General features: G+C 72.8%; 54 protein-coding genes (1 of these 54 cut by a window edge). 38 read left to right on the top strand and 16 right to left on the bottom strand.

What is annotated here, in order from left to right; genetic code table 11:
- Positions 1-116: 116 nt before the first annotated feature.
- Positions 117-1,442, top strand: a complete 1,326-nt coding sequence (locus tag ABD899_RS09135) for a M20/M25/M40 family metallo-hydrolase (protein WP_345204886.1) — start codon at positions 117-119, stop codon at positions 1,440-1,442.
- A 106-nt stretch (positions 1,443-1,548) separates the two neighbouring features.
- Here the strand turns inward: ABD899_RS09135 and ABD899_RS09140 are convergent, their stop codons facing one another.
- On the bottom strand, positions 1,549-1,746 hold the full coding sequence (locus ABD899_RS09140) for a DUF5703 family protein (RefSeq protein ID WP_345204888.1): 198 nt from the start codon (positions 1,744-1,746) through the stop codon (positions 1,549-1,551).
- A gap of 37 nt (positions 1,747-1,783) precedes the next feature.
- Here ABD899_RS09140 and ABD899_RS09145 point away from each other — a divergent pair, with 37 nt between their 5' ends.
- Entirely contained in the window at positions 1,784-2,188 is a 405-nt protein-coding gene (locus tag ABD899_RS09145) for a hypothetical protein (protein ID WP_345204891.1), read from the top strand.
- Positions 2,189-2,203: 15 nt separating this feature from the next.
- Here the strand turns inward: ABD899_RS09145 and ABD899_RS09150 are convergent, their stop codons facing one another.
- Positions 2,204-3,148, bottom strand: a complete 945-nt coding sequence (locus tag ABD899_RS09150) for an aldo/keto reductase (RefSeq protein ID WP_345204894.1) — start codon at positions 3,146-3,148, stop codon at positions 2,204-2,206.
- A 43-nt stretch (positions 3,149-3,191) separates the two neighbouring features.
- On the opposite strand from ABD899_RS09150, the gene ABD899_RS09155 reads away from it, so the two are divergent.
- Positions 3,192-4,283: an LLM class F420-dependent oxidoreductase gene (locus tag ABD899_RS09155; protein ID WP_345204896.1), complete on the top strand. Its 1,092-nt coding sequence runs from the start codon at positions 3,192-3,194 to the stop codon at positions 4,281-4,283.
- Positions 4,284-4,319: 36 nt separating this feature from the next.
- Positions 4,320-5,183, top strand: a complete 864-nt coding sequence (locus ABD899_RS09160) for an undecaprenyl-diphosphate phosphatase (RefSeq protein WP_345204897.1) — start codon at positions 4,320-4,322, stop codon at positions 5,181-5,183.
- Between the two features lie 216 nt (positions 5,184-5,399).
- Here ABD899_RS09160 and ABD899_RS09165 read toward each other — a convergent pair whose 3' ends face one another.
- A complete protein-coding gene (locus ABD899_RS09165; protein WP_345204899.1) occupies positions 5,400-6,404 on the bottom strand; it encodes a magnesium and cobalt transport protein CorA in 1,005 nt (334 codons plus the stop codon).
- Between the two features lie 70 nt (positions 6,405-6,474).
- On the opposite strand from ABD899_RS09165, the gene ABD899_RS09170 reads away from it, so the two are divergent.
- The 8 genes from ABD899_RS09170 to mshC are packed head-to-tail and all read left to right on the top strand — an operon-like array spanning position 6,475 to position 12,416.
- Positions 6,475-7,176 carry an MSMEG_4193 family putative phosphomutase gene (locus ABD899_RS09170; protein ID WP_345204901.1) on the top strand — a complete coding sequence of 234 codons (702 nt, stop codon included), beginning with the start codon at positions 6,475-6,477 and terminating at the stop codon, positions 7,174-7,176.
- Between the two features lie 59 nt (positions 7,177-7,235).
- Positions 7,236-7,925: an energy-coupling factor ABC transporter permease gene (locus ABD899_RS09175; RefSeq protein ID WP_345204902.1), complete on the top strand. Its 690-nt coding sequence runs from the start codon at positions 7,236-7,238 to the stop codon at positions 7,923-7,925.
- Positions 7,922-8,272 carry a PDGLE domain-containing protein gene (locus tag ABD899_RS09180; protein WP_345204903.1) on the top strand — a complete coding sequence of 117 codons (351 nt, stop codon included), beginning with the start codon at positions 7,922-7,924 and terminating at the stop codon, positions 8,270-8,272. Before ABD899_RS09175 ends, ABD899_RS09180 begins: the two co-directional genes overlap by 4 nt.
- A gap of 1 nt (position 8,273) precedes the next feature.
- Complete coding sequence (gene cbiQ / locus ABD899_RS09185) at positions 8,274-9,035, top strand: cobalt ECF transporter T component CbiQ (protein WP_345204904.1); 762 nt, start codon at positions 8,274-8,276, stop codon at positions 9,033-9,035.
- Positions 9,032-9,763 carry an energy-coupling factor ABC transporter ATP-binding protein gene (locus tag ABD899_RS09190; RefSeq protein ID WP_345204907.1) on the top strand — a complete coding sequence of 244 codons (732 nt, stop codon included), beginning with the start codon at positions 9,032-9,034 and terminating at the stop codon, positions 9,761-9,763. The genes cbiQ and ABD899_RS09190 overlap by 4 nt, the downstream gene beginning before the upstream one ends.
- Positions 9,764-9,773: 10 nt before the next feature.
- Positions 9,774-10,331 (top strand): DUF3090 domain-containing protein, encoded by a 558-nt coding sequence (locus tag ABD899_RS09195; RefSeq protein ID WP_345204910.1) that lies wholly within the window; start codon positions 9,774-9,776, stop codon positions 10,329-10,331.
- A complete protein-coding gene (locus ABD899_RS09200) occupies positions 10,309-11,139 on the top strand; it encodes an SCO1664 family protein (RefSeq protein ID WP_345204912.1) in 831 nt (276 codons plus the stop codon). The genes ABD899_RS09195 and ABD899_RS09200 overlap by 23 nt, the downstream gene beginning before the upstream one ends.
- Positions 11,140-11,162: 23 nt before the next feature.
- Complete coding sequence (mshC, locus tag ABD899_RS09205; protein ID WP_345204913.1) at positions 11,163-12,416, top strand: cysteine--1-D-myo-inosityl 2-amino-2-deoxy-alpha-D-glucopyranoside ligase; 1,254 nt, start codon at positions 11,163-11,165, stop codon at positions 12,414-12,416.
- Positions 12,417-12,471: 55 nt separating this feature from the next.
- Here the strand turns inward: mshC and ABD899_RS09210 are convergent, their stop codons facing one another.
- Entirely contained in the window at positions 12,472-13,320 is an 849-nt protein-coding gene (locus ABD899_RS09210; protein ID WP_345204914.1) for a PAC2 family protein, read from the bottom strand.
- Positions 13,321-13,373: 53 nt separating this feature from the next.
- Between ABD899_RS09210 and ABD899_RS09215 the strand changes: the two genes are divergently transcribed.
- Entirely contained in the window at positions 13,374-14,066 is a 693-nt protein-coding gene (locus ABD899_RS09215; RefSeq protein WP_345204916.1) for an HAD family hydrolase, read from the top strand.
- Here the strand turns inward: ABD899_RS09215 and ABD899_RS09220 are convergent.
- Positions 14,037-14,882 (bottom strand): RecB family exonuclease, encoded by an 846-nt coding sequence (locus ABD899_RS09220; RefSeq protein ID WP_345204918.1) that lies wholly within the window; start codon positions 14,880-14,882, stop codon positions 14,037-14,039. The genes ABD899_RS09215 and ABD899_RS09220 overlap by 30 nt on opposite strands.
- A gap of 170 nt (positions 14,883-15,052) precedes the next feature.
- Positions 15,053-18,841 carry a methionine synthase gene (gene metH / locus ABD899_RS09225; RefSeq protein WP_345204920.1) on the bottom strand — a complete coding sequence of 1,263 codons (3,789 nt, stop codon included), beginning with the start codon at positions 18,839-18,841 and terminating at the stop codon, positions 15,053-15,055.
- Between the two features lie 71 nt (positions 18,842-18,912).
- On the opposite strand from metH, the gene ABD899_RS09230 reads away from it, so the two are divergent.
- Genes ABD899_RS09230 through arc form a run of 3 tightly spaced genes read left to right on the top strand, consistent with a single transcriptional unit; the run spans position 18,913 to position 22,794 of the window.
- On the top strand, positions 18,913-20,022 hold the full coding sequence (locus ABD899_RS09230; protein WP_345204922.1) for a site-2 protease family protein: 1,110 nt from the start codon (positions 18,913-18,915) through the stop codon (positions 20,020-20,022).
- Positions 20,023-20,033: 11 nt separating this feature from the next.
- A complete protein-coding gene (locus tag ABD899_RS09235; protein WP_345204924.1) occupies positions 20,034-21,020 on the top strand; it encodes a tRNA (adenine-N1)-methyltransferase in 987 nt (328 codons plus the stop codon).
- Positions 21,021-21,042: 22 nt separating this feature from the next.
- Complete coding sequence (gene arc / locus ABD899_RS09240; protein WP_345204926.1) at positions 21,043-22,794, top strand: proteasome ATPase; 1,752 nt, start codon at positions 21,043-21,045, stop codon at positions 22,792-22,794.
- 44 nt (positions 22,795-22,838) lie between these two features.
- Here arc and ABD899_RS09245 read toward each other — a convergent pair whose 3' ends face one another.
- Genes ABD899_RS09245 through ABD899_RS09255 form a run of 3 tightly spaced genes read right to left on the bottom strand, consistent with a single transcriptional unit; the run spans position 22,839 to position 25,179 of the window.
- On the bottom strand, positions 22,839-23,189 hold the full coding sequence (locus tag ABD899_RS09245; protein WP_345204928.1) for a DUF3054 domain-containing protein: 351 nt from the start codon (positions 23,187-23,189) through the stop codon (positions 22,839-22,841).
- Complete coding sequence (locus ABD899_RS09250; RefSeq protein WP_345204931.1) at positions 23,186-24,178, bottom strand: ribose-phosphate diphosphokinase; 993 nt, start codon at positions 24,176-24,178, stop codon at positions 23,186-23,188. The genes ABD899_RS09245 and ABD899_RS09250 overlap by 4 nt, the downstream gene beginning before the upstream one ends.
- Positions 24,179-24,195: 17 nt before the next feature.
- Positions 24,196-25,179 carry an alpha/beta hydrolase gene (locus tag ABD899_RS09255; protein WP_345204933.1) on the bottom strand — a complete coding sequence of 328 codons (984 nt, stop codon included), beginning with the start codon at positions 25,177-25,179 and terminating at the stop codon, positions 24,196-24,198.
- Positions 25,180-25,199: 20 nt separating this feature from the next.
- On the opposite strand from ABD899_RS09255, the gene dop reads away from it, so the two are divergent.
- The 7 genes from dop to ABD899_RS09290 all read left to right on the top strand — a co-directional run bounded on the left by dop (position 25,200) and on the right by ABD899_RS09290 (position 31,569).
- Positions 25,200-26,723, top strand: a complete 1,524-nt coding sequence (dop, locus tag ABD899_RS09260) for a depupylase/deamidase Dop (protein ID WP_345204936.1) — start codon at positions 25,200-25,202, stop codon at positions 26,721-26,723.
- Positions 26,724-26,833: 110 nt separating this feature from the next.
- Positions 26,834-27,025, top strand: a complete 192-nt coding sequence (locus tag ABD899_RS09265) for a ubiquitin-like protein Pup (RefSeq protein ID WP_345204939.1) — start codon at positions 26,834-26,836, stop codon at positions 27,023-27,025.
- The gene (gene prcB / locus ABD899_RS09270; protein WP_345204942.1) at positions 27,022-27,849 is read left to right on the top strand and encodes a proteasome subunit beta; all 828 of its coding nucleotides are present in this window, start codon (positions 27,022-27,024) and stop codon (positions 27,847-27,849) included. Before ABD899_RS09265 ends, prcB begins: the two co-directional genes overlap by 4 nt.
- Complete coding sequence (prcA, locus tag ABD899_RS09275) at positions 27,846-28,691, top strand: proteasome subunit alpha (protein ID WP_345204944.1); 846 nt, start codon at positions 27,846-27,848, stop codon at positions 28,689-28,691. Before prcB ends, prcA begins: the two co-directional genes overlap by 4 nt.
- Positions 28,688-30,067, top strand: a complete 1,380-nt coding sequence (pafA, locus tag ABD899_RS09280) for a Pup--protein ligase (RefSeq protein ID WP_345204946.1) — start codon at positions 28,688-28,690, stop codon at positions 30,065-30,067. Before prcA ends, pafA begins: the two co-directional genes overlap by 4 nt.
- A gap of 156 nt (positions 30,068-30,223) precedes the next feature.
- Positions 30,224-31,177 (top strand): FKBP-type peptidyl-prolyl cis-trans isomerase, encoded by a 954-nt coding sequence (locus tag ABD899_RS09285; protein ID WP_345204948.1) that lies wholly within the window; start codon positions 30,224-30,226, stop codon positions 31,175-31,177.
- A gap of 11 nt (positions 31,178-31,188) precedes the next feature.
- Positions 31,189-31,569, top strand: coding sequence for an FKBP-type peptidyl-prolyl cis-trans isomerase (locus ABD899_RS09290; protein WP_345204951.1), 381 nt, complete (start codon positions 31,189-31,191; stop codon positions 31,567-31,569).
- Here the strand turns inward: ABD899_RS09290 and ABD899_RS09295 are convergent.
- On the bottom strand, positions 31,553-32,653 hold the full coding sequence (locus ABD899_RS09295; protein ID WP_345204954.1) for a DUF3866 family protein: 1,101 nt from the start codon (positions 32,651-32,653) through the stop codon (positions 31,553-31,555). The genes ABD899_RS09290 and ABD899_RS09295 overlap by 17 nt on opposite strands.
- Before the next feature lie 35 nt (positions 32,654-32,688).
- Between ABD899_RS09295 and ABD899_RS09300 the strand changes: the two genes are divergently transcribed.
- Genes ABD899_RS09300 through tatC form a run of 5 tightly spaced genes read left to right on the top strand, consistent with a single transcriptional unit; the run spans position 32,689 to position 36,249 of the window.
- Complete coding sequence (locus ABD899_RS09300; RefSeq protein WP_345204956.1) at positions 32,689-33,699, top strand: helix-turn-helix transcriptional regulator; 1,011 nt, start codon at positions 32,689-32,691, stop codon at positions 33,697-33,699.
- On the top strand, positions 33,699-34,724 hold the full coding sequence (locus ABD899_RS09305) for a helix-turn-helix transcriptional regulator (protein ID WP_345204958.1): 1,026 nt from the start codon (positions 33,699-33,701) through the stop codon (positions 34,722-34,724). Before ABD899_RS09300 ends, ABD899_RS09305 begins: the two co-directional genes overlap by 1 nt.
- A 5-nt stretch (positions 34,725-34,729) precedes the next feature.
- Complete coding sequence (locus ABD899_RS09310; RefSeq protein WP_345204960.1) at positions 34,730-35,047, top strand: hypothetical protein; 318 nt, start codon at positions 34,730-34,732, stop codon at positions 35,045-35,047.
- A gap of 54 nt (positions 35,048-35,101) precedes the next feature.
- Positions 35,102-35,404, top strand: a complete 303-nt coding sequence (tatA, locus tag ABD899_RS09315) for a Sec-independent protein translocase subunit TatA (RefSeq protein ID WP_345204962.1) — start codon at positions 35,102-35,104, stop codon at positions 35,402-35,404.
- A gap of 32 nt (positions 35,405-35,436) precedes the next feature.
- Entirely contained in the window at positions 35,437-36,249 is an 813-nt protein-coding gene (gene tatC / locus ABD899_RS09320) for a twin-arginine translocase subunit TatC (protein ID WP_345204964.1), read from the top strand.
- A 202-nt stretch (positions 36,250-36,451) separates the two neighbouring features.
- Here tatC and ABD899_RS09325 read toward each other — a convergent pair whose 3' ends face one another.
- The gene (locus ABD899_RS09325; RefSeq protein ID WP_345204967.1) at positions 36,452-38,041 is read right to left on the bottom strand and encodes an aspartate:alanine exchanger family transporter; all 1,590 of its coding nucleotides are present in this window, start codon (positions 38,039-38,041) and stop codon (positions 36,452-36,454) included.
- Between the two features lie 128 nt (positions 38,042-38,169).
- A complete protein-coding gene (locus ABD899_RS09330) occupies positions 38,170-42,483 on the bottom strand; it encodes a multicopper oxidase domain-containing protein (RefSeq protein WP_345204969.1) in 4,314 nt (1,437 codons plus the stop codon).
- A gap of 263 nt (positions 42,484-42,746) precedes the next feature.
- Between ABD899_RS09330 and ABD899_RS09335 the strand changes: the two genes are divergently transcribed.
- The 3 genes from ABD899_RS09335 to ABD899_RS09345 are packed head-to-tail and all read left to right on the top strand — an operon-like array spanning position 42,747 to position 46,946.
- A complete protein-coding gene (locus tag ABD899_RS09335; RefSeq protein ID WP_345204972.1) occupies positions 42,747-43,154 on the top strand; it encodes a helix-turn-helix transcriptional regulator in 408 nt (135 codons plus the stop codon).
- 42 nt (positions 43,155-43,196) lie between these two features.
- Positions 43,197-44,084 carry a YegS/Rv2252/BmrU family lipid kinase gene (locus ABD899_RS09340; protein WP_345204974.1) on the top strand — a complete coding sequence of 296 codons (888 nt, stop codon included), beginning with the start codon at positions 43,197-43,199 and terminating at the stop codon, positions 44,082-44,084.
- Between the two features lie 21 nt (positions 44,085-44,105).
- Positions 44,106-46,946 (top strand): DEAD/DEAH box helicase, encoded by a 2,841-nt coding sequence (locus ABD899_RS09345; protein ID WP_345204977.1) that lies wholly within the window; start codon positions 44,106-44,108, stop codon positions 46,944-46,946.
- A gap of 106 nt (positions 46,947-47,052) precedes the next feature.
- On the opposite strand, the gene ABD899_RS09350 is transcribed toward ABD899_RS09345, so the two are convergent.
- Both ABD899_RS09350 and ABD899_RS09355 read right to left on the bottom strand, forming a co-directional pair.
- Positions 47,053-48,000 carry a 5'-3' exonuclease gene (locus tag ABD899_RS09350; RefSeq protein ID WP_345204980.1) on the bottom strand — a complete coding sequence of 316 codons (948 nt, stop codon included), beginning with the start codon at positions 47,998-48,000 and terminating at the stop codon, positions 47,053-47,055.
- 29 nt (positions 48,001-48,029) lie between these two features.
- Positions 48,030-48,527 carry a hypothetical protein gene (locus tag ABD899_RS09355; RefSeq protein ID WP_345204982.1) on the bottom strand — a complete coding sequence of 166 codons (498 nt, stop codon included), beginning with the start codon at positions 48,525-48,527 and terminating at the stop codon, positions 48,030-48,032.
- A gap of 223 nt (positions 48,528-48,750) precedes the next feature.
- On the opposite strand from ABD899_RS09355, the gene ABD899_RS09360 reads away from it, so the two are divergent.
- Both ABD899_RS09360 and ABD899_RS09365 read left to right on the top strand, forming a co-directional pair.
- Complete coding sequence (locus ABD899_RS09360; RefSeq protein ID WP_345204983.1) at positions 48,751-49,173, top strand: Lrp/AsnC family transcriptional regulator; 423 nt, start codon at positions 48,751-48,753, stop codon at positions 49,171-49,173.
- A complete protein-coding gene (locus ABD899_RS09365; RefSeq protein ID WP_345204985.1) occupies positions 49,170-49,745 on the top strand; it encodes a DinB family protein in 576 nt (191 codons plus the stop codon). The genes ABD899_RS09360 and ABD899_RS09365 overlap by 4 nt, the downstream gene beginning before the upstream one ends.
- A gap of 67 nt (positions 49,746-49,812) precedes the next feature.
- On the opposite strand, the gene ybaK is transcribed toward ABD899_RS09365, so the two are convergent.
- Both ybaK and ABD899_RS09375 read right to left on the bottom strand, forming a co-directional pair.
- On the bottom strand, positions 49,813-50,298 hold the full coding sequence (gene ybaK / locus ABD899_RS09370; protein ID WP_345204987.1) for a Cys-tRNA(Pro) deacylase: 486 nt from the start codon (positions 50,296-50,298) through the stop codon (positions 49,813-49,815).
- A 27-nt stretch (positions 50,299-50,325) separates the two neighbouring features.
- A complete protein-coding gene (locus ABD899_RS09375) occupies positions 50,326-51,771 on the bottom strand; it encodes a KamA family radical SAM protein (RefSeq protein WP_345204989.1) in 1,446 nt (481 codons plus the stop codon).
- A gap of 17 nt (positions 51,772-51,788) precedes the next feature.
- On the opposite strand from ABD899_RS09375, the gene kdd reads away from it, so the two are divergent.
- The 5 genes from kdd to ABD899_RS09400 all read left to right on the top strand — a co-directional run.
- Positions 51,789-52,910 (top strand): L-erythro-3,5-diaminohexanoate dehydrogenase, encoded by a 1,122-nt coding sequence (kdd, locus tag ABD899_RS09380; RefSeq protein ID WP_345204992.1) that lies wholly within the window; start codon positions 51,789-51,791, stop codon positions 52,908-52,910.
- Between the two features lie 135 nt (positions 52,911-53,045).
- The gene (locus ABD899_RS09385) at positions 53,046-53,546 is read left to right on the top strand and encodes a hypothetical protein (RefSeq protein ID WP_345204994.1); all 501 of its coding nucleotides are present in this window, start codon (positions 53,046-53,048) and stop codon (positions 53,544-53,546) included.
- A gap of 118 nt (positions 53,547-53,664) precedes the next feature.
- The gene (locus tag ABD899_RS09390; RefSeq protein WP_345204997.1) at positions 53,665-54,243 is read left to right on the top strand and encodes a hypothetical protein; all 579 of its coding nucleotides are present in this window, start codon (positions 53,665-53,667) and stop codon (positions 54,241-54,243) included.
- A gap of 83 nt (positions 54,244-54,326) precedes the next feature.
- Positions 54,327-56,396 carry a phosphate acetyltransferase gene (pta, locus tag ABD899_RS09395; RefSeq protein WP_345204999.1) on the top strand — a complete coding sequence of 690 codons (2,070 nt, stop codon included), beginning with the start codon at positions 54,327-54,329 and terminating at the stop codon, positions 56,394-56,396.
- Positions 56,393-56,827, top strand: the 5' end (the start) of a protein-coding gene (locus tag ABD899_RS09400) for an acetate/propionate family kinase (protein ID WP_345205001.1). 771 nt of this gene lie beyond the right edge of the window; 435 of the gene's 1,206 nt are visible here — the first part of the coding sequence; the start codon lies at positions 56,393-56,395; its stop codon lies beyond the right edge, outside the window. Before pta ends, ABD899_RS09400 begins: the two co-directional genes overlap by 4 nt.

Raw genomic sequence — 56,827 nt, forward strand, 5'->3', positions numbered from 1 at the left:
GCAAACCCACGTGAGTCAACGACTCACACCACGCGGGCATCTTGACGTGAGGCAACATGATCCGTCCGGCTCCGCGGCCCCGCCCGGGTGGCCCGCCGCCGCCTATGGTGGTCGCCATGAGCGACACCGTGACCCGCGCCGAGGACGAGGTCGTCGAGATCTGCCGGGACCTCATCCGCATCGACACGAGCAACTTCGGTGACGGGAGCGGCCCCGGAGAGGCGGAGGCGGCGGCGTACGTCGTGGCCAAGCTGCGCGAGGTCGGCCTGGAGCCGCAGACGTTCGAGAGCGACCCGGGGCGGGTCAGCGTCGTCGTGCGCATCCCGGGCGCCGACCGGGAGCGGGGTGCGCTGTGCATCCACGGCCACCTCGACGTCGTGCCGGCCAACGCCGCCGACTGGTCGGTCGACCCGTTCGCCGGCGAGGAACGCGACGGCTGCATCTGGGGCCGCGGCGCCGTCGACATGAAGGACATGGACGCCATGATCCTGGCCTGCGTGCGCGACCTCGCCCGCACCGCCACCGTGCCGCCACGGGACCTCGTCGTCGTCTTCTTCGCCGACGAGGAGGCCGGCGGCCGCAAGGGCTCGCACTTCCTCGTCGAGCGGCATCCCGAGGTGTTCGACGGCGTCACCGAGGCGATCAGCGAGGTCGGTGGCTACAGCGTCACGGTGACCGACCGCGACGGTGAGGAGCGCCGCACCTACCTCCTCCAGACGGCGGAGAAGGGCATCGCGTGGCTTCGGCTCACCGCGCACGGCCGGGCCGGGCACGGGTCGGTGCCCAACGACGAGAATGCGATCGTCCGGCTCGCCGAGGCCATCGCGCGGATCGCCGCGCACAAATGGCCCCGCGAGTACATCCCCTCGGTGCGCACCCTGCTCGACGGCCTCGCCGAGCTCACCGGCACGAGCTGGTCCGACGAGGACCTCGAGGAGCTGCTCGCCCACCTCGGCGGCGCCCAGGGGTTCGTGCGCGGCACCCTGCAGGACACGAGCAACGTCACGATGCTCGACGCCGGCTACAAGCACAACGTCATCCCGCAGCACGCGAGCGCCAACGTCGACTGCCGCTTCCTGCCCGGCCACGAGGAGCAGCTCATGGCGACGATCGCCGACCTCGTCGGGGAGCACGTCGACATCGAGGTGCTCAACCGCGACATCGCCCTCGACGCGCCCTTCGAGGGCGATCTCGTCGAGGCGATGGTCGCGGCGCTGCGCACCGAGGACCCGGAGGCGGAGGTCCTGCCGTACTGCCTGTCGGGCGGCACCGACAACAAGGCGCTGTCGCTCCTCGGCATCACGGGCTACGGCTTCGCGCCGCTGCGCCTGCCCGCCGACCTCGACTTCGCGCCGATGTTCCACGGCGTCGACGAGCGCGTGCCCGTCGAGTCGCTGCGGTTCGGCACCCGCGTGCTCGGGCGGCTCATCGCGACCTGCTGACGACCCAGCTGACCGACCGGGGGCCGGGACGTGCTCGGGCCGAAGCGCCCCGCGTGGGCTGCGACCTGCTGACGACCCGGCTGACCGACCGCGGGCCGGGACGTGCTCAGGCCGAGGCGCCCCGCGTGGGCCGCGGCCGGATGATCCTGCGCCGCAGCCGGGTTCGGGTGCGCCCGCCCACGTAGATGCGGGTGCGCTCGAGCTCCCAGCGGCCGTACTCGGCGTGCTCGGTGAGCCGTCGGCGGATGTCGGCGCGGTCGGTGCCCCGCCCGAAGGACAGAGTGAGGTACTCGTACTCGACCATCGCCACATTGTGCCCAAGGACGAGTAGCGTCAGCACCATGAGCGCCGACCCGCGTGCCGCACTGAACCAGCTCGTCGCAGCCTTCGAACGCCACCTGGAGGCGAGCAGCACCCGTCACGGGGACGACGACCCCACCGTGGTCGCCGCCTACGAGGACCTCGCGGACGCCTTCGAGGCCTACGACGGCGCGCTCTACGACGCGTACGGAGAGATGACCCCCCTCGACATCTACACCGACGAGGGCGACGGCGACGAGGGCGACGGCACCGAGGACACCGAGGCGCTCGACGACCACGACGACGAGGACGGCGACGGCACCCAGCTGTACTCGGGGCTGGACGACGACATCGACTTCGACGAGGACGACGACGAGGAGTCCGAGGACTCCGACGGCGACGACGAGGGCGACGAGGGCGACGACACGGACCCCGACGACCGCTGAGCCCTCAGGGTCTGCTCAGGCGTGGTCGGCGGAGACCTCGTCGAGGGCCTGGACGATCTGCTCCGGCAGCTCCACCGCCTCGGACTCGAGCAGCGTGGCGAGCTGGGCCGGCGTGCGCGGCCCGACGACCGGCGCGGTCACGCCCGGACGGTCGCGCACCCACGCGAGGGCCACGACCGCGGGGGCCACGCCGAGCCCGGTGGCCGCGGTGTGCACCGCCTCGACGACGCCGTGAGTGTGGTCGCCGACGTGCCGTCCCGCGAACCCGGCGAACTCGTCGGAGGCCAGTCGCGAGTCCGCCGTGAGCCTCGTGCGGTAGCGCCCGGCGAGCACTCCGCGGCCGAGGGGCGACCAGGGCAGGAGGCCGAACCCCAGGGCGCCGGCGGCGTCGACGAGCTCGCGCTCCGGCATCCGGGCGACGAGGCTGTACTCGACCGAGTTCGCGACGAGCGGAACGCCGGATGCCGCGAGCAGGGACATCGTGCGCGCCGCCTGCCAGCCGACGTGGTTCGACACCCCGACGTAGCGGGCCCGGCCCGACTCCACCGCCCACACGAGCGCGCTGACCGTCTCCTCGACCGGCGTCTCCTCGTCCCACGTGTGGGCGAGCCACACGTCGACGTGGTCGGTGCGCAGGCGCCGCAACGACGTCTCGAGCTGGTGCATCATCGCCCGGCGCGAGCAGTCGACGACCCGGGCCCCCGTGGCCCGGCTGATGCCGGACTTCGTGACGAGCACGACCTCGTCGCGGTCCGGCCCTTCGAGCAGGTCTCCGAGCAGCTCCTCGGCGAGGCCCCCGGCGTACCCGTGGGCCGTGTCGACGAGTGTGCCGCCGGCCGAGCGGAAGGCGGCGAGCAGGTCGCGGGCGTCCTCGGGGGAGGTTCGGGTGCCCCACGCCATCGTCCCGAGGGCGAGCCGCGAGACGGCGAGCCCCGAGCTGCCGAGGCGCCGCGTCCGCATGGCTGCGACCCTATCGCCCGGCTCGCTCGCTACGGTGGGCGCCATGCGGCTGGCGATCACCTGCGGATACGCGGGCATGGGACTGGACAGGGACACCCTCGAGCTCGTCCAGGTGGCGGAGCAGCTCGGGTACGCGCAGGCCTGGGTGGCGGAGGCCTACGGATCCGACGCCCCCACGGTGCTCGCCTGGCTCGCGGCCCAGACCTCGACGATCGGCCTGGGCGCCGGGGTCATGCAGATCCCGGCCCGCACCCCGGCCATGACGGCGATGACCGCGGCGACGCTCGACACGCTGTCCGGTGGCCGCTTCCACCTCGGGCTGGGGGTGTCGGGGCCCCAGGTGAGCGAGGGCTGGCACGGCGTGCGCTTCGCGGCGCCGCTCGCGCGCACCCGCGAGTACGTCGACATCGTGCGGATGGCGCTGCGCCGTGAGCAGGTGCGGTACGCCGGTGAGCACTTCACCCTGCCGCTGCCGGACGGCCCCGGAAAGGCCCTGCGGCTGACGATCCGGCCGCAGCGGGCCGACCTGCCGCTCTACCTGGCCGCCGTCGGGCCGCGGAACCTGCGCCTCGCGGGGGAGGTCGCCGACGGCTGGCTCGCGATCTTCCTCTCACCCGAGCACTGCGCCGACCAGGTGGATGCCGTGCGCGCCGGTCGCGTCGCCGCCGGCGCGGGGGAGGGGGCTGACCCGATGGCCGGGTTCGACGTCGTCGCGACCGTCCCGGTCGTCGTGACCGACGACCTCGAGGTCGGCCGGGCCGCCGTGGCCTCCTACACCGCCCTCTACGTCGGTGGCATGGGCAGCCGCACGCAGAACTTCTACAACTCCCTCGTGCGCCGGATGGGGTTCGCGGACGTCGCCGACGAGGTCCAGGCCCTTTACCTCGAGGGTCGCGCCCGGGACGCGGCGGCCGCCGTGCCCTTCGAGCTCGTCGACGCCACGGCCCTCGTCGGCCCGCCGGAGCGCATCGCGCAGCGGATCGGCCGGTACGCGGCGGCGGGCGTGACGACGCTGAGCGTCGCCCCGTTCGCCCTGACCACCGTCGACCGGGCCCGGGTCCTGCGGACCGTCGCCGCGGCCCTGGCCGCCTCCGCGGACCGGCCCGCAGCCCCCTCGGGCCCGGAGACACCCTGACCGGGGCCGGCACGGCCTGACCTAGGATGTCGGGTCGTGCCCGTCGAACTCACCTACTTCCAGGCCGTCGTCCTCGGTGTCGTCGAGGGACTGACCGAGTTCCTGCCGATCAGCTCGACCGGGCACCTCACCATCACCGAGCAGCTGCTCGGCCTGCCCGTCGACGACCCCGCCGTGACGGCATACACGGCCATCATCCAGATCGGTGCGATCGCGGCGACCTTCCTCTACTTCGCCGCGAAGATCGCCCGGCTGTTCCTGGCCTGGGTGCGGGGTCTGCGCTCGGTGCAGGGGCGCAGCGACCCGGACTACCGGCTCGCGTGGGTCGTCATCGTCGGCTCCCTGCCGGTGGGCATCGTGGGCTTCCTCGCCCGCGACCTCATCTCGGGGGCGCTGCGCAGCCTGTGGGTCGTCTCCGCGGCCCTCATCCTGTGGAGCGGGGTCATCTGGTACGCCGAGCGCCGCCACGACCAGCTCGAGGCGGTCGGCGACCAGCGCGACGAGCACGGCGTGACGCTCAAGGACGGCCTCGTCATCGGGCTCGTCCAGTGCTTCTCCCTCATCCCGGGCGTCTCGCGATCCGGTGCGACGATCTCCGCCGGCCTCATCCGCGGCATCGACCGCGTGACCGCCACCGAGCTGTCGTTCTTCATGGCGATCCCCGCCCTCACCGCGGCCGGGCTCTTCGAGGCCGCGCGCGGCACCGAGGCCGTCATCGCGCTCGGCGTCGGGCAGATGGCCGTCGGCGTCGTCGTCGCCTTCGTCACGGCGTACGCCTCGATCGCCTGGCTGCTGCGGTTCGTTGCCACGAACTCGCTGAGGCCCTTCATCTGGTACCGCGTCGCCCTCGGCCTCGGGGTCGCGGTGGCCCTGTCCGCGGGCTGGATCACCGCCACCTGACCGACGAGCCGCCCGGCCCGTCGGGGTCGGACACGCTCGCGAGCGAGTCCACCAACAGGCAGTGGTCGTGGCCGGATCGCGTGCTGAGCACGAGCAACGGGCGTCCGAGGCCCCCACTGCCTGTTGGTGGACGCACCACGGAGGGGAGTCATCGTCCACGACCCCACGGCATGTCCGGCGACGCACCCACGAGCGCCGCCCCGGCGCCGTCCGGGGTCAGAGCCAGCCGCTGCGCTTGAACGCCCGGAACAGGCCCAGGCACGCCACCGCCATGAGCGTGACCACGGCGAAGTAGCCGTAGTGGACCTCGCGGCCCCCGACGTCGACGCTCGCGACGAGCTCGGGCATGAACTCGAAGTTCATCCCGTAGATGCCCGCGACCATCGTCGGCACGGCCGCGATCGCCACCCACGCGGAGATCCGGCGCATGTCGGAGTTCTGCTGCACCGTCACCTGGGCCAGGTGCGCGCCGAGCACGTCGGTGAGCAGCCGGTCGTAGGACTCGACGTGCTCGATGACGGACTGGAGGTGGTCGGACACGTCGCGGAAGAGCAGCCGCAGCTCGTGGTCGGTGACGTGCGGGTGGTCGGTGGCGTGGAGCGCGTGCAGCGGCGCGGCCAGGGGAGCCGCGGCCCGACGGAACTCGAGGACCTCCCGCTTGAGCCGGTAGATCGTCGAGGAGTCGATGCCGTCGTCGGAGAAGACCCGCGTCTCGATGTCCTCGAGGTCGGTGCCGACCTCCTCGTCGATGACCCGGTAGCCGTCGACGACGAGGTCGACGATGGCGTGCAGCACGCCCATCGGCCCCCGCCGGAGCGCCTCCGGGTCGGCCTCGAGCCGGTGCCGCAGACCCGTCAGCGGGCTCGCCTCGCCGCGGCGCACCGTGACGATGAACCGGTCCCCGACGAAGCACATGAGCTCCCCGGTCTCGATGTCCGAGGACTCCTCGACGTAGCGCAGGGGCTTGAGCACGACGAAGACGCTCGTGTCGTAGAGCTCGACCTTGGCCCGCTGGCGACCCTTGATCGCGTCCTCGACGGCGAGCGGGTGCAGCCCCAGCTCGTCGTTGACCTCGTCGAACTCGGCGAGCGTCGGGTCCTTGAGCCCGATCCACAGGAAGTCGCCGGGTGCGCCGCTGCTGCGCAGTGCGGCGAGCTCGTCGCTGAGGTCACCGCACGGGCGGCGCGTCCCACCCGCGTACAGGGCCTGGTCGACGATCACGAGGGCCATTGTGTCGGAGCGCCGGCGCCCGCACGCGGCATCGACGGCGCGCGGCATACGATGTCGCCTCGTGGCCATCGTCCTGCTCCTGCGCCACGGTCACTCGACCGCGAACGCCGACGGGATCCTCGCCGGGTGGACCGAGGGGGTGGGGCTCACCGACACCGGGCGCGCCCAGGCGGCACGGGTCGCCCAGCGGCTCGCCCCCCTCACCATCGCCCGGGCCGTGTCGAGCCCCCTGCAGCGGTGCGCCGAGACGGCATCCATCGCGCTCGAGGGCCACGACGTCCTCGTCGACGAGCGCCTCGGCGAGTGCCACTACGGCGCGTGGACCGGCCGACCACTCGCCGACGCCGCCCGCGACGACCTCTGGCGCGTCGTGCAGGACGACCCCGCGACCGCGACCTTCCCCGCGCACGAGCACTTCCGCACCGAGTCGCTCGGGGAGATGGCCGCCCGCGTCGTCGGCGCCGTCCGAGCCCTCGACGCCGAGGTCGAGGCGGAGCACGGCCGGGATGCCGTGTGGGTCGCGGTGAGCCACGGCGACCCCATCAAGTCGGTGGTCGCCGAGGCCGTGGGGGCCGGCCTCGCCGGGTTGCAGCGGGTGCGGGTGGACCCCGGGAGCATCACCGCGGTGCAGCTCACCCGAACCCGGATGGTGCTCCTCGCGAGCAACACGGTCGACGGTGACCTCGCACCCCTCGTCGCCGTGCCGAGGCACGCCCCGGCCGGGGACTCCGAGGTCGGGGGTGGGAGCGGCGGGCAGGGCTGACCCCGGGTAGTCTTGTTGCAACTCATGAGCAACAAGGCCCGCGACCGGTAGGAGCACCCGTGCACGTCCCCGACGGCTTCCTCGACGCGCCGACGTCCGTCGCCACGGCCGTCGTGGCCCTCGGGGCGGTCGGCTACGCGCTGCGCGGAGCCCGTCGCGAGCTCGACGACCGCGTCGCGCCGCTCGCCGGGCTCGTCGCCGTCTTCGTCTTCGCGGCCCAGATGGTCAACTTCCCGGTGGGGGCGGGGACGTCGGGCCACCTGCTCGGTGGGGCCCTCGCCGCGGTGCTCGTCGGCCCGCGCACGGCCACGGTCTGCCTCACCGTCGTCGTCACCGTGCAGGCCCTGCTCTTCGCCGACGGGGGAGTGAGCGCGCTCGGCACGAACGTGCTCCTGCTCGCGGTCGTCGGCCCGTGGGTCGGGTACGCCGGCTTCGTCGCCGCCCGCGCGGTGCTGCCCGCACGCCTGCCGTTCGTTCCGGTCGCCGCAGCGGCGGGCGCCCTCCTCTCGGTCGTCGCGGTGGCGATGGTGTTCGTCGGGCTCTACGCCGTCGGTGGCGCGGCGCCGATCCCCCTCGACGCGCTCGTGACCGCGATGGGGACGTGGCACCTGCTCATCGGCCTCGGCGAGGCGACCATCACCTTCCTCGTCGTCTCGAGCCTCGTCGCGACCCGCCCCGACCTCGTCCACGGGGCCCGTCCGGTGCTGCCGCGCGCCGACCTCGTCGTCCGCCCGCCGGTGGCCGCGTGAGCCGCCGACGGCCCCGCCCCAGCACCCGCACCGTCGTCGTCACCGGCCTGGTGCTCTCGCTCCTCGTCGCGGCGGTCGTCTCGGCCTGGGCGTCGTCCCACCCCGACGGCCTCGAGCACGTCGCGGAGAGCCTGGGGTTCGCGGACACGGCCCGGGAGTCCGTTGCCGCCGGGTCGCCGCTCGCCGACTACGCCGCGCCCGGGGTGGCCGACTCGAGGCTCTCCGGGGGACTGGCCGGCCTCGTCGGGGTCGGCGTCGTTGCCCTCGTCATGGCCCTGCTCCTCGGCTGGCTGCGCCGTGGGCCCGCCGACCCGGGGAGCCTCGAGCCAGCCGACCGGGAGGGGTGACGTGGGCACCGGCCACACCGCCCGCCTGCACGTCGACGGCTCCTCGGCCCTGCACCGGCTCCCGCCGCACGCGAAGCTCGTCGGCCTCGTGCTCTTCGTGCTCGCCGTCGTCTCGGTGCCGGCCGGGGCTCCCCTCGTCCTCGCCGGCCTGCTCGGGGTGGCCGCCCTCACGCTGGCCTCGACGGCGGTGGCCTGGCGCCACCTCCTGCCCCGCCTCGCGGTCGCCCTGCCGGTCGTCGTCTTCGCCCTCGTCCTCCCCTTCGTGGCGACCGGCCCGCACGAGCAGCTCGGGCCCGTCACGGTGAGCACTTCCGGGCTCGCCGCGGCCTGGAGTGTCCTCGCGAAGGGGCTGACCGGCGTGCTCGCCGCCGTCGCGTTCGCCGTGACGACCCGCCCCACCGACCTCGTCGCGGCGCTCCAGCGGCTGCGGGCCCCCGACCTCGTCGTCATCGTGCTGTCGTTCATGGTCCGCTACCTCGGCGTCGTCACCGACGAGCTGGGGCGGATGCGGGTCGCGCGCGAGTCCCGGGCCTTCCGCGGCCGCGGGGTGCGGGCCTGGCCGGTGCTCGCCGCCGGCTCCGGGGCCCTGTTCGTGCGCAGCTACGAGCGCGGGGAACGGGTGCACCTGGCGATGCTCAGCCGGGGCTTCACAGGCCGGCTGCCCGTCGTCACCGCCTTGACGGCCACCCCGGCCCAGTGGGTGCTCGCGGTGACGCCCGCGGTGGTGGCCGCGACGGCATCCGTGGCGGTGCGCGTCCTGTGAGCGTCCCCGTCCTCGACCTGCGTGGCGTCGCGTACGCCTACCCCGGCGGTCAGCAGGCGCTCTTCGGCGTCGACCTGCACGTCCACCCCGGGGAGCGGGTCGCCCTGCTCGGCCCGAACGGCGCCGGCAAGACGACGCTCGTGCTGCACCTCAACGGGATCCTCACCCCCGGCCGGGGGACCGTGACGGTGTCCGGCCTGCCGGTCGGCACCGAGACGCTCCTCGAGGTGCGGCGCCGGGTGGGCATCGTGTTCCAGGACCCCGACGACCAGCTCTTCATGCCGACGGTGCGCGACGACGTCGCGTTCGGGCCGGCGAACCTCGGCCTGCGGGGTGCCGAGCTCGAGGAGCGGGTGCGGGAGGCCCTCGCCCTCGTCGGGGTCGCCGACCTCGCCGACCGAGCCCCGCACCACCTGTCGTTCGGCCAGCGCCGACGGGTCGCCATCGCGACCGTGCTCGCCATGCGGCCGGAGATCCTCGTCCTCGACGAGCCGTCGTCCAACCTCGACCCGGCCTCGCGGCGCGAGCTCGCCGACATCCTGCGCTCGCTCGACGTCACCGTGCTCATGGTGACCCACGACCTGCCGTACGCGGTCGAGCTGTGCGAGCGCTCGGTGGTCCTCTCCGAGGGCACCGTCGTGGCCGACGGGGCCACCCGCGACGTGCTCGGGGACGCCGAGCTCATGGCTCGCCACCGCCTCGAGCTGCCCGTGGGGTTCTCGATCTAGGGTGGTGGACATGGCATCCACCGTGTTCGACCCGCCCGAGCGCTTCGTCGCCGGGACCGTCGGGCCGCCCGGCGGCCGCACGTTCTTCCTCCAGGCGAGCGGTGGGGGCCGCCTCGTGTCCGTCTCGCTCGAGAAGTTGCAGGTCAGCGTGCTCGCCGACCGGGTCAACGACCTGCTCGACGCCCACGCCGAGGGCACCGCGACCGAACCCGTCGGCGACGGTGACACCGCCCCGCTCGCCACCCCCATCGAGGACGAGTTCCGCGTCGACACCCTTGCCCTCGCCTGGGACCCGACCCGCCGCGTCGTCGTCATCGAGTGCCATGACCAGGACCCCGAGGAGACCGACGAGGCCGACCTGGCCGGCGACCCCGAGGCCGGGGAGCCGACCGCCCCGAGGTCACCCGTCCAGACGCTGCGCGTCGTGCTCAGCCCGCAGGCGGCCCGGGCCTTCGCCCGGCGCTGCGCCCGCGTCGTCTCCGCCGGGCGTCCGTCGTGCCCGTTCTGCGGCCAGCCGCTCGACCCCACCGGCCACATCTGCCCCCGTGCCAACGGCTACCGACGCTGAGCTCGTCGAGCTCCTCACGACCGGGCACCTCACCCCCGTCGGGCGGATCGTCGACTCCTCGAACGGCGCGCTGCTGTGCTCCGTGGATGCCGGGGCCGCGTCCGGTGGACCGTCGCCCGCGTCGGGCGGGCCGGTGCTCGTCATCCACAAGCCGGAGGCGCACGAGCGGCCGCTCTGGGACTACCCCGACGGCACCCTCGTCGCCCGCGAGCGGGCCGCCTACCTCGTGAGCGCGGCCGGCGGGTTCGACGTCGTCCCGCCGACGGTGCTGCGCGACGGGCCACTCGGCCCCGGCTCGGTCCAGCTGTGGGTCGGCCCGGTCGAAGGGCCCCGCGAGGCGCTCGTCGACGTCACGCCGGCGGGGGAGGTGCACGAGGGCTGGGTCGTCGTGCTCGAAGGACGCACCCCGGCCGGCGAGCCGGTCGTCGTCTCGCACAGCCGCGAGCCCGCCCTGCGCACCGTCGCCGTCCTCGACGCCGTGCTCAACAACTCCGACCGCAAGGGCGGACACCTCCTGCGCGACGGTGCCGTCGTGCGGGGGTGCGACCACGGGGTGAGCCTGGGCGTCGAGCCCAAGCTGCGCACCGTGCTCTGGGGCTGGGCGGGTGACCGGCTGCCGGCGGCCGACGTCGGCCGCCTCGAGACCCTCCTCGACGCCCTCGCCGCCGACCTGGCCGCCGAGCTCGCCGACCTGCTCACCCGGGCCGAGGTCCGGGCCCTGCGGGCCCGCACCGAGGCGCTGCTGCGCACGCGACGGCACCCGCACCCCCAGCCCGGCTGGCCGGCCATCCCGTGGCCGGCGCTGTAGCCGCCGCCCCGTAGTCTTGCCCGGTGAAGTCGTGGCCCGCCCCGTTCGTCCCCGCCGTGCCCGGCCAGGGTGACCCGCTCGCCCTCTACGACACCCGGACGAGGTCGGTGCGTCCCGTCGACGCCGGGCCCGTCGCGCGGCTCTACGTGTGCGGCATCACCCCCTACGACGCGACGCACCTCGGGCACGCCGCCACGTACGTCACCTTCGACGTCGTCGGTCGCGTGCTGCGCGACACCGGCCACCGGGTCGAGTACGTCCAGAACGTCACCGACGTCGACGACCCGCTCCTCGAGCGCGCGGCGCGCGACGGCCGCGACTGGCGCGAGCTCGCCACCTCCGAGATCGAGCTCTTCCGCGAGGACATGACCGCCCTCGCGGTGATCCCCCCCGACGACCTCGTGGGGGTCGTCGAGTCGATGGACGAGATCACCGATGCGGTGCGGGCGCTCGTCGCCCGCGGCGCGGCGTACCGGGTGCCCGTCCCGGCCGCGGAGGGCTCGGGCGAGGACATCTACCTCGACCTGGCCGAGGCTCCCTCGTTCGGCGAGGTGTCGGGGTGGTCGCCGGAGCAGATGGATGCCGTGTTCGCGGACCGCGGCGGCGACCCGGACCGGGCCGGCAAGCGCAACCGGTTCGACCCACTGCTGTGGCGTGCCGCCCGTGCGGGCGAGCCGTCGTGGGAGGACCTCATGCTCGGCGCCGGCCGCCCGGGGTGGCACATCGAGTGCACCGCGATCTCGTTGGCCCACCTCGGCCACCCGTTCGACATCAAGGGCGGTGGCAGCGACCTCGTCTTCCCCCACCACGAGATGAGCGCCGTGCAGGCCGTCGCGCTCACCGGCGGCGACGTCTTCGCCCGGCACTACGTCCACCAGGCGATGGTCGGCTACGAGGGCGAGAAGATGAGCAAGTCCAAGGGCAACCTCGTGCTCGTCTCCCGCCTGCGGGCCGATGGCGTCGAGCCGATGGCCGTCCGCCTCCTCCTGCTCGACCGGCACTACCGCACCGACTGGGACTACACCCCCGACCTGCTCGACGTCGCGACGGCGCGCCTGGAGCGGTGGCGCGAGGCCCTGTCGGTCAACGAGGGCGCCGACCCGGCATCCACGATCGGCGAGGTGCGGGCAGCCGTCGCCACCGACCTCGACACCCCGGCCGCGCTCGCGGCCGTCGACGCGTGGGCCGAGCGCACGCTCGCCGGGCAGTGGGACGACGCGGCGGCCCCGGGGCTCGTGGCACGCACGGTGGATGCCGTGCTCGGCGTCCGGCTCTGACGCTCGGGACGGACCAGCTGACCGGCCGGCCGGCCGACACCCCCGACGTGCCGACCTAGGGCTCGTCGGTGCCCCGCCGGCGCAGGTAGCGCTCGAACTCCTTCGCGATGGCGTCGCCGCTCGCCTCGGGCAGGTCGGCGGTGTCCTGGGCCTCCTCGAGGCTCTCGACGTACTCGGCGACCTCGGCGTCGGACGAGGCCAGCTCGTCGATGCCGCGCTCCCAGGCCCGCGCGTCCTCGTCGAGGTCGCCGTGCTCGATGGGCGCGTCGAGGAGCTCCTCGAGGCGGCTCACGAGGGCCAGGGTGGCCTTGGGCGACGGGCTGTGCCCCGCGTAGTGCGGCACGGCGGCCCAGGCCGAGATCGAGGGGACGCCGACCTGGTTCGCGGCGTCGGCGAGCACGCCGACGATGCCGGTGGGCCCCTCGTAGGTGCTCATCTCGAGGTCGTGGCGGTGCCGGGTGTCCTCGTTGTCGGAGGTCGCGGACACCGGGATGGGGCGGGAGTGGGCGACGTCGGCCATGAGGGCGCCCAGGGTGACGACGGTCGTGACGTCGGCGGTCTGGGCGAGCTCCATGAGCTCGATCGCGAAGGCGCGCCAGCGGAACGAGGGCTCGACGCCCTGGACGAGGACGACGTCGCGGCCCAGCGAGGTGTCCGTGGCGACGAGCACCCGGGTCGTGCGCCAGCTGATCCGGCGCCGGCCGTTCTCGAGGAGCACCCGCGGGCGGTTGACCTGGAAGTCGTAGTAGTCCTCGGGGTCGAGGGCCGCGACCATCTCGGCGTCCCAGATGTCGGCGAGGTGCTCGACGACGGCGCTCGCGGCCTCGCCGGCGTCGTTCCATCCCTCGAACGCCGCGATCATGACCGCGTTCCGCAGCTCGGGCAGGTCTTCGAGCTCGATCACCGCGTCCTCCTCTCGTCAGGACCCCACCCTACGGCTCCGTAGACTCGTGCCCCATGAGCCTGCCCGCAGCGGTCCTCTGGGACATGGACGGAACCCTCGTCGACACCGAGCCCTACTGGATCGCCGCGGAGCACGAGATCGTCGAGGAGCACGGGGGCACGTGGAGCGACGAGTTCGCGCACCAGCTGGTCGGGAACGACCTCATGGTGTCGGCGACCTTCATCCGGGACCACTCCGCGGTGGGGTGGGAGCCCGAGCGGATCGTCGACGAGCTCCTCCTGCGGGTCATCGACCGAGTGCGCGCGCACGTCCCGTGGCGCCCGGGCGCCCGCGAGCTGCTCGAGGCGCTGCGCTCCGAGGACGTGCCGAGCGCCCTCGTCACGATGTCGTGGCGCTCGCTGGCGGATGCCGTGCTGGACGCCCTGCCCGACGGCACCTTCGCGGTCGTCGTGACCGGCGACGAGGTGTCGCACGGCAAGCCGCACCCCGAGCCCTACCGTGCGGCCGCACGTCAGCTCGGTGTGGCCCCGCAGGACTGCGTGGCGATCGAGGACTCACCCACGGGGGTGCGCTCGGCGGTCGCCGCCGGAGTGCCGACGCTCGCCGTGCCGCACGTCGTCGCCGTGCCGGAGCTGCCGGGAGCGGTGCACCTCGACACGCTCGCGGGCCTGACTCCCGCGGGAGTCGCCGACCTCGCCCGGGCTGCGCTGGCGACCTCAGTCGTCGGCGGGCACGAGCGCCCCTGAGCTGGCGGGGTCGAGGGCGATCTGCGAGGCCCCCTCGGGCAGCGGCGGAGGAGTGCCGCCCCACGCCGGGCACAGGTCGCGGAAGTCGCACCAGTCGCACAGCCTCGAGGTGCGCGGACGCCAGTCGCCGGTGCGGGCGGCCTGCACGACGGCATCCCAGATCGCCCGCACGGTGCGCTCGACGGCGCGCAGGTCGCGCTCGTCGGGGGCGTAGCGCACGACCTCGCCGTTGCCGAGGTAGACGAGCTGGAGCAGCCGCGGCACCTCGCCGTGGATGCGCCACAGGACGAGGGCGTAGAACTTCATCTGGAACAGCGCCTTGGCCTCGAACAGCTCGCTCGGGGAGCGGCCGGTCTTGTAGTCGACGACCCGCATCGCGCCGTCGGGGGCGACGTCGAGGCGGTCGACGTACCCGCGCAGGGTCAGCCCCTCGACCTGGGTCTCGACGTACAGCTCGCGCGCCGCGGGCTCGAGCCGCGTGGGGTCCTCGAGGTCGAACCACTGCTCGACGAGGGCGCGAGCCCCGGCCAGCCAGCTGTCGTGCGTCAGCTCGTCGTCGTCGTCGATCATCGCCGTGAGCTCGGGACGCTCGTCGACGAGGGCCGCCCAGCGCGGCTCCAGGAGGGCCACGGCCGCGGCCGGGGTGCGCTCGGCCGCCGGGAGGTCGAAGAGGTGCTCGAGGACGGCGTGGACGAGCGTGCCCCGGGCCGCGGCGGGGGAGGGCGGGCCCTCGAGCTTGTCGATGGTCCTGAACCGGAACAGCAGCGGGCACTGCTTGAAGTCCGCGGCGCGGCTCGGGGACAGGGCGGGGGTCATGAGGCACACCGTATGCCGGGCCGCCGACAGGCCCGCGGACGCCGCGCGAGACGTGGGCGATGATCGTCGGGGAGTCGGGGAGTCGGGGAGTCGGGGGGTCGGGGGGTCGGGGAGGCGGGCAGGCGACGGTTCTCACCACGTCCACGGGCCGGGGGACCCCCGCGGGAGGCTCAGTCCTCGGGCTGGTAGCCCAGGGTCGGGCCCAGCCACCGCTCGGCGGTGCGCAGGTCCCACCCCTTGCGCGCGGCATACGACTCGACCTGGTCCCGGCCGAGGCGCCCGACGACGAAGTACTGGCTCTCGGGGTGAGCGAAGTACCAGCCCGACACCGAGGCACCGGGCCACATCGCCATCGACTCGGTGAGCCGCACACCGGTGCGGTCGGGGCCCCCGAGGAGCGCCATGAGCGTCTCCTTCTCGGTGTGCTCGGGGCACGCCGGGTAGCCGGGGGCCGGACGGATGCCGTCGTACCGCTCGTGGACGAGGTCCTCCATCGTCAGCTGCTCGTCGGGCGCGTAGCCCCACAGCTCGCGGCGCACCTTCTCGTGGAGGCGCTCCGCGAACGCCTCGGCGAGCCGGTCGGCGAGGGACTCCAGCAGGATCGCGGAGTAGTCGTCGTGGTCGGCCCGGAACGCCGCGAGGTGCTCCTCGATGCCGAGGCCCGCGGTGACCGAGAAGGCGCCGACGTGGTCGGCGATGCCGGTGTCCTTGGGCGCCACGAAGTCGGACAGGCACTTGTTGGCGACCCCCTCGCGGTGCTGTCCCTGCTGGCGCAGGCCGTGCAGCGTCGTGAGGACGGTCGTGCGGGCCTCGTCGGCGTAGACCTCGATGTCGTCCCCGATGCCGTTGGCCGGGAAGATGCCGACCACACCGCGGGCGGTCAGCCAGTGCTCGGACTCGATGCGGTCGAGCATGGCCGTCGCGTCGTCGAAGAGGGCCCGCGCCTGCTCGGACGTCGCCGGGTTGTTGAGCACGTCGGGGTAACGGCCCTTGATCTCCCACGCCAGGAAGAACGGCGTCCAGTCGATGTAGCGGCGCAGCTCGCCGACCGGGAAGTCCTCCCAGACCCGGGTGAACTGGGTCGGTCCGCGGTGCCAGTGCGCGTCCGGGGGGCCGGACCAGCGGTCGGCGCTCTGCTGGGCGAGGAGGTGGGGCCGCATCGGCCGGTAGGAGGCCCAGTCGATGCGCGTTCGGTTGGCACACGCCTGGTCGTAGCTCGCGAGCGGGCGCTCGCCCGACTTCGCCGCGTGCCGGGCGCGGATGGCGTCGAAGTCCTTGCTCACGCCGTCGAGGAACGGTCCGCGCTGGTCCGCCGAGAGCAGCTGGCTGACGACCGGGACCGACCGGGAGGCGTCCTTGACCCACACGACCGGTCCGGAGTACTGGCCGTCGACCTTGACCGCCGTGTGCGCCCGCGAGGTCGTCGCCCCGCCGAGGAGCAGCGGGATGTCGAAGCCCTGGCGCTCCATCTCGGCGGCGACGCGCACCATCTCGTCCAGGCTCGGCGTGATGAGGCCGGACAGACCGATGATGTCGGCGCCGACCTCCCTGGCCGTGTCGAGGACCTTCTGGGTCGGCACCATGACGCCGAGGTCGACGACGTCGTAGTTGTTGCACTGGAGCACGACCCCGACGATGTTCTTGCCGATGTCGTGCACGTCTCCCTTGACCGTCGCGGTGACGACGAGCCCCTTGCTCCGGCGGCGCGCGGCCTCGTCCTTCCCGGCCTCGATGAAGGGGATGAGGTGGGCGACGGCCCGCTTCATGACCCGGGCCGACTTCACGACCTGGGGGAGGAACATCTTGCCGTCGCCGAAGAGGTCGCCGACGACGTTCATCCCGTCCATGAGCGGGCCCTCGATGACCTCGAGCGGCTGCCCGCCGGCCGCGGCGATCTCGAGCCGCAGCTCCTCGGTGTCGTCGACGACGTGCTCGTCGATGCCCTTGACGAGCGCGTGGGTGATCCGCTCCCGCACCGGCAGCGAGCGCCACTGCGCGGCCGCGGGGTCGGCCTCCTCGCCGCTCGTGCGGTAGTCCTCGGCGATCGTGAGCAGGCGCTCCGTCGCGTCGGGGCGCCGGTTGAGCACGACGTCCTCGATGGCGTCGCGCAGCCGCTCGTCGACCGTGTCGTAGGGCTGCAGCGCGCCGGCGTTGACGATGCCCATGTCCATGCCCGCCTTGATGGCGTGGTAGAGGAAGACGGCGTGGATCGCCTCGCGCACCGCCGTGTTCCCGCGGAAGCTGAACGAGACGTTCGAGACCCCGCCGGAGACGAGGGCGTGGGGGAGGTTGCCCTTGATCCAGCGGGCGGCCTCGATGAAGTCGGTGCCGTAGGCCGCGTGCTCCTCGATGCCCGTCGCGACGGCGAAGATGTTCGGGTCGATGATGACGTCCTCGGCGGGGAAGCCGACCTCGTCGACGAGCAGCCGGTAGGCCCGGGCGCAGATCGCCCGGCGGCGCGCGAGGTCGTCCGCCTGCCCGTCCTCGTCGAACGCCATGACGACGACGGCCGCCCCGTAGCGGCGCGCGAGCCGGGCCTGGGTGAGGAACTGCTCCTCGCCCTCCTTGAGCGAGATCGAGTTGATGATCGGCTTGCCCTGGGTCACCTTGAGCCCGGCCTCGATGACCTCCCACTTGCTCGAGTCGATCATGAGGGGCACCCGGCAGATGTCCGGCTCGGAGGCCACGAGCTTGAGGAAGCGGTCCATCGCGGCGACGCCGTCGATCATCCCCTCGTCCATGTTGACGTCGATGACCTGGGCGCCCGCCTCGACCTGCTGGCGGGCGACCCCGAGCGCGGTGCCGTAGTCGTCCTCGGTGATGAGCCGGCGGAACCGGGCCGAGCCGGTGATGTTCGTGCGTTCGCCGACGTTGACGAACAGGCTGTCGGCGTCGACGACGCACGGCTCGAGCCCGGCCAGGCGCAGCGCCGGCGCGACCTCGGCCGGCTCCCGCGGCGAGGCCCCGGCAACGGCATCCGCGATGGCCGCGATGTGCGAGGGGGTCGTGCCGCAGCAGCCGCCGACGACGTTGACCAGCCCCGCGGACGCGAACTCGCCGACGACCCGGGCCATCGCCTCGGGGGTCTCGTCGTACTCGCCGAACGCGTTGGGCAGCCCGGCGTTCGGGTGCGCCGAGACGAAGCAGTCGGCGAGGCGCGACAGCTCGGCGACGTAGGGGCGCAGCTCCCCGGCGCCGAGCGCACAGTTGAGCCCGATCGCGAGCGGGCGGGCGTGCCGCACGGAGTACCAGAACGCCTCGGTCACCTGGCCCGACAGCGTGCGCCCGGACGCGTCGGTGATCGTGCCGGACACCATGACCGGCCACCGCCGTCCGTGCTGCGCGAACAGCGTCTCGAGGGCGAAGACGGCGGCCTTGGCGTTGAGCGTGTCGAAGACCGTCTCGACGAGCAGCACGTCGGCGCCGCCGTCGACGAGCCCGCGCGCCTGCTCGAGGTAGGCCTCGACGAGCTCGTCGTACGTGACGTTGCGGGCTCCCGGGTCGTTGACGTCCGGTGAGATGGATGCCGTGCGGTTCGTCGGCCCGAGCGCGCCCAGGACCCAGCGCGGCCGGTCGGGCGTGCGGTCGGTCATCGCGTCCGCCTCGGCCCGGGCCAGGGATGCCGCCGCCACGTTGAGCTCGTAGGCGACGTCCTCCATCGCGTAGTCGGCGAGGGAGATCCGCTGCGCGTTGAACGTGTTCGTCTCGACGAGGTCGGCGCCCGCCTCGAGGTAGCCCCGGTGCACCTCGCGCACGATCTCGGGCCGGGTGAGCGAGAGGAGGTCGTTGTTGCCCTGCTGCTCGCTCGGGTGGCCGGCGAAGCGCTCGCCCCGGTAGTCGGCCTCCGAGAGCCCGTAGCCCTGGATCATCGTCCCCATCGCGCCGTCGAGCACGAGGACCCGCTCGCGCAGGGCGGCGGTGAGGGCGGCGGTGGCGTCGGGGCGGTGCTGCGGGGTCACGTGTCGTCGCTTCGGGTCGGCAGCGGGGGCGAGGGATCAGTATGCCGCCAACCTCACGTAGGGTCCGTGGCATGTCCGACGAGCAGGCCCCGCCCGGCGCCCTGCGGCTCGGCCGCGTCGCCGGTGTCCCGGTCTACCTCGACCGCACCTGGCTGCTGCTCGGCGCCTTCGTCGCCTGGACCGGCTGGCGCGCGGGCAGCGACCTCGGCACCGGGACGGCGCTGGCCTACGCGGCGTGGCTCGTCATCGGCATCCTCGTCGCGGTCCTCGGGCACGAGGTCGCCCACGCCGTCGCCGCGCGGCTGCTCGGGTTCCGGGTCCACCGCATCGTCGCGACGCTGTGGGGTGGGCACACCGCCTACGACGGCACCGGCACGACGCCGGGTCGCGCGGCGGTCGTGGCGGTCAGCGGTCCGCTCGCCAACCTCGCGCTCGCCGCGCTCGGGGCGGCGGCGACCGTGCTCCTGCCGTGGCCGGCATCCCAGTTCGCCTCGTCGGTCATGGTGCTCAACCTCCTCCTCGCCGGGTTCAACCTGCTGCCCGGCCTGCCGCTCGACGGCGGGCAGCTCGTGCACTCGCTCGTCTGGGGGGCGACCGGCCGCCGCGACCTCGGCCTCGTCGTCGCGGGGTGGTGCGGCCGGGTGCTCGCCGTCGGGGTCGTCCTCGTCTACGCCGTGCTCCCGCTGGTGCGGGGCGAGGTCGACGTCGTCACCCTCGTCCTCGCGCTCGTCATGGCGTGGATCCTGTGGGCCGGCGCGACGGCGGCGGTGCGGCGGGCCCCGTACGAGCGGCTGCTCGACCGGCTCCGGCTCGAGGACGTGCTCGAGCCCGTCGCCCTCGTGCCCGCCGTGACGACCGTGGCCGAGCTCGGGCGCCCGGACCGCCGGGTCGTCTCCCTCGACGAGCGCGGGATGCCGACCCTCCTCCTCCCGCTGCCGTCCGACGACGCCCCCGACGTCGGGGACGTCGACCCGGGCACCCGGCTGGCCTCGCTCCTCGTCCGGCTCCCCGACGCGTCCGTCGTCGACCTGCCGCCGGGGTCGACGTGCGAACCCGTCCTGCGGGCGATGGCGACCTCGAACTGGGGGGCCGTCGTCGTCACCTCGGCAGGGCGCCTGCTCGGCCTCGTCACCTCCGACCGGCTCAATGCCGCCGCCGAGCGCGTGCTCCGCCGCAACTAGACTGCCCGCCCATGACACCACCGACGGGCGCCGAGCGGCGGCGCGGCCCCCTGTGCGCGGGGGAGCGCGTCCAGCTCACCGACCCGAAGGGCCGGATGCACACCATCGCGCTGACGCCCGGCAAGCAGTTCCACACCCACCGGGGCCACCTCGCCCACGACGAGCTCATCGGGCGACCGGACGGGTCGACGGTCACGAACACCGCGGGTGTCGAGTACCTCGTGCTGCGCCCCCTGCTCGCCGACTACGTCATGTCGATGCCGCGCGGCGCCGCGGTCGTCTACCCCAAGGACGCCGGCCAGATCGTCATGATGGCCGACATCTTCCCCGGCGCCGTCGTCGTCGAGGCCGGAGTGGGGTCAGGGGCCCTGTCGATGTCGCTGCTGCGGGCGGTGGGGGAGTCCGGGCACGTGCACTCCTTCGAGCGCCGTGCGGACTTCGCCGAGATCGCGCGCGCCAACGCCCGCGACTACTTCGGGGCCGACCACCCGGCGTGGACGGTCACCGTGGGCGACCTCGTCGAGGCCCTGCCGCGCACCGTCCCCGCCGGCACCGTCGACCGCGTCGTGCTCGACATGCTCGCCCCGTGGGAGTGCCTCGACGTCGTCGCCGAGGCGCTCGCGCCCGGCGGCGTGCTCATCTGCTACGTCGCCACGGCGACCCAGCTGTCCAGGGTGGCCGAGGGGATGCGCGACCACGGCACCTTCACCGAGCCGCAGGCGTGGGAGTCGCTCGTGCGCGGCTGGCACCTCGAGGGCCTCGCGGTGCGGCCCCAGCACCGGATGCACGGGCACACCGGGTTCCTCGTCACGACCCGCCGCCTCGCCCCGGGCGTCACCCCGCCGCTGCGCAAGCGCCGCCCGGGCCGGGGCTACGTCACCGCCGAGGAGGCCGACGAGCAGGACTGGACGCCCGAGGCCCTCGGTGAGCGGGTCCCCTCCGACAAGCGGGTGCGCAGGGTGCGACGATCGGTGACCGAGACCTCCCCGCTGCCGTGAGCTGCGCGGGTTATCGTCGAGCATGAGCACCGACGAGCCCACGGCCGAGCAGCCGGGCCCCCGCGAGAGCCTCGAGGCCCAGCGGGAGTCGCTCGAGGCCGAGATCAGCGCGCTGCGCTCCCGCGGGCAGGGCACGCCCGCCCAGCTGCGCGCCCTCGAGCGCGACCTCGCCGGGCTGAGGTCGCAGCTCGCGACGATGTCCGCCCAGAACGAGCGGCTCGTGCGCACCCTGCGCGACGCCCGCGAGCAGATCGTGACGCTCAAGTCCGAGGTCGACCGGCTCGCGCAGCCGCCCGCGGCCTACGGCACCGTCATCGAGACCTTCGACGACGGCACGGCCGACATCCTCACGAGCGGGCGCAAGATGCACGTCGCCGTGAGCCCCTCGGTCGAGGACGGAGCGCTCGTCGCGGGACGTGAGGTCATGCTCAACGAGGCCATGAACGTCGTCGCCGCCCACGGGTACGAGGTCGTCGGCGAGGTCGTCCTGTGCAAGGAGGTCCTCGACGACGGCCGGGTGCTCGTCGTCGCCCAGGCCGACGAGGAGCGGGTCTGCAGGATGGCGGCCTCGCTCGCGGGCGAGACGGTGCGTGCCGGCGACGCCCTGCTGCTCGAGCCGCGGTCCGGGTTCGTCTTCGAGCGGATCCCCAAGGCCGAGGTCGCCGACCTCGTCCTCGAGGAGGTCCCCGACATCGACTACACCGACATCGGCGGGCTGTCCGGGCAGATCGAGGCGATCCGGGACGCCGTCGAGCTGCCCTACCTGCACCCCGACCTCTACACCGAGCACCAGCTCAAGCCGCCGAAGGGCGTGCTGCTCTACGGCCCCCCGGGCTGCGGCAAGACGATGATCGCGAAGGCCGTCGCGGCCTCCCTCGCCCGCAAGGTCGCCGAGAAGGAGGGCCGGGAGCCGGGGAAGTCCTACTTCCTCAACATCAAGGGGCCCGAGCTGCTCAACAAGTACGTCGGCGAGACCGAGCGCCACATCCGGCTCATCTTCCAGCGGGCCCGCGAGAAGTCCAACGAGGGCTACCCCGTCGTCGTGTTCTTCGACGAGATGGAGTCGCTGTTCCGCACCCGCGGGTCCGGCGTCTCGTCCGACGTCGAGACGACGATCGTGCCGCAGCTGCTCGCCGAGATCGACGGTGTCGAGGGCCTGGAGCACGTCATCGTCATCGGGGCCTCGAACCGCGAGGACATGATCGACCCGGCGATCCTGCGCCCGGGCCGGCTCGACGTGAAGATCAAGATCGAGCGCCCGGACGCCGAGGCCGCCCGCGACATCTTCGGCAAGTACCTCATCCCCGGCCTGCCGCTGCACCCGGACGACCTGGAGCACAACGGCGGGTCCGAGGACGCGACCCTGCAGGCGATGATCGACGCCGTCGTCCTGCGCATGTACACGGAGGAGGAGGAGAACCGCTTCCTCGAGGTGACCTATGCGGGGGGCGACAAGGAGATCCTGTACTTCAAGGACTTCAACTCGGGGGCGATGATCCAGAACATCGTCGACCGGGCCAAGAAGATGGCGATCAAGGACTTCCTCGACACCGGCCAGCGGGGCCTGCGCGTCGAGCACCTCCTCCAGTCGTGCACCGACGAGTTCCGCGAGAACGAGGACCTCCCGAACACGACGAACCCCGACGACTGGGCCCGCATCTCCGGCAAGAAGGGGGAGCGGATCGTGTACATCCGTACCCTCATCAAGACCAAGGAGGGCACCGAGCCCGGCAAGTCGATCAACACGGTGGCGAACACCGGCCAGTACCTCTGACCGATCGCTCCCGACCGCGCCCGCACGCGCCCGCCGGGGTGCCGTCAGGAACCGGCGAGACGGGCCACGAGGCGCCAGCCCAGCAGGAGGACCGAGAGCACGGCGGTGGCCACGACGACGAACGACGGCGCCGTGCCGTCGCCGAGGACCCGGCGCAGCAGCATCCCGACGACGACCGTGCACGCGAGGACGACCGCCCCGAAGGCCAGCGACCTCGGCCCGGAGTCCAGGGTCAGGCTCGCGACGAGCCAGCCCGCGGCCGTCCCGGCGAGGAACGGCCCTGCCGTGCGGGCCACGCCGGCGAGGTCGAGGCCCTCCGCGTGCGAGCGCCGGCCGAGCACGGCGAAGAGCACGACGAGCGCCACGTCGAGGACGACGGGCAGCGCCCGGCTCACGAGCCGACCCGGTCGAACAGCGAGCTCTGCCGCGGCGGCGCGTGGGTCGGGTCGACCCCGTCGAACAGGCTGGACACCGACTCGCCGGCGTGGATGCGCTTGATCGCCTCGGCGAACAGCCCGGCGATGGAACGCACCCGCAGCTCGGGCCAGCCGCGGGGTGCGGGCACGGTGTCGGTCGTGACGACCTCGGTGACCATCGGGTGCGCGCGCAGCCGATCGACGGCGCGGCCGGCGAACAGGCCGTGGGTGCAGGCGACGGCCGCCTCGGTGACCCCCCGCTCGGCGAGCCGGTCGAGCAGCTCGACGATCGACCCACCGGTGGCGATCTCGTCGTCGAGGACGATCGCCCGCCGACCCCCGACGTCGCCGACGATGGAGTCGATGACGACGCGGTCGTCGCCGAGCCGGCGCTTGGACCCCGCCGCGACGGGCAGGCCGAGCAGCCGGGAGAACTGGGTGGCGTCCTTGGCGTTGCCGAGGTCGGGGGAGACGACGACGCAGCCGGCGAGGTCCTGCTGCCGGAAGTGGTCGGCGAGCACCCCGAGCGCCGTGAGGTGGTCGACGGGCACCGAGAAGAAGCCGTGCACCTGCGGCGCGTGGAGGTTCATCGTGAGCACCCGGTCGGCGCCCGCCGTGGCGATGAGGTCGGCGACGAGGCGTCCACCGAGGGAGATCCGCGAGGCGTCCTTCTTGTCGCTGCGCGCGTAGGCGAAGTGGGGGATGACCGCCGTGATCATGCCCGCCGAGGCCCCCTTGGCGGCGTCGATCATGAGCAGCAGCTCCATGAGCGAGTCCTGCGTCGGCGGCACGAGCGGCTGCACGATGTAGACGTCGCGCTGGCGGCAGTTGGCGAGCAGCTGGGCCTGGAGGCAGTCGTTGCTGAAGCGGCTGATGACGGTCTCGGACAGGGTCACCCCGAGCTCGTCGCAGATCCGGTGGGCGAGGGGCTGGTGGGCCGACCCCGAGAAGACGACGACCTCGCGCATGCCGGCCAGCCTAGCCGTCAGGCCGAGGCGGACAGGGCCGTGCGCAGCTCGTTCGCGAGCTCCCAGCGCTGCTGGCGCCCGACGGCGGGGGCGGCCCCCGGCATCGAGACGAAACCGTGCGGCATCCGGAGGTAGTTCGTGAGCCGCACCGGCACTCCAGCGGCCCGCAGCGCGTCGGCGTAGCGGATGCCGTCGTCCCGGATCGGGTCGAGGTCCGCCGTCTGCACGAGGGCGGGCGGGAGCCCGTCGAGGCGCCCGAAGAGCGGCGACACGAGCGGGTCGCGCAGGTCGTGACCGGGGCGCACGTAGTGGTCGCGGAACGCGTCCATCGAGCGCTTCGTGAGGATGGGGGCGTTGGCGTGCTCGCGGACCGAAGGCGAGGACATCGTGAGGTCGGTCGCGGGGTAGACGAGCGCCTGGTGGCGCAGCCGCGTGTCGCCGTGGTCGCGCAGCACCTGGGCCACGACGGCCGCGAGGTTGCCCCCGGCCGAGTCGCCCGCGACGGCCATCCGCGAGGTGTCGGCGCGCAGCACGTCGCCGTTGACGCCCACCCACGTCGTCGCGTCGACGCAGTCGTGCGCGGCGACGGGCGCCCGGTGCTCGGGCGCCATCCGGTAGTCGACCGACACGACGACACACCCCACCTCGGCGGCGACGAACGTGCAGACGGCGTCGTAGTCGACGACGTTGCCGAGCACCCAGCCACCGCCGTGGAACCACATGACGACGGGCACGTCGCGACGCGCGTCGCCGAGCACGCGCGGGCGGTAGATCCGCAGCGGGATCTCGTGGTCGTCGCGTGCCGGGGCCGTGCCGTACGTGATGCCCACGCCCGGGTCGATGCGACCGGTGACGGCCGTGACGAGCCGGTTCCGCGGCCGTACCGTCGCCCGCGACCGCTGGATGCCGTCGCCGTCGAGCCGCTCGACCGGCGGCCCCAGGTGGTCGGCCACGAAGGAGACGGCCGTGGTCAGGGGGGACATGCCTCGGTAGCTGCGCACGCGGTCAGTATCGTCGAGGCATGACGGTGCGACGGGTGATGGGGATCGAGACCGAGTACGGCATCGTCGTGCCCGGTGACCCCGGCGCGAACCCGATGGTCGCCTCCGGGGACGTCGTCACGGCGTACGCCGCCTCGCGCGGCATCCGGCCGGCCCGGGCGAGCTGGGACTACGCCGACGAGGCACCGCTGCGCGACGCCCGGGGGTTCGACATGGGGCGTGGCAGCGCCCACCCGAGCCAGCTCACCGACGTCGAGGACCCCACCCTGGCCAACGTCGTGCTCACGAACGGCGCCCGCCTCTACGTCGACCACGCCCACCCCGAGTACAGCTCGCCCGAGGTCACCACCCCGCGCGCGGCCGTCACGTGGGACCGCGCGGGCGAGCTCGTCATGCGGGAGGCCGTGGCCCGCCTCGCGACGGTGCCGCCCGGCATCAACCTGTACAAGAACAACACCGACGGCAAGGGCGCCTCGTACGGCACCCACGAGAACTACCTCATGGCGCGCTCGACGCCCTTCGCGAGCATCGTGCGGCACCTCACCCCCTTCTTCGTCGTGCGTCAGGTCATGTGCGGGTCGGGCCGGGTCGGCATCGGGGTCGACTCGCGCACGCCCGGGTACCAGCTGGCCCAGCGCAGCGACTTCTTCGAGGTGGAGGTCGGGCTCGAGACCACCCTCAAGCGGCCCATCATCAACACCCGCGACGAGCCGCACGCCGTCGCCGACCGCTACCGCCGCCTCCACGTCATCCTCGGCGACGCCAACCACTGCGACGTCGCGAACCTGCTCAAGATGGGCACGACCTCGCTCGTCCTCGCGATGATCGAGGCCGACGCGATCCGCGACGACCTGTCGGTGCGCCGCCCGGTCGCGACGCTCCACGAGGTCTCGCACGACACGACCCTGCAGGCCAAGGTCGAGCTCGCCGACGGGCGCCGGATGACCGCCCTCGAGCTGCTCTGGGAGTACCACGACCGCGCGGCCGCGTTCGTCGCGGAGCGCTCGGCGGGCGACCCGGACGCCGACACCGCGGAGGTCATGCACTGGTGGGGCACCGTGCTCGACCGGCTCGGGCGCGACCCCATGGAGGCACGCCGCGAGGTCGACTGGGTCGCCAAGCTCGCGGTGCTCGAGGGGTACCGCGAGCGCGACTCGCTCGGCTGGGGCGACCCCCGCCTCAAGGCCGTCGACCTCCAGTGGTCGGACGTGCGGGCCGACCGGGGCCTGGCGCACCGGCTCGCGGCGACGGGGCGGGTCGAGGTGCTCGTCGACGAGACCGACGTCGTCGCCGCCGTCACGTCCGCGCCGACCGACACGCGCGCCTGGTTCCGTGGCGAGTGCCTGCGACGCTTCCCCGACGACGTCGTCGCGGCGTCCTGGGACTCGGTCATCTTCGACGTGCGCGGGCAGCGCACCCTGCAGCGGGTGCCGATGCTCGAGCCGCTGCGGGGCACCGAGGCGGGCGTCGGCGAGCTCGTGCGCAGCGCGCCGGACGCCGCGTCGCTGCTCGAGGCGCTGGCCCGCACCCGGGACGACGCCTGAGCCGCCCGGTCCGACCGTCCCACGTGGTGACCGGCCGGGGCACCCTGCGTCTGCTCGTCGGTCCTTCCGACTAGGCTCGGAGCGATCAGTCCACTGTCAGGAGGGTCATCATGGCCGGTCAGGAGCAGGTCAAGCCGCAGCGTCGTGACGGCGGTGGGCCGGACGACGCCCCGGACGCCGCGGCCGCGGCGCCCACCGTCCAGACGAGCGAGATCGACGACATCCTGGACGAGATCGACGGCGTGCTCGAGTCCAACGCCGAGGAGTTCGTGCGCGGGTTCGTCCAGAAGGGCGGCCAGTGACCGCCGGAACCGACGGCGGACGGCTGCCCGCGGCGTACCTCGTCCCGGGCTCGTCCTCGTTCACCGACTTCCTCGCGGCCCAGGCGCCGCTCCTGCTTCCTTCGGGCCGGTCCCTGCCCTCCGGCGCGGCCATCGACGCCCCGCACGGCACGACGATCGTCGCCCTGACCTACGCCGGCGGCGTCGTCATGGCCGGCGACCGCCGCGCGACGATGGGCAACCTCATCGCCAACCGCGACATGGAGAAGGTGTTCGCCACCGACGAGTACAGCCTCGTCGGCATCGCGGGAACGGCCGGCCTCGCGGTCGAGCTCGTCCGCCTCTTCCAGGTCGAGCTCGAGCACTACGAGAAGATCGAGGGCGCCCTGATGTCCCTCGAGGGCAAGGCGAACCGGCTCGCCTCGATGATCCGAGGCAACCTCGGCATGGCGATGCAGGGGCTGGCCGTCGTGCCGCTGTTCGCCGGCTTCGACACCGACGGTGGCGCCGGCCGGATCTTCTCCTACGACGTCACCGGCGGCTGCTACGAGGAGCACGACCACCACAGCGTCGGGTCCGGGTCGTTGTTCGCCCGCGGTGCGCTCAAGAAGCTCCACCGCCGGGGTGGCACGGGCGACGACGCCGTGCGCACCGCCGTCGAGGCGCTCTACGACGCCGCCGACGACGACTCGGCCACCGGGGGGCCCGACGTCGGCCGCCGGATCTGGCCCACGGTCGGCATCGTCGACGAGTCGGGGTCGCGCTTCGTGCCCGACGACGAGATCGCCCCCGTCGTCGACGCGATCATCGCAGCCCGCGCCGACAACCCGGGGGGTGCCCGATGACCGCCGGGATGCCGTTCTACGTCTCGCCCGAGCAGCTCATGAAGGACCGGGCCGACTTCGCGCGCAAGGGCATCGCCCGCGGACGGTCGGTCATCGTCCTCGCGTACGACAACGGCATCGCGTTCGTCGCGGAGAACCCGAGCCGGGCGCTGCACAAGGTCTCCGAGATCTACGACCGGATCGCGTTCGCCGCCGTCGGCAAGTACAACGAGTTCGAGAACCTGCGGGTCGCGGGCGTGCGCTACGCCGACCTGCGCGGCTACTCCTACGACCGCTCCGACGTCACGGCCCGGGGCCTGGCAAACGCGTACGCGCAGACCCTCGGCGCGGTCTTCACGCAGGAGTCCAAGCCGTACGAGGTCGAGATCGTCGTGGCCGAGGTCGGGGCCACCCCCGACGGCGACCAGGTCTACCGCCTCACCTACGACGGCTCGGTCGCCGACGAGCACGGCTTCGTCGCCATGGGTGGCGGGGCGGAGCAGATCGAGGCCGGGCTCAAGGAGCGCTGGCGCGAGGGCCTGCACCTGTCCGAGGCGCTCACCCTCGCCGTCGACCTGCTCGGCACCGACCCGTCCGGGGGCCCGACCCGCGTGCTCGCACCCGGCCAGCTCGAGGTCGCGGTGCTCGACCGCAACCGGCCGCGGCGCACCTTCCGCCGCATCACCGGGCCCCTCCTCGAGCGCCTGTTGAGCAGCGAGGACCCCACCTACGACGCCCCCGAGGCCGACGACGACGCCCCCGCGCACGCCGACACGTCCGTGGGCGCCGAGACCTCCTCGAGCCGTGACGCGTCCAGCAACCCGCAGACGCAGCGGCGCGACCCCGAGGGCCCGCCCGCGTGAGGACCCCGGGCGGCCGCCGGATCCTCGGGATCGAGAACGAGTACGGCATCACCTGCTCCACGGGTGGCCAGCGCACCCTGACGCCCGACGAGGTCGCCCGCTACCTGTTCCGCAAGGTCGTCGCCTGGGGGCGCTCGAGCAACGTCTTCCTCACGAACGGCTCACGGCTCTACCTCGACGTCGGCTCCCACCCCGAGTACGCCACGGCCGAGTGCGACTCGGTGCGCCAGCTCGTCACCCACGACAAGGCGGGGGAGCGGATCATCGAGGGGCTCGTCGTCGACGCCCAGCAGCGGCTGCGTGAGGACGGCGTCGCCGGCGACATCTACGTGTTCAAGAACAACACCGACTCGGCCGGCAACTCCTACGGCTGCCACGAGAACTACCTCGTGACCCGCGCCGGGGAGTTCCAGTCCATCTCCGACACCCTCCTGCCCTTCCTCATCAGCCGCCAGATCACGTGCGGTGCCGGCAAGCTCGTCGCGACGTCCAAGGGCGCGACCTACGCCGTGAGCCAGCGGGCCGACCACATCTGGGAGGGCGTGTCGTCCGCGACGACCCGCAGCCGGCCGATCATCAACACCCGCGACGAGCCCCACGCCGATGCCGAGCACTACCGCCGGCTGCACGTCATCGTCGGCGACTCGAACATGAGCGAGACGACGACCATGCTCAAGGTCGGGTCGGCCGACCTCGTGCTGCGGATGATCGAGTCCGGGGTCGTGATGCGCGACCTCACCCTCGAGAACCCGATCCGCGCCATCCGCGAGATCTCCCACGACGTCACCGGGCGGCGCGCCGTGCGGCTGGCCAACGGTCGGCAGCTCAGTGCCCTCGACCTCCAGCGCGAGTACCACGCCAAGGCCGCCGAGTTCGTCGCCCGCGAGGGGGCGACCGACCCCCTGCACGAGCGCGTCCTCGAGCTGTGGGACCGCACGCTGACCGCGGTCGAGACGGATGACCTCGCGCTCGTCGGCACCGAGATCGACTGGGTCATCAAGTACCGCCTGCTCGACGACTACGCCGCGCACCACGGGCTCGGGCTCGACCACCCGCGGCTGGCGCAGATCGACCTCGCGTACCACGACATCGACCGGAGCAGGGGCCTGTTCTACCTCCTCCAGCGACGTGGTCGCATCGCTCGCGTCGTGAGCGACCCCGAGGTCTTCGAGGCCAAGGTGCGCCCGCCGCAGACGACCCGTGCGAAGCTGCGCGGTGACTTCATCCGCGCCGCGCAGGAGCACCGGCGAGACTTCACCGTCGACTGGGTGCACCTCAAGCTCAACGACCAGGCCCAGCGCACCGTGTTGTGCAAGGACCCGTTCGTCGCCGAGGACCCCCGGGTCCAGCGGCTCATCGACGGGATGACCGTCTGAGCCGCGGCTCGTCCCGGTCCGCGGGGCACGGGGTCACGGGGCACGGTGCACCCAGCGTCCTCCCAGCCGGCGATGCGGGAGTTCCCATACCCCGCGGTTATCGTGGAAGGCCGTTGCCCGCTGCACGCCAGCGTCCCCGACCGAAGGTTCCCACCCGTGTCACGTCGCCTCACCACCCTGCTGTCCGCCACTGTCCTCGCGCCCGCACTCGTCCTGAGCGGCTGCGGCGAGGAGGAGCAGAGCACCCCGACCTCGGCGGCCCTCAGCGCGGTCACCGTCGAGGGCAGCGACCCGAAGACGGCGCCGACCGTCGAGGTCGACGCCCCCGTCACGGTGACCAAGACCGAGTCCAAGGTCGTCACGGAGGGCACCGGCGCGACCGTCGCCGAGGACGACCTCGTGTCGATCCAGACCGTCATCGTCAACGGCCGGGACGGCAAGGTCGCCGTCAACACCTGGGACAGCGGGGCCGTCGGCCTCGACCTCGCGGACGAGCGGCTCTTCGCGTCGTTCAAGAGCCAGCTGCCCGGCAAGAAGGTCGGGTCGCGGGTGCTCATCACCTCCACGCCCGTCGACGCGTTCGGCGACCAGGGCAACCCCGACCTGAGCATGGAGAAGGACGACCCGGTCGTCTTCGTCGTCGACCTCGTGTCCGCCACGAAGGTCCTCCCCGCGGCGGAGGGCACCGAGGTGGCCCCGAAGAAGGGCCTGCCGACGGTCACGATGAACGACGGCAAGCCCGCCACGATCACCGTCCCCAAGGGAGCCAAGGCCCCGACGAAGACCGTCGTCCAGCCGCTCGTCGAGGGCACGGGCGCCACCGTGGAGGCCGGCCAGACCGTGCGCGTCGCCTACACCGGCGCCCTGTGGAAGGACGGCAGCGTCTTCGACTCCAGCGCCAACCGGCCCGAAGAGCCCTGGTTCGACTTCGTCGTCGGGGAGGGCCAGGTCATCAAGGGCTGGGACAACGGCCTCGAGGGTCAGAAGGTCGGCAGCCGCGTGCTGCTCGTCATCCCGCCGGCCGACGGCTACGGCTCGGCCGGCAGCCCCCCGAAGATCGCCGGAAACGACACGCTCGTCTTCGTCGTCGACATCCTCGCCGCCTACTGAGAGGTCACCGCATGAGCACCGAGCCCACCCGCCCCGAGATCGACTTCCCGGGCGAGGCCCCGCCCGCCGACCTCGTCGTCGAGGACCTCACCGTCGGCGACGGCGCCGAGGCCACCCCCGGCAGCACCGTGTCCGCCCACTACGTCGGCGTCGCCCACTCGACCGGCGAGGAGTTCGACGCGTCGTGGAACCGCGGCGCCCCGCTCGACTTCCGGCTCGGCGTCGGCATGGTCATCGCCGGCTGGGACGAGGGCATCGCCGGCATGCGGGTCGGCGGCCGGCGGCGGCTCACCATCCCGCCGCACCTGGCCTACGGGGAGCGCGGCGCCGGGGGCGCGATCAAGCCCGGTGAGACGCTCATCTTCGTCGTCGACCTCATGGACGTGCGCTGAGCGCAGCGGCGTGAGCACCCGCGGCAGCAGCCGCGAGGAACGGGGCGGGGTCGAGGTCGAGGCCCCGCCCCATCGTCGTCAGTGGCACCGGCGAGGTGCGCAGCGCCTCGAGCATCCCGTCCGCCGGCACGTCGACGACGCGCAGCGTCGCCCGGGCCGAGCCCACGAGGTCGGTGAGCTGGGCCCGGACGAGCTCGTCGAGCCCGGCATCCGGGAGGGCCGTCACGGGGACGTCGGCGGGCGTGAGCAGGGCCCGCCCGTAGGCCGTTCGGCTGTGGTGGCTGATGCCGCGGTGCCGCTCCCTGCGGTCCGCCCCGGACACCCGCAGCGAGGCCACCGGCCGACCCCCGAGGACGGACGCGGCGTGGAGGGCATCGGCGCACGCGACGCCGGAGTAGCCCCAGCGGGTCCCCGTGCCGACGTTGCCGGGCCCCTGGGACACGACGGCCACGTCGGCGCCCACGACGTGCCGCGCGGCGAGCAGCCCGGTGTGGGTCGTCACGGCTTCGTGGTCGCCCCCGAAGGCCTGGCCCACGGTGACCGTCGCCGCGAGCCAGCCCGCGGCCGTCAGCCCGGCGACGGCGCGCGAGAACGCCGCCGGCAGCGCCCCGCCGTCGGTCATGACGTACGCGACCCGGGCCTCGGGGTGCATGTGCCGGATGCCGGCGAGCACGGCGGGCAGGGCCGAGTGCAGGTCGGCGACGACCACCGGCATCCCGTCGAGGTCGTCGGCGTCCTCGAGGGCACCGTGGTGCGGGCTGTCCTGCTCGTCGACGGCGAGGAGCATCTGCTGCATGGGCGTGTACCGCGCCTTGACGATGTGCCCGGGGCCCGGGGGAGGGTCCGGCGGGAGGTCGTCGGGGCGGGCGACGACGAAGGCCAGGCCGCCGGTGCCGAGCCCCCTGAGCAGGGCCGAGGCGTTGAGCAGCACCCGCTCGCCGACCGCCGGCTCGCCGACCATCGCGGTGTAGGCGAGGGCACGCACCCGCGGCTGCTCCGCGTCCTGGAGCGCGACCGTGTACTCCACCGCCCCGGGCCAGCGGCGCACCTCGTCGACGACGGTCCCGGCTCGCCACTGCATCACGGTCGGCAGCGTATCCGTCGGGTAGCGTCTGGCGGGTGAGCAGCGAGCCCGGGACGGGCGCCCCGTCGGCGGCGCAGGTGAAGACCGAGCGGCTGCTCAACCTCGTGCTCGTCCTGCTCTACACGAGGCGCCCCCTCGCCAAGGCCCAGATCCGCCAGCTCGTCCCCCAGTACGGGCAGTCGGCGTCGACCGAGGCGTTCGAGCGGATGTTCGAGCGCGACAAGGACGAGCTGCGCGAGCTCGGCATCCCCCTCGTCACCGAGGACATCGACCCGCTCCACGAGGACGAGCCCGGTTACCGCATCCACCAGCGCGAGTACGCCCTCCCGGACATCGCCTTCGAGCCCGACGAGCTCGCGGTCCTCGGGCTCGCGAGCCGCACCTGGGCCCAGGCGAGCCTCGCCGGCCCCGCGGCCCAGGCCCTGCGGAAGCTGCGTGCCGCGGGCGTCGAGCGGGACGTCGACGCCCTCATCGGCATCGAGCCGCGGCTGCGCACGACCGAGCCCGCCTTCGACGCGGTCAAGGACGGCGTGCTGCGGCGGGTCCCGCTGCGCTTCGCGTACCGGCGACCGGAGGCGTCCGAGGCCGCGGACCGCCACGTCCAGCCGTGGTCGCTCGTGTCCTGGCACGGCCACTGGTACCTCAACGCGTTCGACGTCGACCGCGGGGCGGCCCGGGTGTTCCGGCTGTCGCGGGTCGTCGGGCCGGTGCGCACGGCCGGACGGGCCGGCTCGTTCACGGTGCCCGACGACCACGAACCCGAGCTCATGGTGCAGCGCGTCGCCACCCCGGCGACGCAGGCGAGCCCCGCGGTGCTGCGGGTGCGGCGGGGCGCCGGCTACACACTGCGTCGGCGGGCCCGCACGGTCGGTGAGGTCGACGACACCTGGGACCTCGTCGACATCGACCACCACGACCTCGACGGCTTCGCGGAGGAGCTCGCCGGCTACGGCCCCGACGTCGTCGTCGAGCAGCCGCCCGAGCTCGTCGACGCCGTCGTCGAGCGGCTGCACGGCGCGCTCGCGGCGCACGGGGGAGGGCGCTGATGGCCGGGTTCGCCCAGGAGACCGCGACGGCCCGCCTGGCCCGCCTGCTCACGATGGTCCCGTGGCTCGTCAACCGCCAGGGGATCGACCTCCAGGAGGCCGCCGACGACCTCGGTGTCAGCGTCGAGCAGCTCGAGGCCGACCTCAACCTGCTCTTCCTCTGCGGCTACGGCCAGCTGCCCGACGAGCTCATCGAGGCCGACTGGGAGGAGGGCCGGGTCTTCGTCGGCAACGCCGACACCATCGCCCGGCCGCTGCGCCTCGGGGTCGACGAGGCGGTCACCCTCGTCGTCGGGCTGCGCGCGCTGCGCGAGGTGCCCGGGCTGGGGGAGCGCGACGCGGTCGATCGTGCGCTCGCCAAGCTCGAGGATGCCGCGGGGGCGGCTGCCGCTCCGGCCCGCCGGGTGCGCGCGGAGGTCGCCGAGGGCGCGGCACCCGAGCTGCTCGCGCGGGCCCGCCGGGCGATCGAGGACCGGCGCCGGGTCCACCTGCGCTACCTCGTCCCCGCGCGCGACGAGGCGACCGAGCGCGACGTCGACCCGATGCGGGTCGTCGGCATGGACGGCCGCTGGTACCTCGAGGGCTGGTGCCACCGGGCCGAGGACACCCGGATGTTCCGGATGGACCGCGTCGAGGAGCTCACCGTGCTCGACGTCGACGGCACGCCGCCGGCGGGGGCCCGTGAGCGCGACCTGTCCGAGGGGACCTTCCGACCCGCGGCGGACGACCTCGTCGTCACCCTGCGCCTGCTCCCCGGGGCCACGTGGGTCGCCGACTACTACCCCGTCGAGTCGGTCGAGGAGGCGCCGGCCGGGGACGGCGGCGGCCTCGTCGTGCGGATGCGCACGGCCGACACGGCCTGGCTGCGACGCCTCCTGTGGCGCCTGGGGGGGCGCGCCGTCGCCCTCGACCCGCCGGAGGTCGTCGACGACGTGGCGCGCGGGGCACGGGCGGCGCTGACGGCGTACCCCACGGCGGGCGCCGACCAGGGCGCCGCGGGCACCGACCAGGGCGGGAGGGGCTGAGAGCCGTGCTGCCGTGGTGGGGCTGGCTGCTCCTGTGGACCGTGCTGCTCGTCGGATCGGCCGCGCTGCTCGGCGCGCGCGCCCGGCGGGTGTGGGCGAGCACGCAGGCCCTCGGCCGAGAGGTCGAGCGGGCCGGGGCGATGGTGGCCGAGCTCGAGGCCCGGGCCGACGAGCTGCGCGACCTCGAGCCCGGCGGGCCCCCAGCCGCCGTCCAGGACCCGCGCAGGGTCCGCGCGCAGTATCGCCGGGAGCGCGCCCTCCGTCTCACGGAGCGACGGGCACGCCGGGCCGACCGGCTGCCACCGTGGGCGCGCGTACACTGACGCGAGACCTCGAACGCCCTCCCGGCGTCGCCGACATCACAGGAGTTGGACCCCATGGGCAGGATCGGACCCACCGAGATCATCATCGTCGCGGTGCTGATCATCGTCATCTTCGGCTGGAAGCGGCTGCCCGACGCCGCTCGCAGCCTCGGCCGCTCGGCCCGGGTCTTCAAGTCCGAGGTCGACGAGATGAAGAAGGAGAACGAGGCCTCGAAGTCCGAGGCGTCGACGACGACGGTGCGCAGCGAGCCGATCGAGCCCCCCGCGGGTGTCGACCGCTCCGCGCCCACCCCCGACGGCACCGCGGTGCGTGAGAACGCCCCCCGCACCGACAACCAGTCCGGCCCCGTGGCCTGACCTGCTGCACGCCACCGCCCACCCCAGACTCCATGGCCCGACTGCGCCGGCGCCCTCGCGACCCCGAGGGCCGGATGACGCTGAGCGAGCACTTCCGCGAGTTCCGGCGTCGCCTGTTCATCGCCGCGGCCGCCGTGCTCGTCGCCTCCATCGTGGCGGGCATCTTCTACGACCAGGTCTTCGCGTTCCTGTCCGAGCCGTTCAACGACTACCGCCGGGCCAACCCGCAGAGCACGATCAGCCTCAACTTCGGTGAGGCCACGTCCGCGCTGTCCAACCTCATCAGCCTGTCGATCTTCGTCGGCGTCGTGGCGGCCAGCCCGATCATCCTGTGGCAGCTGTGGGCGTTCATCGTCCCCGGCCTGACCCGCAAGGAGAAGCGGCTCTCGCTCGCCTTCCTCGGCGCGACGATCCCGCTCTTCCTCGCCGGGTGCTACCTCGGCTACGTCATCCTGCCGCAGTCGCTCGCGATCCTGTACGGCTTCAGCCCCGAGGGGACGTCGAACATCCAGCAGGTGTCGATGTACTTCTCCTTCGTCACCCGCTTCATCCTCGTCTTCGGCGTCGGCTTCCTCTTCCCGGTCGTGCTCGTCGGCCTCAACGCCATCGGCGTCATGCCCGCGAGCCGCCTCATCCGGGGCTGGCGGGTGGCCGTCGTGCTCATCTTCCTCTTCGCCGCCATCGCCACGCCGACGGCCGACCCGTTCACGATGTTCGTCTTCGCGGCCCCGCTCACCGTGCTCTACTTCGCCGCGTGGTTCGTGTGCCGCCTGCTCGACCGGCGCAAGGAGCGGGCCCGGCCCGACTGGCTCGACGTCGACGACACCGAGGCGTCCCCCATCTGAGCCGTCAGCCCCGGGGGCGGGGACCAGCGGATGCCGGCCACCCGGCATCCGCCGGCCACCCGGCGGCCACCCGGCATCCGGCGGCCGCTCACCCACCCCAGCCGGCCCGTGAGCCGACCTCGTGCGGTTTCCCCACGGCTCTCGCGCCGCGGACGTCCTCAGACCGCACCGAAGTCGCACGGGGTCGGGAGGTGCGGACCCGTCAGAGGCCGGCGAGCACCTGCGCGACGACGATCTTGGCGATCATCGCCACGGGGTAGACCAGTGCGTAGGACACCCCGACCCGGGTGTCGTAGCCGGTCTTGTCGTTGACGAAGGCCAGGATCGCCGGCTGGGTCTGGGCCCCGGCCAGGGCGCCGGAGGTCTCGAGCCAGGTGAGCCGTCGGACGACGTGCACCCCGAGCACGAGCAGCAGCGCCGCGGTCGCCGTGAGGACGAGGCCGAGGATCACGACTTTCCACCCCGAGTCCGAGGCGAGGGCCTCGGTGATCGTGCGGCCGGCGCGCACCCCGGCGTAGGCGAGGAAGGTCACCATGCCGAGCGCGGACAGGGACTGGGCCGCGCCGTGCGACATCGAGGTGATGACCGGGCCGACCCGCCCGAGGCGGCCGAAGACGAGGCCGACGAGCAGGGTGCCCGCCGCCGCACCGACGGTGAACCCGCCACCGGGGGTGGGCACGTGCACCAGGCCCAGGGCCATCCCGGTCGCGAGACCCAGGGCCAGCCCGCCGACGTTGATGTCCGACATCCCGCGGTCGCTGTCCCCGAGGTAGGTGCTGACGTCGGCCATCCGGTCGCTCGGCGCGATGACCCGCAGCCGGTCGCCCATCGCGAGCACGAAGGTCTCGTGCGCGACGAGGTCGAGGTCACCGCGTCGCACCCGGCTGACGGTGGCCCCGAACTTGTTGTCGAGGTCGAGCTCACCGATCGTGTGCCCGACGAGCGACTTGGTGGAGAGCGTGATGCGGCGGTAGTCCAGATCCCGGCGGTCGGCCACGATGTCGTGCGACGACACATGCCCGAGCCGCTCGGCGACCGAGTCCAGCACGGCGCGGGGCCCGACGACGGTGACGAGGTCGTTGTGCCCGATCGTCTCGTCGCCACCGGGCACGATCGTCGGGTTCGCCGCGTGGGCGTGCTTGAGCCGGGAGACGCCGATCTGCTGGGCGTGCGCGTCCTCGAGGGCGGCCACGGTGAGCGGCTCGTGCACCTCGACGCGGATCGTCACGTGGCCGATCTCCTCGCGCCGCGCCTCCCCACCGGGCTGGCGGAGCGCCCAGGCCGCGACCGCGAGCATGACGACGACGCCGCCGAGGTAGGTGATCGAGTAACCGATCGTGGGCGCCGCCGGGTCACCGGCGCGGGCGGATGCCGCCGCGAGCGCGGGCGTGTTGGTCAGGGCCCCGGCGTAGGCGCCGGCGACGGTGCCCGACTCGATGCCCATGACCCGGCCGAGCAGCACGGCGACCCCGCCGACGGCGGCGAGCGCCGCGCCGACGACGAGCATCGTCGGCCACCCCCGCTTCAGCGACGCGAAGAAGTGGGTGCCGGAGACGACGCCCACAGTGTAGGTGAACAGGACGAGCCCGAAGGTGCCGACCACCTCGGGGATCTCGAGCTCGACGCCCACCGACACGGCCCAGGCCGAGACGCCGAGGGCGGCGAAGAGGACCGCCGCAGGCCCGAGGTGGACGCCCCCGAGCCGGACGTGGCCCACGGCGGCCCCGAGGCCCAGGAGGACCGCGAGGAGGAGGATGGGGTGCTCGGCGAAGACTTCGAAGAGAGCGGTCACCCCCCGATCGTCCCACCTCGACGCACCCGGCCCGGACATCCGCCGTGGCCGACCCCCGCACATGCCGGGAGCCCGGGTCGATGCCTTCGCATCCACCCGGGCTCCTCGGTCCCGTCAGCTACCGCTGGTCACGGCAGCGCCAGGGTGTTGGACCAGCTCGACTGGGTGGTGTCACTGAAGGCATGCACCCGGTACAGGTAGGCCACTCCCGACGTGACGGTCTGCGTGAACGTCGTGGCGTTCTCACCCACCGTCGCGTTGACGACGTTGCTTCCGTCGCTGTTGGTCCGCTGGATGAGGAACCCGGTCTCGTTGTCCGAGTTGTCCGTCCAGCTCAGGCTCACCGCGGAGGTCTTTTTGTTCTTCACGGTCAGGGTCCCGGTGAGGGCGGTCGGAGGATCGACCGGGTCGCCGGCGCTCTGGCCGGTGCCACGGCTGTCGACCGTGACCGTCGGGAAGCCGGCACCGGCAGGCAGGTTGTTGAACGCCGGGTTCGAGTAGTCCCACGTGTCCCCGACCTTGTTGATCGCGTACACCTGGTACTCGTACAGGGTGCTCGTGTTCCCGATCGTGTCGTCGTAGGAAGCCGAGCCAGTGGCTGCGCCGGTGGTGGTGTCCACCGTGGGAGCGGCAGTCCGGTTCACGCGGTTCTCGGTCTGGACCACGGCGCGTTGGGTCCAGGGACCCGTCGACCCCGCCACTCGCCGCTCGACGACGAACGCCGTCTCGTTCTTCGAGTTGTCCGTCCACGTGACCGTGTACTTCCGGGTGGGCCCGTTTCCGGAGCGGACCGCGGAGATGAACGTCGGAGCCACCGGGTTCACCGCGACACCCTGGGAGCGCATCATGTCCATCTCCTCGTGGCTGAGGATGTGGCAGTGGAGCACGTACTCCCACCCGAAGTTGACGTAGTGGTTCTTGACGTCGATCGGTTCGCCGTCCGGGTTGAAGGCGAAGATCGGCAGACCTGCCGCCTCCTGTGCCGTTGTGTCGGCGAGCATGGCGCCGGCGGGCATCGACGGGTCGAGCAGCCGGACGCTGTTGGGCAGGCCCTTCCACTCATCAGGGACCGGAGGGACGATCGGCCGCACGACGACGATCGTGTCCTCGAGCGGGCTGACCCGGACGGTGTCCTTCCAGCCGAGCTCGGTGGGATCGGGCTTGCGGATGATGCCGTCCCAGCCGACCCGGTTGAGCAGCTGGACGTCGTAGAGGTGGAAGTGGATGGGGTGCGTGTCGACCCCGTTGTGGGTGAACTTCCAGATCTGGGTGCCGTCTCCTGCATCCGCGATCGGGGTGGCCTCCACGCCCGGGGGAAGCTCGAGGCCGTCGAGCACCTCGGTTGGCGGCATCGTGTACGGGTACAGGATCATGTTCTGCAGACCCGCTTGGGCGTTCGGTGTCTCCACCCCCAGGAAGCCGCTCATCCGGCCGTACTCGTGCTCGAAGGCTTCTCCCATCTCGTCCTGGATCATCTTGGGTTTCAGATCCGTGGTCAGCCGCTCGGCTGTGGTCGAGGTGGTGAACGGTGCGCCGGGTGCCGCGTCCGGGTCAACGAGCCGGTTGAAGGTCAACGAGGTGTCGTAGATCTGGACCGTCCCGTTGAACGGACCTGTCTTGGGGAAGGTGGTGCCGTAGGCGGTGTTGTATTCGCCCTGACCCACGACGATCGGCTTCTGTCCCTTTTCGAACACGCCCGTGCCGTCAGCGTTGTGCGCGAAGGCGGTGTTTAGCGCTGCGAGGTTGAACTCCCCAGCCGGCGCGGTGTCCGCCACCTTGATCTGCATGACCGTGCGGGTGTTCGGCCCGTACCCCGGCAGGGTCGACGACGCGCCACCAGAGTCGCGGTAGTCGCCGTTTCCCGTGTAGTAGTCGTAACGCGGGTCGCGTGCTGGGAACGCAGCCGGAGCGTCGTTGTAGACAATCAGGGTCTGGCCTGCGTACTTCGACAGGTCCACGACGACGTCGAAGCGCTCGGCGGGTGCGACGAGCAGCGAGTGCTGGTCGACATTGCCTGCGTTGAACACCGTGGGGTCGTTGACCCACGTCGTCGGCTGGGCGGGGACGACGACCGGCGCCGGCAGGAAGCCGCCCTCGGTGCCCATGACGATCCAGTCCGGCCCCTTCGTGGCATCCAAGGGCGTCGGGAAGACCGTCGGGTCGTTCAGTGCCGCCGCCACCTCCGTCGGATTGAGTGCGACCTCTGTGCAGGCGATGCCAGTGCTCTCAGCGACCGGGGTGGTGCTGCCGTCGCACACGTCACCATTCGCGTCGACCGCCTGGTACAGCGACAGGTTGAAGAACCGGTCGTTGGCCGCGTTGAGGATCCGGAAACGGTAGGGCTTAGGTTCCAGGGTCTTCGTCGGGTATGCCGCGCCATTGACCACGGGGGTGTCCATGAACGCCTCCATGCCCATCGAGTTGTACGGCGTACCCGGCATGAGCGGCGGCTCGCACCACGCAGTGTTGGGGTCGTCTGGGTTACACGCCGGGTCGAAGTACGGGTTGGCGATCGGGCCGTTCTCGACGTTGTTGGTCGGGGGCCAGAACCAGGGGCCGTAGGCCCAGCGCCCATAGGCGTTGACGCCAGAGGCGTCCCCCGGGTTCTGGGCGGGCGAGTAAACATGGGGCAGCCAGAGGTTGCCCTCGCCGCCCCACGCAGCCGTGTTCCAGGTTTCGTCCTGTGCGGCGAGCTGAGCGGCGTTCGGCACGAAGGTCTTGTCCTGGATGACGAGCGGGATCGTCGAATCCGGGCCGGGGATGACACCGGGCTGTTCAGCCGTGCCGACGAGGGCGGCCTCGGTGGCGTCGGTGATGAAGTACGGTGCTGCCTCGCCGGCGTACACGTTGAGGCGGGTGATGCCCCATGCGTGGTCGTGGTAGAACATCAGCCGGGCGCTCTGGGCGTTCGTGTAGAAGAACGTCTGCTCACCAGGACCGGCTGCCGGCATGTCCGGCACGTCCTGGACGCTGACACCCTCGGGGTACCCGCCGTCCGGTCCCGTGCTCTCGGCGGCGGGCGTGATCCACTGGTGCGGCGTGCCGTCGGAGATCCACGGGGTGATGCCGCCGTGCAGGTGCAGGGTAGCCCGGTTCTCCGCGTAGCAGTGGCCCGCCGCCACCATGTCGGCCTTCATCGTCCCGTCATCAGCGACGGTCGAGCACATTGGCTTCTGCGGGTCGATGTCGCCCGGGGGCGTGCCCTCCATGGCAGCGTGGCCGGCGGCCGTCGGCCCCGAGCCCATCACCGTGGTGTCGGTCGGGAGGAAGAGGTCGCCCTCCTTGCCGGTGCCCAGCTGGTTCTTGAAGAGGATCCGGACCGGCCTGTCCTTCGTCGCCACGATGGCCGGGCCGAGGTAGCTCGGCGTCCCGTCGCCGCCGTTGAGCTGCTTGTAGCCGCGCAGCGTCGTCTGCTTGGGGGTGTCGGAGGCGTACATCCGCTGGGCGTACTCGACCAGTCCGATCTCGTAGTAGTCCGAGCCGGGATAGGTCGTTTTGTCGGGCACGGCCACCTCGAGGCCCGGCAGCGGGTCGACGAACTTCTTGATCCCACCGGTGATCACGGTGCTCTGGGTCGAGGTGTCGAGCACTTGCGCGCCGAAGGAGTACGTCCGCGGCTGGTCTAGTGTCGGGAACGGCGCAGCGCCGACCGTGATCGTCGTGCCCTGTGCGGGCCCGCTCGGGCTCGGGTAATAGACTTGGTCACCGGGCGAGCCGATGTCGATCGGAATGCCGCTGCCGTAGAAGGCGAGCACGTCACCCGCCTGGACGGCGAGGTTGGCCACCGGGAAGGTGGCAACACCGTCGGCGACGGTGGCGTGGGTTGCAACGTTCAGGGTGCCACTGTCGAAGACCACGGAGTACTGGTTGGCGCCAGCGGGCCGCAAAACGTAGGCGTGGAAGTCACGCGGGGGGTCCACCTGGCTTCGGATCTGGAAGCTCTGGAGGAGCCCGGCCGGGAGCGGGTGCTGGGCGAGGACGACGAAGACGTTGGTCGCCGAGTCCGTCGCTGTGGTGCGGGCGATGAGGTCGTTGCCGACGAACGTCTGCGTGCCGGGGGTGGAGGCAACCACCGGCAGGGGGCTGTTCGCGTAGTTCGGGTGGCTGAAGTAGCGCGGCGCCTCTCCCGCTGCAGCGGTGGCGGCCGCTTGGGCTTCCACCATCATGAGAGGGTTGAGGGCACCCTCCTGAAGCGCGCGGGCGGCTGCTGCGTCGCGGTCGGCCTGGTCGACCTTCTTCTCCAGCTTCTCCTTGACCTTCTTGGCCTTCTCCTTGTAGCGGCTCTTCTCGTCGGGCTGTGCCCCGGCGAGCGCAGAGATGCCGCCACCGGGTGCGGTGGCGGCAGAGGTGGTGGCAAGCCCCATGGGCAACAGGGCGATGGCCGCGAAGGCAGCGATGCCGGTGAATCTCTTCCCTGCGGTGGTGCGCGTTGTTCGTGACATGACGTCCCCTGACCCTGCCCCTTGGTCCGCGTCCCGGTGGCGCGGTACTCGGGACCGTAGGGCTGACGTGAACTGGGTCACAAGGGAAGCCTTGTGCCGGAAAGCCATTTCGCGAAAGGTGCAGGCCACACCCCCTGGGATTGATCCGTAGGCCCACGCCGCCTTGCGACCGTGTCCAACGTCTGGCAAGCGAAGTTGCGGGTCAGTGAGGCGTACAAGACAATTCGCCGCCTACGAAACCTGTTGCCCCTATCGTGATTCGTGTGAAGCGCGACGGGTGGACGTTCCTCACCAACCACGGGCATGTGCTCGTGTGCTTGGCCGTCACCCCCGACGTCCTCCTGCGCGACGTCGCGGCCAGCATCGGCATCACCGAGCGATCGGTCCAGCAGATCGTCAGCGACCTCGAGCGGGCGGGCATCATCATCCGCCTGAGGGTGGGGCGGCGCAATCGCTACCTCGTGCGTCGTGAGGAGCTGTTCCGTCACCCCTTGGAAGCGGGCGTGACCATCGGCGAGTTCATCGACCTCGTCGAGCACGGCCGGGAGTTGCGTCGGCGACGGCGTACCGCCGAGGTGGTGCCCCACAGCGTGTCCGTCGGCGGTCCAGAGGACTCCATCGAATGGGCGACCGAGGTCCACGAGGCCGTGCAGCCCCAGCATCCGCACTGACAGGGGGGCGGACCGGCTCCGCGACCGGCTAGCCTTCGGGCCATGGCGCGCCTGGGTCTCATCGTCAACCCCACGGCGGGCAAGAACACCGGGGCCCGAGTCGGCACCGAGGCGCTCACCCTCCTGCGTGCCGCGGGTGTCGACATCCTCGACCTCAGCGCCGCCGACGCCCGCAGCGCGATGGAGCAGGGCCGGGCCGCGATCGCCTCGGGAGAGGTCGACCGGGTCGTCGTGGCCGGCGGGGACGGGATGGTGCACCTCGGCACCAACCTCTGCGCCGGCACCGGGGTCGCGCTCGGCGTCATCGCCGCCGGCACGGGCAACGACATCGCCCGCGAGCTCGGCCTCCCGGTCCGGGACGCCGCGAAGTCGGTCGAGCGCATCCTCGCCGGTGGCACCCGCAGCGTCGATGTCGCCCGGCACGTCATGGCCACGGGGGAGGAGCGGTGGTTCCTCGGGGTGCTCGCGGCCGGCTTCGACGCGGTCGTCAACGAGCGGGCCAACCAGTGGCGGTGGCCCAAGGGGCCGATGCGCTACAACCTCGCCATCGTGCGCGAGCTTCCGGTCTTTCGCGCCATCCCCTACGTCCTCGTCCTCGACGGACACCGGCTCGAGACCGAGGCGATGCTCGTCGCGGTCGGCAACGGCCCGGCATACGGCGGGGGCATGCGGGTCACCCCGGATGCCGCGTTCGACGACGGCCTGCTCGACGTGCTCGTGCTGAACAAGATCTCGACGCCGGAGTTCCTCCGGGTCTTCCCGACGGTCTTCAAGGGCGCCCACGTCACCCACCCGGCGGTCGAGATCCACCGGGCCCGTGAGGTGCGACTCGAGGCGCGCGGCATCGTGTCGTACGCCGACGGGGAACGGTTCGCGCCGCTGCCGATGAGCGTCGAGGTCGTCCCCGGCGCGCTCGAGGTCCTCGCCTGAGCGCTGACGTAGCCTGAACGCATGCCCAGCCCTGCCGAGCGGTATGCCGCTGCCGCCGCACGGGCCCGCCGGGACCGCGCCGAGGTCGGCCGGTTCGTCGCCGGGCTCGACTTCCCGCTCGACGACTTCCAGCTGCGGGCCTGCGAGGCGGTGGAGGCCGGCAAGGGCGTGCTCGTCGCCGCCCCGACCGGGGCCGGGGCCGGGAAGACGATCGTCGGTGAGTTCGCCGTGCACCTCGCCCTGGCCACCGGGCGCAAGGCGTTCTACACGACCCCCATCAAAGCCCTGTCGAACCAGAAGTACCACGACCTCGTCCGCGTCCACGGAGCGGCGAACGTCGGTCTGCTGACGGGGGACTCGTCGGTCAACGGGGAGGCGCCCGTCGTCGTCATGACGACCGAGGTGCTGCGCAACATGATGTATGCCGGGTCCCGCACCCTCGACGGCCTCGGGTTCGTCGTCATGGACGAGGTCCACTACCTCGCCGACCGGTTCCGCGGCGCGGTCTGGGAGGAGGTCATCATCCACCTCCCCGAGCACGTCCAGGTCGTGTCGCTGTCGGCCACCGTGAGCAACGCCGAGGAGTTCGGCGACTGGCTCGCCGAGGTGCGTGGCAACCACGAGGTCGTCGTCTCCGAGCACCGGCCGGTGCCGTTGTTCCAGCACGTGCTCGTCGGCACGACGATGTTCGACCTGTTCGCCGGCAACCGGGTCGACCCCGACCTGCTCGCCGCCATCCGCAGTGCCGAGGAGCGCGGCCGGTGGCAGGACGACCCGCGCCGCGGGTCCGCCCGTGGAGGGCCGGCGCCCCGCACCCAGGGCCGCGGCGGTGGCCGGGGTGGGAGCCGGGGCGGTCGGGGTCCAGGTGGCGGGGGTGGCCGCGGCTTCTCCCGGGGCGGGCGCCCCGGCGGTGGGGCGACGCGGGCCGAGGTGGTCGCCGAGCTCGACCGCGACGGGCTGCTGCCGGCGATCACCTTCATCTTCAGCCGGGTCGGGTGCGAGGCGGCGGTCGGCCAGCTGCTCGCGGCGGGCACCCGGCTCATCCCCGAGCGCGAGGGCCTGCGCATCCGCCGGCACGTCGAGGAGCGGGTCGAGGCGCTCGCGAGCGAGGACCTGTCGGTGCTCGGCTACCACGACTTCGTCGAGGGCCTGTCGCGGGGCTTCGCCGCGCACCACGCCGGGATGCTGCCGCTCTTCCGCGAGGTCGTCGAGGAGCTCTTCACCGCGGCCCGGATCCGCGCCGTCTTCGCGACCGAGACCCTGGCCCTCGGCATCAACATGCCGGCGCGCACCGTCGTGCTCGAGAAGCTCGTGAAGTTCAACGGCGAGGCGCACGTCGACATCACGCCGGCCGAGTACACCCAGCTCACGGGCCGGGCCGGCCGCCGCGGCATCGACGTCGAGGGGCACGCCGTCGTCCAGTGGGCCCGCGGCGTCGACCCGCTCGCCCTCGGGGGTCTCGCGTCCGCGCGCACCTTCCCGCTGCGCTCGAGCTTCCGGCCGACGTACAACATGGCCGTCAACCTCGTGGCCCAGGTGGGGCGCGAGGTGGCGCGCGAGATCCTCGAGACCTCGTTCGCCCAGTTCCAGGCCGACCGCGCCGTCGTCGGCATCGCGACGAAGGTGCGCCGCAACGAGGAGGGGCTGGAGGGCTACGCCGAGGCCATGCACTGCCACCTCGGCGACTTCCGCGAGTACGCCGCGCTGCGCCGGGCGCTCGCCGACGCCGAGAAGGAGGGAGCCCGCGCCCGCTCGGCCTCGCGGCGGGCCGAGGCGGCGGTGTCGATGGAGCGCCTGCGGGTCGGCGACGTCATCCGGATCCCGGCGGGGCGGCGGGCCGGCTGGGCCGTCGTCGTGCAACCCGCCCGTACGGCCAAGGGCTCCCCGACGGGGCCGGGCGTGGTCACCGAGGACAAGCAGTTCCGGCGGCTGACCCTCGTCGACGTGCCGGAGGCGGTCGAGGCCGTCGCGCAGGTCAAGGTGCCGACGCACTTCAACCCCAAGTCGCCGAAGTCCCGGCGTGACCTCGCGACGTCGCTGCGGATCGCGGTCCCCCCGGGCTTCGAGGACTCCCCTCGGGGTCGCCGCGCCCGCGACGCACGCGAGGCGGCGGCCGCGGCGGGGGAGTCGGAGCGGCTCCAGCGGCTGCGCCGTGAGCTCGCCGAGCACCCGTGCCACCGGTGCCCCGACCGGGAGGAGCACGCCCGCTGGGCCGAGCGGTGGTGGCGGCTCAAGCGCGAGACCGTGGGCCTCCAGCGCAAGGTCGAGGGCCGCACGAACACCGTGGCCCGCACCTTCGACCGGATCTGCGACGCCCTCGAGGCCCTCGGCTACCTCGGCGACGGCGGCACGGTCGTCACCGAGCGGGGGGAGCGCCTGCGCCGCCTCTACACGGAGAAGGACCTCCTCGCCGCCGAGTGCCTGCGCCACGACGTCTGGAAGCGGCTCGACGCCCCCGGGCTCGCGGCTGCCGTCTCCGCGCTCGTGCACGAGCCACGGCACGAGGAGGCGGAGGTCTCCCCGCGGATGCCGAACGACGATGTCGCGCAGGCGCTCACGTCGATGGAGCGGCTCTGGTCGGAGATCGAGGACCTCGAGACCGAGCACGACCTGCCGTCGACATCCATGCCCGACGGCGGCATGGCGTGGATGGTGCACCGGTGGGCGTCGGGTGAGCGGCTCGACACGGTGCTGCGCGGGCAGGACGTGGCGGCGGGCGACTTCGTCCGGCGCTGCAAGCAGCTCGTCGACCTGCTCGACCAGGTGGCGAAGGCCGCCACCGACCCGGTGCTGCGGCGCACCGCCCGCAGCGCCGTGGATGCCGTGCTGCGCGGCGTCGTCGCCGCCGACCGGCTCGACTGACGCCGGCTGGTCTCCCGGACAGTCCGCTCACCGGACTCCGTGCGACCTGGGCACGGTTTCCGACACCGGTCCGCGCCGGAACCGCGGGCAGGTCGCACGAGGTCGGTCAGGGGGCGAGGTCGAGGGCGGTGAGGAGCCGGCGCACCGGGTTCTCGACGCCGTAGGTGCTCGCGAGCGCGTCGAGGCCCCCGGGGTCGGCGACGGTCCGCGGGAGCGCGAGGTCCATGTCGGCGACCGGGGCGTCGCGCGCGACGCGGACGACGGTGGGGGCGACGTCGAGGTAGGCCGACGCTGCCTCGAGGTTGGCCCGGCGCGCGCCCCGCAGGGCGGGGTCTCCCTCGTCGACCGCGGCTCGCAGCGCGGCGAGGGTGCCGTACTGGGCGATGAGCTGGGCGGCGGTCTTGTCGCCGATGCCTCTCACCCCGGGCAGGCCGTCGCTCGTGTCACCGCGCAGAACCGACATCTCGAGGTACGCCTCTCCCGTCGGCACCGCGTACCGCTCGTGGAGGTAGGACTGGGTGGCGACGTCGGGCTCGCGAACGCCTCCGCGGCCGGTGTAGAGCACCCGGATGCCGTGTGCGTCGTCGACGAGCTGGAGCAGGTCGCGGTCGCCGGTCACGACGTCGACGGGCATGACGCCGCGGTGGCGCTCGGCGAGGGTGCCGATGACGTCGTCCGCCTCGAAGCCCGGGGCGCCGAGGCGGACGATGCCGATCGCGGCCAGGGCCTCGCGGATGAGGGGGACCTGGGGGGTGAGGTCGTCCGGGCTCTCCTCGACGACGTCGGACCCGTCGACGAGGCGGTGGGTCTTGTACGACGGCACGAGGTCGACGCGCCACTGCGGCCGCCAGTCGTCGTCCCAGCACGCAACGACGTGGGTGGGTGCGTGCGCGGTGACGAGGGTGGCGATCATGTCGAGGAAACCGCGCAGCGCGTTCGTCGGCGGCTCGTCGGGGGAGGTTCGCTGGTCGGGCACCCCGAAGAACGCACGGAAGTACAGCGAGGCGGAGTCCATCAAAAGCAACTTCTGCGGCCGTTGCGGGTCCAGAGCCATGCGCCGAGCCTAGCCGTGCGATCACCGGACTACGGTGTGCCGCCGATGACCCACGAGTGGGCGATCCTGCCGTCGTCGTCGAGCTCGTAGACCACGATGCCGCCCTGGTAGCCGTACGCCCATGTGAGCCCCTCTGCCACGTAGCGGCCCAGCCGGATCGCAGGAGTCGCGCTGGGGTCGATCCGGAAGCCCAGACCCCGGTACGCGGCGAGGTGGTCGGAGATCTGCTGAGCGCCGCGCGTCACGACTGGTGGATCCTGGTCCTGCTCCTCGAGCACCGCCTCGGTGCTGTAGAACGACGCCACGTCGGGCCCCGGTTCACCGTTGACCGCGGCGATCCGTGCGCCCAGCATCGTGCTGACCTCCTCTGACGCGAGGCCGGACGGCTGCTCCACGGTGGTCCGCCCGATCCCGAAGCCCAAGGCCAGCGCCGCGATGACGCCGAGACCGGCGAACAGGCCGGTTGGGCGACCGGAGAACCTGTCTCGCACGGACTCCTTTCGCTCGTTCTCGTCGACAGTCGTCATGATGACCACGCTCCTCGAGGAGTCACGAGGGCCGGGCGTGCACGCCCGCCTCCATCATCTCGCGATGGCTGGAGCGCGCCGGCGGCCTGACTGCTGCGTCACGTCCTCCCGGGGTGCTTCGATGGTGCACCCGCCAAGGAGCGCGCCAAGTACAGGGACACGACGACCCGCCCAGGGGGTGGCCGCGCCGACCCAGGCTCGGTGGGCGCACTACCCTGAGCGGGTGGAAGACCTCGATCGGCGCATCGTCGAGCTGCTCGCCCAGGACGGCCGGATCAGCTACACCGACCTCGGCAGGTCGCTCGGCATGTCCACGTCGGCGGTGCACCAGCGGGTGCGGCGGCTCGAGCAGCGCGGGGTCATCAAGGGCTACACCGCCCGGGTCGACCACCAGGCCCTCGGCCAGCAGATGACGGCCTTCATCTCGATCACCCCGCTCGACCCGGCCGCTCCCGACGACATACCCGAGCGCCTCCGCGAGCTGCCCCGGATCGAGGAGTGCCACTCCGTGGCGGGCGACGAGAACTACATCCTCAAGGTTCGGGTGGCCACCCCCTCGGAGCTTGAGGAGCTCATCGCGAGCGTGCGCGGGGTCGCCAACGTGTCGACCCGCACGACGGTGGTCCTCTCCACGCCCTGGGAGTGAGCGTGCCCGACGGGCTCGCCGCGGACCTCCAGCGCTACCTCCAGCAGGGGCGCGACGGCATCCTCAGGGCCCTGGACGGGGTCGGCGAGTACGACGCCCGCCGCCCGCTCACGCCGACCGGCACGAACCTGCTCGGCCTGGCCAAGCACCTGGCCGGGGTCGAGATCGGGTACCTCACCGCGTCCGTGGGACGACCGGCGCCCGTCCTGCCGTGGGACGAGGACGGCTCGGTGTGGGAGGGCGCGGACATGTGGGCCCGCGCCGACGAGTCACGCGAGGGCATCCTCGACCTCTACCGCACGGCGTGGTCGCTCTCGGACGCCTCGATCGCGGTCCTGCCCCTCGACGCGCCGGCCCGTGTCCCCTGGTGGCCAGAGGAGCGGCGCCGGACGACGTTCGGCCACCTGCTCGTGCGCGTCGTCGCCGAGACGGCGCAGCACGCCGGGCACGCCGACATCCTGCGCGAGGGTCTGGACGGTCAGGCCGGACGTGACCACGACGACCTCGGCGACGCCGACCAGTGGACCGCGTACGTCTCAGCCGTCCAGCAGGCCGCCGACGCCCACCGCTGACCCGGAGAGCCGACGGCGGCGGCCACGACCGGAACGACAGGGACCACCGGAACGATCGGACCGCGTCCTAGCGGCCGATGTCGGCGACGACCGCTCCGGTGACGTGCCGCAGGTCGGCGGGGGAGAGGCCGAGGTCGAGGCCGCGCCTCCCCCCGGAGACGTAGACGACGTCGAACAGCTCGGCGCTCTCGTCGAGCACCGTGGGCAGCGGTCGTCGCTGCCCCACTGGCGAGATGCCGCCGAGCACGTAGCCCGACGACCGCTGTGCGGCAACGGGATCCGCCATCACGACCTTCTTGACTCCGAGCGCCGTCGCCATCGCCTTGAGGTCCAGCGACCCCGCGACGGGCACGACGGCCACCGCCAGGCCGGCGCCGGTGTCGACGACGAGCGTCTTGAACACCTGCTCCGCCGGCAGCCCGAGCGCCTCGGCCGCCTCCATGCCGTAGGAGCGTGCCGCTGAGTCGTGCTCGTAGGCGTGCTGCGAGAACGCGACGCCCGCCACGGTGAGTGCCACCGTAGCGGGCGTGCCGGAGGAGTCGCGGCGCGGCATACGACAGAGCGTATGCCGCCCGCCCGCCTACCCGAGGTCGGCGGCGGAGGCCGCGCGGCTGGCGCTGGCGCCGACGAGGGCGGCCTCGTGCGACGCCTGGAGGTCGGTCGTCGAGCGCCACCAGTCCTGCCCGGCCTGCGGGAGGGTGTAGATCGGGTCGTAGTAGACGTACTCGCGCGACAGCGCCTGCTCGTCACCCGCCTCGATCGAGGTGCGGTAGTGCTTGCGCCAGAACGACATCCCGTGCTCGGTCTCGTAGCTCTCGACCTGGTGCACCCAGCGCTTGCCGACGAACGGGACGTCGCAGACGATGCGCGGCGTCGCGAAGCCGGGCAGGTAGCCCATGATCGCGTGCTGGAGCTCCTGGGCCTCCTTGAGCGAGAGCCGCCAGTGCTCGGAGAACGGGATCATGTCGCACATGTAGAAGTAGTACGGCGTGATCATGGCCTCGTCCTGGAGGGCGAAGCAGAGGTCGAGCAGCTGCTCGGGGGTGTCGTTGACCCCCCGCATGAGAACGCCCTGGTTGCGCACGTTGCGCACCCCGGCGTCGAGCATGGCCGTCGCCGCCTTGGCGACGAGCGGGGTCACGGACTGCACGCTGTTGACGTGGGTGTGGATCGCGACGGAGACGCCGCGCGCACGCGCCTTGTGCGAGATGCGGGCCACGCCCTCGACGACGTCCTCCTGCAGCCAGTGCTGCGGCAGGCCCATGAGCGCCTTGGTCGCGAGCCGGATGTCGCGCACCGTCTCGATCTCGAGCAGCTTGTCGAGGAACCCCTCGAGGTTCTTCCAGGGCATGTTGGCGACGTCGCCCCCGGAGACGACGACGTCGCGCACCCCCGGCGTGCGGTGCAGGTAGTCGAGCATCGCGGCGTACCGGTCGACGGGCTTGCCGGCCAGCTTGAGCTTGGTGAACTGCGGGGTCGAGTTCCCGACGAGGTCCATGCGCGTGCAGTGGCCGCAGTACTGCGGGCACGTCGGCAGCATCTCGGCGAGCACCTTCGTCGGGTAGCGGTGGGTCAGCCCCTCGACGACCCACATGTCGTGCTCGTGCAGGCTGTCCCGGGTAGCGAAGGGGTGGCTCGGCCAGTCGGTTCGACGGTCGGAGAAGACCGGCAGCATGTAGCGGCGGACCGGGTCGGCGTAGAACGCCTCGGTGAAGGCCGGCCCGGCGGCCGGCATCGGCTCGTCGGTGGCGGGCACCATGGTGTTCATCATCTGCGGCGTGACGAGCATCGACATCGTCGCCCGCTCGGCCTGGTCGCGCTCGAGGTCGGCGTAGAAGCGATCCTCGAGCAGGTCGCCCATGAGCGCGCGCAGCTGCGTGACGTTCTTGATGCAGTGCACCCGCTGCCACTGCACGTCCTCCCACTCCGCGGTGGTGACGTCGCGCCACCCCGGGAGACGGGTCCAGTCGGGCTCAATCAGCTCACGTCGCCGGTAGGCGTACGGCTGGTCGATGTTCGTCGTCATGCATGGCAGGATACGCAATGAAGGACGCCAAAGTCACGTTGGGCCGCAAATACTGCGGTCGCGTGTCGGATGACGAGGAGATTCTTGTGCGCAGCACCCCGTCCTCACCTGTCGGACTGCACCGGGTTCTCGACCCGGCCGGAGCATCCCTGCCCCAGGCCGCCGGCGTCCTCGACGCCTCACCGGAGCTGTGGCCGGACGAGGTGCGCATCGACGTCGAGACCCTCAACCTCGACGCGGCGTCCTTCCGCCAGCTCGTCGACAAGCACGACGGTGACGGTGATGCCGTGCGTGCCGAGGTGCTCGACATCGTCGCCACGCGCGGCAAGATGCAGAACCCGGTGACCGGGTCCGGCGGCATGCTCATCGGCACCGTCGCCGAGGTCGGGCCGCAGTCGCCGCTCGGCCTGGCGGTGGGGGACCGGGTGGCTACCCTCGTCTCGCTGTCCCTGACCCCGCTCGTCATCACCGACGGCCTGGCCGGCTGGGACGGCCGCTCCGAGCGGGTGCCCGCCGCCGGCACCGCCGTGCTGTTCGGCCGCTCGATCGCCGCACGCCTGCCCGACGACCTCTCGCCCGACCTCGCGCTCATGGTCATGGACGTCTGCGGCGCCCCGGCCCTCGTGAGCCGCGTCGTCGGCGAGTACGTCCAGCGCGGCCACGCCCCGACCGTCTGCGTGCTCGGGGCCGCCGGCAAGTCCGGGTCGCTCTCGCTCGCGGCGGCACGGGCCGCCGGCGCGACGCGGTGCATCGGCGTCGTGCCCGTCGACCACGAGGCCGACCTGCTGAGGCCGACCGGCCTCGCCGACGCCGTCGTCGTCGCCGATGCCCGCTCCCCGATCGGGCTCTCGGATGCCGTCGCTGGCGCGGGCGGCCCGGCCGACGTCACCGTCGTCTGTGTCGACGTGCCGGGCTGCGAGCAGCCGGCCATCCTCGCCACCGCCCAGGGTGGCACCATCATCTACTTCTCGATGGCGACGAGCTTCTCGGCCGCCGCGCTCGGGGCCGAGGGCCTCGCCGCCGACGTGCGGATGCTCGTCGGCAACGGCTACGTGCCGGGACACGCGGACCTGGCGCTCGACCTCGTGCGCCGGGTGCCCGCCGTGCGCGCGCTCTTCGAGGGACGGCTCACCGAGTAGCCGAGGGACGGCTCACCGAGGAGCCGCGCGAGGCGACGTCCGCTCATCCACGGGGGGTGACGCCCGCCCCACCCCCCCGCGACTAGCGTCGAGGGCAGTTCCCGAGCCAGGTCCCAGCCACACGAGGAAGCCGCCATGAACCGCCCCACCACCCGCCGCCTCGCCCCTGTCGTCACCGTCGCGCTCGCCCTGCTCCTCGCCGGGTGCTCGTCCGACGAGCCGACCGACGGGTCCGCCGGCAGCTCGCCCGCCGCCAGTGCCGCCGCGTCGGCGTCCGCCGAGCTGTGCGACAGCTTCGCCGAGCTCAAGACCGACGCCGCGGACCTCGCCTCGGCCAAGGTCGACGCGAGCGGCACCCCCGAGGAGGTCCAGCAGCAGGTCGACGCCCTGGCCGCCAAGGCCGACAAGGTGCGTGACGACCTCAACACCATGATGGTGGCGTCCGACGGGGGCCCCGCCGCGGCCGTGATCGGCGCCCTGAACCAGAAGGCCGACGCGCTCAAGGAGGAGCTGACCATCGCGAAGGCCGGGGCCCAGGAGGACCTCGCCGTGAAGGTCACCGCCGCCCAGGAGGAGGTCGCGACCGCCCTCGAGCCGGTGACCACCACCGTGGGCGCGCTCTGCCCCTCGAGCTGAGCGCACCCCGAGTCGAGCGCACCCCGAGCCGAGCGCACCGCCGGGCCGGCTCCCGGCCCCGCCCGACGCCACGACCGGGCACCCCGGTGCCGCCGACCCACCACCGAAGAGGACCACGATGTCCGAGGACACCACCGACCACACTGCCGATGTCAGCGCCGAGGTCGCCGCCGTGAGCGACGGCGCCACCACCCTGTTCGTCGCCGACTTCGACGACACCGACACCGCGTGGGAGGCCTACGAGGCGCTGCGCTCGGTCGCGGACGGCCGCACCCTCTCCATCGACGGCGTCATCGTGGTCACGCGGGACACGGACGGCCGGCTCGAGATCCAGAAGGCGACCGACCACTCGACCATGCGCGGCCTGACGTGGGGCGTCGTGGGCGGCGCCGCACTCGGCCTCCTCTTCCCGCCGTCGGTCATCGGCAGCGCCGTCGCCCTCGGCGCGGGTGGTGCGGCCCTCGGGAAGGCCCGGCAGCTGCACCACCGGACGGGTCTGGAGCGGCAGCTCGAGTTCTCGGTGGCGCCCGGGCACTCCGGCATCGTGGCCCTCGTCTCCGACCCGGGTGCGATCGAGATCCGCACGGCGCTCGCCACGGCGAACGCGATCGTCGAGTCCGCCGTCGAGGACGTCGTCGCCAAGGACATCAGGGCCCTGGCCAAGGAGGCCGAGGCCGAGGAGTCCGCGGGCACCTGATTTGCCCGTGCACACGCGACGGAGTTGGGTGGGGGCATGAGCAGCCGCAGCGGCACGACACCCACGCACTCGAAGCCACGGCCGTGACGGGCCTGTACCTCGCGGGGACCGAGGCCAGGTCGGGCAAGTCCGCCGTGGCGGTCGGCCTCGTGAGCCGGCTCGCCCGCCGGCACGGTCGGGTCGGGGTCTTCCGGCCCGTCGTCCAGCGCGGGGAGGGTGACGAGCTGTTGGGCGTGCTCCTCCAGGAGGCTCACACCGACCTCTCGCCGGCCCGTGCGTGGGGCGTGACCCATGACGCGTTGCACGACGACCACGACCGCGCGCTCGGCTCCGTCGTCGACCGGTACCACGCGATGGCCCAGGACCACGACGTCGTCCTCGTCGTCGGCTCCGACTTCTCCGACGTCGTCGCCCCGACCGAGTTCGCGACGAACGCCCGCATCGCCGCCGACCTCGGGACCCCCCTCGTTCTCGTCGCCCCCGCCCGCGACCGGGACGCGCGCGAGCTCGCCGCGAGCGCCGCCGTCTCCGTGGCCGCCGCCCGGCAGGTGCACGCGCACGTCGGCGGGGTCATCGCCAACCAGGTCCCGGACGAGGACCGCCCCGGCATGCTGGGGGCGCTGCGCGAGCGGCTGGGCGACCTGCCGGTGTGGGCGCTCAGCGAGACCCCCCTGCTGCGGGCACCGACGGTGGCCGACCTCGTCGAGGCGTGCGACGGCATCCTCGTCCACGGCGACCCCGAGCTGCTCGACCGTGAGAGCCTCGGCCTCGTCGTCGCGGCGATGTCGATGCCGCACGTCATCGACCGCCTCATCGAGGGCTCGGTCGTCATCGTGCCCGGGGACCGTGACGACGTCGTGCTGGGCGTGCTGCTCGCCCACCAGGCGCGCACGCTGCCGGCCCTGTCCGGTGTCGTGCTCAACGGCGGCTTCCAGCTCTCGCCGCAGGTCGACCGGCTCATCGCGGGGCTCGACGTGCGGCTCCCGATCATCTCGTGCCGGCAGGGCACCATGGCGACCGCGACGGCGCTGGGACGGGTCGAGGGCCGGATCACCGCCGACTCCGCCCGCAAGATCCGCGCGGCCGCGGGGCTCCTCGACCGGGCCGACGGCCTCGACGTGCTCGACGCGCTCGTGGGGGAGGGGTCCGACGGCGGCGAGCGCGCGGTCACCCCGCTCATGTTCGAGCACGACCTCGTCGAACGGGCGCGCCGCGCGCACGCCCGCATCGTCCTGCCCGAGGGCGCCGAGGAACGCATCATCCTCGCGGCCGAGCAGGTGCTCTCCCGGGGCATCGCCCGGCTCACGCTCCTCGGCGACGAGGGTGAGATCCGCTCCCGGGCCCGGCAGCTCGGCGCCGACCTCGGTGAGGCGGAGGTCGTCGACCCTGCGACGAGCCCCTGGCGCGAGCAGTTCGCCACGGAGTACGCCCGCCTGCGGGCCCACAAGGGGGTGACGGCCGAGCAGGCCTTCGACCGGGTCGTCGACCCGTCGTACTTCGGCACGATGATGGTGCACGCCGGTCGGGCCGACGGCATGGTGTCCGGGTGCGTCACGACGACGGCGCACACGATCCGGCCGGCGCTCGAGGTCGTGCGCACGGCCCCGGGCGTCTCCGTCGTCTCGAGCGTGTTCCTCATGTGCCTGGCCGACCGGGTGCTCGTCTACGGCGACTGCGCGGTCAACCCCGACCCGAGCGCGGAGCAGCTCGCGGACATCGCGATCTCCTCGGCCCGCACGGCCGCCCGGTTCGGCATCGACCCCCGCGTCGCGATGCTCTCGTACTCCACCGGCGAGTCCGGCACGGGTGCCGACGTCGACAAGGTGCGCGCCGCCACCGCCCTCGTGCGCGAGCGGGCGCCGGACCTGCTCGTCGAGGGGCCGATCCAGTACGACGCCGCGGTCGACCCGAACGTGGCCCGGACCAAGCTGCGCGACAGCCCGGTCGCCGGGCGGGCCACGGTGCTCGTCTTCCCCGACCTCAACACGGGGAACAACACCTACAAGGCGGTCCAGCGCAGCGCCGACGCCGTCGCCATCGGGCCGGTGCTCCAGGGCCTCAACCGCCCGGTCAACGACCTGTCGCGCGGCGCCCTCGTGCGCGACATCGTCAACACAGTGGCCATCACCGCGGTCCAGGGGGAGCCGGAATGACCGACCGTCCGCACGTGCTCGTCGTCAACGCCGGGTCCTCGTCGTTGAAGTACCAGCTCATCGACGCGACGAGCGGGCGCACCGTCGCGGTCGGCCTCGTCTCGGAGATCGGCGGGGCGAGCCACCACCGCCACGAGGTCGAGGGCCACCGCCACGACGCCGACGTGCACTGCCCCACCCACACGGCCGCGTTCGCCCTCGCCCGTGCGGCCCTGGGCGCCCACGGACCGGGCCCGGCCGGCGGGGACCTCGTCGCGGTGGGGCACCGGGTCGTGCACGGGGGCCGCCGGTTCACCCAGCCCGTGCTCGTCGACGACGGGGTCGTCGAGGCGCTGCGCGACCTCGCACCGCTCGCCCCGCTGCACAACCCGGCGAACGTCGAAGGAATCGTGCGGGCCCAGGAGGCGTTCCCGGGGCTGCCGCACGTCGCC

It is taken from the genome of Fodinibacter luteus, assembly GCF_039541575.1.
GTDB lineage: Bacteria > Actinomycetota > Actinomycetes > Actinomycetales > Dermatophilaceae > Fodinibacter > Fodinibacter luteus.

What these genes read in the sequence shown, in the direction of transcription:
- arc (WP_345204926.1), top strand. Translation starts at nt 21,043, where the DNA reads ATGAGCACCGACGAGCCCACGGCCGAGCAGCCGGGCCCCCGCGAGAGC.
- prcA (WP_345204944.1), top strand. Translation starts at nt 27,846, where the DNA reads ATGACCGCCGGGATGCCGTTCTACGTCTCGCCCGAGCAGCTCATGAAG.
- ABD899_RS09145 (WP_345204891.1), top strand. Translation starts at nt 1,784, where the DNA reads ATGAGCGCCGACCCGCGTGCCGCACTGAACCAGCTCGTCGCAGCCTTC.
- ABD899_RS09215 (WP_345204916.1), top strand. Translation starts at nt 13,374, where the DNA reads ATGAGCCTGCCCGCAGCGGTCCTCTGGGACATGGACGGAACCCTCGTC.
- ABD899_RS09265 (WP_345204939.1), top strand. Translation starts at nt 26,834, where the DNA reads ATGGCCGGTCAGGAGCAGGTCAAGCCGCAGCGTCGTGACGGCGGTGGG.
- ABD899_RS09390 (WP_345204997.1), top strand. Translation starts at nt 53,665, where the DNA reads ATGTCCGAGGACACCACCGACCACACTGCCGATGTCAGCGCCGAGGTC.
- ABD899_RS09150 (WP_345204894.1), bottom strand. Translation starts at nt 3,148, where the DNA reads ATGCGGACGCGGCGCCTCGGCAGCTCGGGGCTCGCCGTCTCGCGGCTC.
- ybaK (WP_345204987.1), bottom strand. Translation starts at nt 50,298, where the DNA reads ATGCCGCGCCGCGACTCCTCCGGCACGCCCGCTACGGTGGCACTCACC.
- ABD899_RS09385 (WP_345204994.1), top strand. Translation starts at nt 53,046, where the DNA reads ATGAACCGCCCCACCACCCGCCGCCTCGCCCCTGTCGTCACCGTCGCG.
- ABD899_RS09155 (WP_345204896.1), top strand. Translation starts at nt 3,192, where the DNA reads ATGCGGCTGGCGATCACCTGCGGATACGCGGGCATGGGACTGGACAGG.
- ABD899_RS09135 (WP_345204886.1), top strand. Translation starts at nt 117, where the DNA reads ATGAGCGACACCGTGACCCGCGCCGAGGACGAGGTCGTCGAGATCTGC.
- ABD899_RS09140 (WP_345204888.1), bottom strand. Translation starts at nt 1,746, where the DNA reads ATGGTCGAGTACGAGTACCTCACTCTGTCCTTCGGGCGGGGCACCGAC.
- ABD899_RS09250 (WP_345204931.1), bottom strand. Translation starts at nt 24,178, where the DNA reads ATGCGCGAGGTCGTCGTCTTCTCGGGGTCGGCCCACCAGCCCCTCGCC.
- kdd (WP_345204992.1), top strand. Translation starts at nt 51,789, where the DNA reads ATGAAGGACGCCAAAGTCACGTTGGGCCGCAAATACTGCGGTCGCGTG.
- ABD899_RS09230 (WP_345204922.1), top strand. Translation starts at nt 18,913, where the DNA reads ATGTCCGACGAGCAGGCCCCGCCCGGCGCCCTGCGGCTCGGCCGCGTC.
- ABD899_RS09220 (WP_345204918.1), bottom strand. Translation starts at nt 14,882, where the DNA reads ATGACCCCCGCCCTGTCCCCGAGCCGCGCCGCGGACTTCAAGCAGTGC.
- tatC (WP_345204964.1), top strand. Translation starts at nt 35,437, where the DNA reads ATGGCCCGACTGCGCCGGCGCCCTCGCGACCCCGAGGGCCGGATGACG.
- ABD899_RS09375 (WP_345204989.1), bottom strand. Translation starts at nt 51,771, where the DNA reads ATGACGACGAACATCGACCAGCCGTACGCCTACCGGCGACGTGAGCTG.
- ABD899_RS09195 (WP_345204910.1), top strand. Translation starts at nt 9,774, where the DNA reads ATGGCATCCACCGTGTTCGACCCGCCCGAGCGCTTCGTCGCCGGGACC.
- ABD899_RS09345 (WP_345204977.1), top strand. Translation starts at nt 44,106, where the DNA reads ATGCCCAGCCCTGCCGAGCGGTATGCCGCTGCCGCCGCACGGGCCCGC.
- ABD899_RS09235 (WP_345204924.1), top strand. Translation starts at nt 20,034, where the DNA reads ATGACACCACCGACGGGCGCCGAGCGGCGGCGCGGCCCCCTGTGCGCG.
- ABD899_RS09340 (WP_345204974.1), top strand. Translation starts at nt 43,197, where the DNA reads ATGGCGCGCCTGGGTCTCATCGTCAACCCCACGGCGGGCAAGAACACC.
- ABD899_RS09290 (WP_345204951.1), top strand. Translation starts at nt 31,189, where the DNA reads ATGAGCACCGAGCCCACCCGCCCCGAGATCGACTTCCCGGGCGAGGCC.
- ABD899_RS09350 (WP_345204980.1), bottom strand. Translation starts at nt 48,000, where the DNA reads ATGGCTCTGGACCCGCAACGGCCGCAGAAGTTGCTTTTGATGGACTCC.
- ABD899_RS09305 (WP_345204958.1), top strand. Translation starts at nt 33,699, where the DNA reads ATGGCCGGGTTCGCCCAGGAGACCGCGACGGCCCGCCTGGCCCGCCTG.
- tatA (WP_345204962.1), top strand. Translation starts at nt 35,102, where the DNA reads ATGGGCAGGATCGGACCCACCGAGATCATCATCGTCGCGGTGCTGATC.
- ABD899_RS09355 (WP_345204982.1), bottom strand. Translation starts at nt 48,527, where the DNA reads ATGACGACTGTCGACGAGAACGAGCGAAAGGAGTCCGTGCGAGACAGG.
- ABD899_RS09330 (WP_345204969.1), bottom strand. Translation starts at nt 42,483, where the DNA reads ATGTCACGAACAACGCGCACCACCGCAGGGAAGAGATTCACCGGCATC.
- dop (WP_345204936.1), top strand. Translation starts at nt 25,200, where the DNA reads ATGACGGTGCGACGGGTGATGGGGATCGAGACCGAGTACGGCATCGTC.